We start from the raw sequence: 57671 nt of genomic DNA on the forward strand, positions 1-57671 counted from the left end.
CGACCGGTGTCGGTGGTGATCTGGAAGACATTCATCGTCGACACCGCGGCCAGGGATGCCGGCAGGTCAGCGATGTACTGGGACCCGATATAGGTGAGCAGGATGCCCTTGAAGATTCCTTGGGTACCGAGCGTCACGATGAGCGTGGGCAATCGGAACCGGGCGATCACCGCGCCGTTGACGAGGCCGAGCAGCCCGCCGATCGCGAGCGCGATGGCCAGCATGCCGATGAGCCCGGGGTCGAAGTCCGCGCTCTGCGAGAGTCGGACGGTCGAGTAGGCGGCGAAGATGGCGATCGTGGCGAAGGAGACGTCGATCCCGCCCGAGATGATCACGATGAGCACGCCCAGCGCAAAGATCAGGGACACGATCGAGCTTCTGACGATTGCGAAGAACGTCGTGAGGGTGAAGAAGGCCGGATTCGCGATCGACATCCCCACGATGAGGGCCAGCAGGATGATTGCGAGGACGCCCTCGTTGTTCGCCCCACGGAAGCGCTGCACCACCCCCATGACTTTTGACAACTCGAAACCGTTCACTCCGCCATCCTCTCGAGAATGGTATTCACGGTGATGTCTTCCGCCTCGAGGGTGTGGACCAGATGACCCTGGCGGATGACGAGCACCCGGTGGCAGCTCGCGACGAGCTCGGGCGCATCGTCGGAGATGACGATGATCGACATGCCACCGGCGGCCTCGCCGCGCAGGATGTCGAGGATCTCCTCCTTCGAGCCCACATCGACGCCGACGGTCGGCCCGTTGAGCATCAAGATCTTCGGCTTGTTCGCGAGCCATTTCGCGAGCACCACGCGCTGCGCGTTGCCGCCCGACAACGATCGGACGGGCGCACTGACGTTCGGTGCCTTGATGTGGAGGCGATCGAACAGCCGCTGGATGGTCGCGCGGACCTTGCCCGTGTCGAGACCGCCCCAGCGTGTGCGGTGGCTGTCGAGCGACCCGGCGATCATGTTGTCCGCGATCGACTTCTCCATGAACAACCCCTGTGACAGCCGATCCTCGGGCACATAGCCGATGCCGGCCGCGATGGCGTTGTCGATAGATCGCAGGCTCACCACCTCGCCGTCGACGCGAACGGTCCCCTGCTCCGCCGGTGATGCGCCGAACAGCGACTCCGCGATCTCGGTCCGACCGGAGCCGAGCAGACCGGTGAGCCCGAGGATCTCGCCGCGCCGCAGGGCGAAGCTGATGTCCGTGTAGGCGCCTCGCAGCCCGAGCGCCTCGACGTCGAGCACGATCGGAGTGTCCGCAGCGAGCGTGCTCACGACGCGAGCGTCGTTGATGTCTCTGCCCGTCATGTGCTTGGCGATCGAGCGTCGATCGAACTCCGACGACGGGCTGGTGATGACGTGCTTCCCGGAACGCAGGATCGTCACCCGCTGCGACACCGCGAGGACCTCGTCGAGCTTGTGCGAGACGAACATCAGGGCCACGCCTCGACCCCGCAGCGTCTCCACGAGTGCGAACAGCCGCTCCACCTCGGTGTGGGTCAGTGCCGTGGTGGGTTCATCCATGACGATGATGCGCGCGTCGTGGACCAACGCTCGGCAGATAGCCGTCAGCTGCTTGTCGGCGACGGAGAGGTTCACGACGTCGGCGTCGAGGTCGAGGGTCAGGCCGAGCTCATCCACGATCGCTTTCGCGGACGGGCGGGAGACCCGTCTGGAGTAGATGCGCTTGCGCTCCGCGACGGCGGCGGTGAGCACGATGTTCTCGGCCACGCTGAGGTTGGGAAAGAGCGAGAAGTCCTGGTAGATGACCTGGATGCCGCTCTTGATCGCGGCCGAAGGATTCATCGCGGTGTGGGCGATCCCGTCGATGATGATCTCGCCCGAGTCAGGCTTCTCGGCGCCGGAGATGATCTTGATGAGGGTCGACTTGCCGCAGCCGTTCTCGCCTGCCAGGCAGTGGACCTCACCGGCGACGAGGTCCAGCGAGACACCGCTGAGAGCAGTCACGCCACCGTAGGTCTTGACGATGTCGCGGACCTGAAGCACCGGAGCCTGCGCGTACGTGGAAGTGGGTGATGTCATGGCCGATACTTTCCGGCACCGACCGCGGGGCAGGCGGGCAAAGGGCCGCCTGCCCCGGGGTGGTGCCTAGGACGGGTGAGGACTCAGAAGTCGTACTTGGCGGCTTCGGCAGCGTCAGCCGCCACCGATGCCTCGCCCACGAAGACGTTGTCGTAGCCGTCCAGCTTGTGCAGGGCGTTGTATCCCTCGATGCCGAGGTCCGTGCCCTCTTCGATGACGCCGCCCTGGGCGAGAATCATCGCGATCTGGAGCTGGGCCTCGCCTGCGAGGGCCGGGTCCCAGAAGAAGATCTTGTCGATCGAGCCGTCCGCGAGGTACTTGGACGCGACCGACGGAATCGAGGTACCCATCACGCAGACCGAGTCCTCCAAGCCGGCCTCCTGGACCGCGCGAGCGATGCCGGGAACGTCGTTACCCGCAGAGCCCTGGAACCCCGCGATGTCGGGGTACTTGGCAAGAATCTCCTTGGCCTTCTCGTACGCGGCGTTCTCGTTGTCGGTGCTCTCGATCGGGTCCTCGACCCGAGTCATCTCCGGGAAGTTGGCAACCTGGTTGTCGTACGCGGCTCCGACCCACTCCATGTGGGTCTTGGCCGTGAGGCCTCCGACGAACTGGACGTACTTACCGGTCTCCCCCATGCACTCGCCGAGGTTGTCCATGATCTCGGAGCCGTAGGCCTCGTTGTCGAAAGCCTCGATGTCGATGTCGACGTTCTCGATGCCGGTGGCCTCGTGAGCGACGACGATGATGCCCTGGGCGCGAGCCTTCGAGAGCACGCTCGAGAGCGCCTCGGGCGAGTTCGGGACCACCGTGATGGCGGTGGGATTCTGCGGAATCAGGTCCTGGATGATCTGGATCTGCTTCTCCGGGCTGACGTCGTCCCCACCCTCGGGACGCGCATCGACGCCCGTGCGAGCTGCGAAGTCCCCGACACCGACCTCCATGCGATCGAACCACGCGATGCCCCGGAGCTTGACCACGGTCACCATGGTCATGTCCGCCGGCGCGAGCGTCTCGTCGCTCTTGCTGGTCGAATCCGTGGTTGAGGCCCCGACCGAGCTGCAACCGGCAACCAGCGCCGCTGTTGCCGCGAGCGTCACGAGAGATACAACTCTCTTGTGCTTCATTCGTCACTCCTTTGTGATCGCCCGCGGTGCGCTTCTGTGCCCACCCGACGGACTGCTTCCCCGACGTGCATGACAGTAGACCGCCAGATGCGCAAATGTCGAGCGATTCGCGCAGGGAGTTGCACGGCTTGCGGCAGAACTCTGCACGATAACGTGCAATACTCGCTGCTACAGTGACCAACGAGATGACAGAGAGGTCAGCCCATGTCACGCCGCGCGGACATCATCACGATGCTTCAAGATCGTGGCTTCCAGAGTGTCAACGACCTCGCAAGCAACTTCGGCGTCGACTCCTCGACGATCCGGCGAGACCTCGACAAGCTCGAGGCACAGGGGCTCGTTGAACGGACCCACGGCGGGGTGATCCTCGCCCACGGCGGCACGCTCCCAGCCACGCAGCCCGAAACGCTCCACGCAGCCGAGAAGGAAGCCATCGGCGCCGCGATGGCCGAGCGCGTGCTCGACGGTCAGACGATCTTCGTCGACAGCGGCGCGACGACACTCGAGGTCGCCCGGCACCTCAACCACGCACGCCTGACCGTCGTCACGAACGATCTACGGATCGGGCTCGAGATCTCGAGCAAGCCGTCGATGCATCTGGTCTTCATCGGGGGCGAGCTCCTCGCCGGGAGCTACGCAATGTGGGGCCCGATCTCTATCCAACAGATCGAGAACCTCCGGGTGAACGTCGCGATCTTCGGCGCCGACACCGTCATGGAGGATGGCATCTACTCGACATCGAGCTATGAGATCGAGCTCAAACGCAAGATGCGTTCCATCGCGAGCGAGGCCTTCTTCGTCGCCGACAGCTCCAAGTTCGGTCGAGAGGCCCTGTTCAAGGTCTTCGGCTTCGAGGACTTCACCGCCGGCATCAGCGACGCGACGCTCGACCCGATTCGCGCCGCGAGCTTCCCAGTGCCCGTGATCCGCGCAGCGGTCCGGTCCCCGAAGGTCGGTGCCCGCCCTGGAGCGTTGGCGACCGCGCTCCGCTGATTCGTAGCAACCGATCGGATGCGCTCCGGCACGAACGGCCGGACGATCGCGATGTTCAGCGGGGAGTTGGGCGTCGCGCATGGCGGCCGCGATCACGATCCGCGAACACGCGTAGGCGAGGGCGGCGTGACCTCGGGCCGCGCGTCGCGCACTTCTTGCTCCCGATCAAGGGAAAGGGCTCCAGCGACTGGGCCTACAGCTGGGTCCCGGTCGTCGGACCGCTCGTCGGCGGCACGCTCGGCGGACTGGTTGGCGCCTGGTACATCGCCTGAGCGCTGAACCTCCGGTGCCCGGCGGCCGAGGGCGGCCGTCGGGCACCAGTCGAATCGCACCACGCAGGTCCCCCGTTCGCGAGCCCCCTTCCGCCGGCGAGCTCCGGGGGGACGTTACGGCCGGACGACGTCCGCGTCACCGGAGATCCGGACGTCCTCGCCGTTCCCGCGGACGGTGTTGTCGATGAGGCGGACGCGTTCACCTGCGTCGATGCGCAGGCCGCCGGAGTTGCCGGCAACGACGTTGCGCTCGAGGAGAACGTCGGTCGGCACGCCGGAGGCATGCCCCTCGTCTCCCTCGTCGAACAGCAGATGAATGCCCCAGAAGCCGTCCGCCCGGTTTCCGCTGATGACGTTGTTGCGCACGACCGTCCCCGGCGCGTTCCGTAGCTCAATGCCGGCCCGCGCCGGTGCGGCCTGGCTACCGGTGATGACGTTGCGCTCGATCAGGGTGTCGGGCGTCCCGAGCATGACGATGATCCCCTCGCGGTTGCCGCTCAGGACGTTGTCGTGCAGCCAGTTGCCCGGGCCGGCGGCGTCGTGCTGGGTCGCCGATCCCCCCGTGTTGCCCAGGGCGATCCCGGCCGCCTGGCCCCCCGTGACGGCGTTGGAGCGAATCTCGTTGAGGTACTCGTCCTCACCGTGCAGGTCGATCGCATCGAGGACGACGCCGGTGATCGAGTTCCCGCTGACGAGGTTGTTGTGCGTGAAGTACTGGAGCAGGATCGCGTGCCTCAGGTGCGTCCCGTCGAATGTGTTGCCGACGACGGCGTTGTGACGGGAGTCGTCCTCGTAGGCGAAGCGGTCCTGGCCGGGCGCGCCCTGGATCGCTATCCCGTAGCCCGAGCCTCCGCCGCCGACACTCGTGGCGTCGCGAAAGTGGCTGTCGCGGACGACGACCTCCCGGCTCTTCTCGATGCGCACGCCGATGCGCTGGAACCGCTCGACGGTCACGCCCTGGACCAGGACGCGCTCACTGGACCGGGCACCCAGGTGTGCGAGGTAGATGCCGTAGGCCGGACCGCCGCCGGCGTCGTCGTCCCGCGAGTCGGTGCTGAACGGACCGTCGTAGGTCGACGAGACGGTGAGGTTCGCAACGACCACGTCGCGGATGCCGTAGCCGCGCAGGACCTTCCCGGAGCTGGTCTGCGGCGTCAGCGAGGAGCGCAGGATCGTGACCGCCGCGCCCGCTCCGCGTAGGTGCACCCCGCTCCGCAGGGCGATGTTGGTCGAGGAGTCGGCCGCCTCCGTCGTCATCAGGTCGAAGGTGCCGGCGGGCAGCACGACCTCGTCCCCCGGCTCCGCCGCCGCGATCGCCGCCCGCAGTGCGGCGGCGTCGTCCCCGGTCGACGGTGCCGGGTCCGCGCCGAAGTCGAGGACGTCGATGCTGCGACCGGTCATCGCGGCCGGGTCCGTGATCACGAACTGGTCGCCGTCGGGCCCGACCAGCCCGGGCTCGGTCCAGGCGACGGCATCCGGCGACGGTGCAGGCAGCAGGGCCGAAAGGTCGTCGACCACGGCCCCGCCGGGATGCGCAGGGTAGGCGCGCACCTCGGTGAGGCTGTTCCAGCCGGACAGCGTGTTCCCGTGCCCGATGTATCGAATGAAACGCGCGTGGAGCCCGACGGCGACGGCTACCCCCAGCTCGACAGGCTCGAAGTTGAGGGTGGTTCCCGAGCTCACGCCGCCCTCGACGGCGACCGTCCACGACTCGCCGTCGAGGGAGGTCTCGACGTCGAACAGGGAGGGACGCCGATCGCCCTGGTGCCACGCGATCCCGAGGTAGCCCACCGGCTGTGCGCTCCCCAGATCGAGCTCGAGCCACGGGGGTGGGGCGGGGGCCTCGGTGAGTGCAGACCATCGTGTGCTGGGATCGCCGTCGACCGCGTTCTCGGGCACGTTGCCGTCGCTGCCCGAGGCGGTCACGGAGCTCACGATCAGGTGGTCGGGCGCCTGGGGAAGCCCTGCGGGAGCGGCCTGCGCGGCGACGTCGCCGCCCGCCCCCGGAATGGTCGCCGCGAGCACGACTACCGCGAACCAGCGCAGTGCAACGATTCGATGGGGTTTCATGACGTGACCATAGAAGGGGTCCGCGGCCGCCGTCAAGGGGCAGCATTGCCATCGCGATTCCGAACGTGGATGGACATCTTCGCAGGTCAGAGGCGCTACGAGAGGGCGCCAGTGCTCTCAAGGCGGCTGCAAGCGGCGAGGAACTCTGTGGTGCATCGTTACATCAAATCGCCCACTTGACCGGGACAGGCGAGGTCGTCGGGGCAGGGTTCAACCTCACCCCTGCGGCCGCGGGCTGCCGCGACGACCTAGCGAGAAGGCGGCTTGGCCGTCGAGTCGCGGACGACGAGCTCGGGCCGCAGGAGCACGGACCGGCCGGACTCGGTCGGCGCCGCCCCACTGTGGGAGGCGACCTCCGCCATCGCCAGGCGGGCCATCTGCGCGATGGGCTGGCGAACGGTGGTCAGCGGCGGGTCGTAGAGGTCGGCGAGCACGATGTCGTCGAATCCGACGACGGAGACGTCCCGTCCGACCCGCAGCCCAAGGTCCCGCAGCCCGCGGCACAGGCCGAGCGCCGTCATGTCGTTGACCGCCACCACCCCGGTGGGCCGGTCGTCGGTCGAGAACAGGTCGTGCGCTGCCCGGCGTCCGATCTCGGCGGCCTCGACGTCACCGAAGGGCGCGCCGTCGGAGGTCGGCCAGACGGCCATGTCCGCGACGTCGAGGCCGGCGGACTCGACCGCCGAGCAGAAGCCCTGAAAGCGCCCGGTCCGGTTCACCGAGCGCAACGAACCGGAGACGAACGCGAGCTTGCGATGGCCGAGGCGGGTCAGGTGCGACGCGGCGAGGAAGCCGCCGACGTTGTTGTCGATGCTGATGCTCACCACGGAGGCGGGATCGTCGGGCTGGGTCGGGCGGTCGAAGGTGACCAGCTGCAGCCCGCGGTCGATCACGGGGGCGAGGTGCTGGAGCGAGGGCAACGAGGTGCACAGCACCACTCCGCGCACACCGTCGTCCCACAGGTCCTCGACGTACCGCCGCTCACGCTCCGGATCGCGTTCGCTGTTGCAGAGCAGCACGTTGTACCCGTCCGCGAGGGCGGCGTGCTCCAGCTCGCGGGCGAAGGCCCCCCAGAACGGGTTGCCCACCGACGGCACGATCAGTCCGACCGTGCGGGTGCGTCCCGTCCGTAGCTGCCTGGCCGCGCGATTGGGCCGGTACCCGAGCTGCTCGATCGCCGCGGTGACGCGTGCGCGGGTGGCCGGGAGCATCCGTTCCGACCGTCCGGTCAGCAGGTTCGAGACGGTGCTCGGCGAAACCCCGGCCGCCCGCGCGACCTGCTGGATGGTGACCGCTCCCATGGTGCTTCCGCTCGATCGAGGTGGAACAGCAATCTATCGATGTCTTGGCCGAGTATATCGATGCACCGCTGATGACGCCACCTTCGACAGTTCGGGATGGGGTTCGGGAGCGAGGGTGCTCAGGTTCAGGCTTGACGCCGTGATCCGCGGCACATAATGTCGGTGCATCGTTACACCAGCAGTCGTGCTCGATCATCGAAGCGGCCAGCCCTGGTGCCACCGGCAATGACGCCGACGTCGACAAGCTCGCGGCAGCGTCGCCACCAATCCCGACCACGTCCCGCGGATGGAGCACAGCATGAGCACGAGGACCACGAGAGGGAAGACCGCCGCGATGAGCATCGCGGCCGCGCTCGCCCTGACCTTGACCGCCTGTGCCTCGGACAGCCAGGGCGCCACGACGACGACGGGGGGCGGCGAGGTCAGCGGCGAGGTCGCCCTGCTCACCCCCATCTACGAAGGCACCGAGGGGCAGCGCCTGCTCGAGGACGAGCTGCTGCCGCAGTTCTACGAGAAGTACCCGGACGTGAAGGTCACGGTCGACTACACCACCTACAACAAGCTCAACGAGAAGCTCACCACGTCGGTCGCCTCCGGCCTGATTCCGGACGTGATGATGATGGGCGTCGGCTGGGTGGAGGGGTTCGCCGAACGCGGGGTCCTCGCCGATCTCAGCGAGCGGGGCATCACGCCGGAGTCGCTCGAGGGCGACTACAGCGACGAGATCGTGCGCGCCGGCATGTGGGACGGCGATGTCTACGCGGTGCCGATCATGCTCGACACCCGCTTCGGCGTGGCCCGGATGGACCTGCTCAGGGAGGCCGGCTACGACGCGCCGCCGACGAGCTGGGACGAGCTCCTCGAGATGTCCGAGGCCCTGACGATCCGGGCGGCGGACGGCACCCTCGAGCGCACGGGGTTCGACATCCTCTCGCTCGACCCACGTCAGATGTTCGAGACGATGCTCTTCTCGGCCGGCGGCGACCTGTTCACCGAGGACCTCTCGGCACCGGCGTTCAACTCGGAGGCAGGCGTCGACGCGCTCCAGTTCGTCGTCGACCTCGTCCACGAGAGCAAGGTCGAGGACATCGGCTTCTCGTCCGCCAACGCCGACGTCAACCCGCTGATCAGCGGCCGCGCAGCCATGGCGATCACGCACAACAGCCTGTGGACCCAGACGGAGGAGGCTGCGCCCGAGCTCCTCGACCAGCTCGAGCCGTTCGTGATCCAGGGCGAGGCGCCGGGGATGTTCTTCGGCGGGACGCTGGCCACGATGGCCAAGAGCTCCAAGAACCCCGCCGCAGCGCAGGCCTTGCTCGAGTTCCTGGCCAGTCCCGGCCCCGCCCTCGCGGCGAACGAGCAGCGCGGAAACGTGCCGGCGCTGACGGAGCTGCTCGACAGCGACTACGTCAAGGGCAACCGCCTCGTGCAGTTCGCGATGGAGAACCTCGACTCCGCCAAGCGCGAGGGTGGTCCGTCCCAGTGGCTCGAGATCCGCGCCGAGATCAAGCCCGCCGTCGAAGCGGCCCTCCTTCGGCAGAAGACACCCCAGGAGGCCCTTGACGATCTCGCGGCCACCGCCAAGACCGCGATGGACCGCTGACGATGGGCTACCGACGCTCCCTGACCCGGGGAGGTGACCCGCGTGACTGACCTCCGGGCGGCGCCGAGCAACGCGTCGCGCACGTCGGACCGGGCGGCGGTGCCCCGGGCCCTGCGGTCGGCAGCACCCCGGCAGTCTCGATCCGGCCGGAAGATGCGCCGAGCCGGCTGGTTGATGGTCGCTCCGTCGATCGCCCACATCGGGCTGTGGACCGCCATCCCGGTGATCGCCACCTTCGCGCTCAGCCTGACCGACTACAACGTCTTCAGCGCCCCGCGGTGGATCGGGCTCGAGAACTACGTCGAGATCTGGGGCGACCCGACGTTCCGCAAGGCGACCTGGAACACCGTCGTGTACACCTTCTGGACCGTGCCCGTCTCGATGGCCATCGCGGTGGTCATCGCGGTGGCGCTCAACCAGAAGCTGAAGCTCCAGAACTGGTACCGGGCGGCCTTCTTCCTCCCCCAGGTCACGGCCACCGTGGCCATCGCGATGGTCTGGCTGTGGATCTACAACCCGCAGCAGGGCCTGCTCAACGCGGCACTGGCTGTCGTCGGCATCCCCGGTCAGGCCTGGTTGGCCGATCCGGACTGGGCGCTGTGGGGGGTCATCCTCGTGGGGGTCTGGCAGGGAATCGGCATCAAGATGCTCATCTACATCGCCGCCCTGCAGAACATCGACGAGAGCCTCTACGAGGCGGCCTCGATCGATGGGGCCTCGGCCGTGCGGAAGTTCTTCTCGATCACGTTGCCGATGCTCAAGCCCGCCACGTTCTTCGTCTTCGTGATCTCGATCATCGGCGCGTTCCAGGTCTTCGACCAGGTCTACGTCCTCACCGACGGCGGACCAGCGAACTCCACCACGATGATGACCTACGAGGTCTACCGCTCCGCCTTCCAGAACTTCCGGATGGGGATGGCCTCCGCGCAGTCGGTGCTGCTGTTCGCGTTCCTGCTGGTGGTCACGCTGGTCAGCCGCCGGGCAACTCGGAGTGATGCCGAGTGACCGCCACCACGGCCCGCGCCGCCATGACGGCAGCAGACCGGGCGGCGAACCCGCGCACGCGCCGGGCCCGGATGCGGAAGAAGAAGAGCTGGCAGAGCCGCGCGATCCTCAACCTCCTCCTGGGCATCGGTGCCCTGACGATGATCGTGCCGTTCCTGTGGATGGTCGTCACGTCGCTCAAGTCGCCGGCAGAGCTGGCGCAGTTCCCGCCGACCCTGTGGCCGCAGGAGTGGCGCTGGAGCAACTACTCCGAAGCGCTCCGCGCCGCCCCGTTCCATCTCTACTTCCGCAACAGCCTTCTCATCTCGGTCGGTCACACCGTCATGACCCTGACCCTCGCGTCGATGGCCGGCTACGCGCTCGCGCGGATCCCGTTCAAGGGGCGGGAGCTGATCTTCATGAGCTTCGTCGCGATGCTCATGATCCCGACCTACACCAAGATCGTGCCGCAGTTCCTCATCGTGAAGTTCATGCCGCTGTTCGGCGGCAACGACCTTCTCGGCCAGGGGGGCATCGGCTGGCTCAACTCGTGGTGGGCGCTGATCATCCCTGGCGGGCTGAGCGCGTCGGCGATCTTCCTGTTCCGCCAGTTCTACCTGTCACTGCCCAAGGAGCTGGAGGAAGCCGCCCGCCTCGACGGACTCGGAGAGTTCCGCATCTTCGCCCAGATCTACACGCCGCTGATCAAGCCGGCGGTGGCCACGGTCGGGCTCCTGACCTTTCAGGAGAGCTGGAACAACTTCCTGTGGCCGCTCCTGGTCACCACCCGCGACGACCTGCGCGTCATCCAGGTCGGCCTGGCCGTCTTCCAACAGCTCGAGAGCACGTCCTGGCACTACCTCATGGCGGGTACCACGTTGGCCACTATCCCGATGGTGCTGCTCTTCCTGTTCTGCCAGAGGTACTTCGTCGAGGGCTTCACCCATGCCGGGATCAAGTAGCTCCGGCTCCACCGCTCATCCGCCCGACCAGCCAAGGGAACCCCCATGCAGATCGACCTGAATGGCCGCCGCGCTCTCGTCACCGGCGCGGGCAGCGGTATCGGTGCCGCGATCGCCCGCGCTCTCGGCGCCAGCGGCGCCGATGTCGCCGTGCACTACGCGAACAGCAAGACCGGGGCCGACGACGTCGTCGACGAGCTGACGGGTCTGGGGCGGCGCGCCGTCGCAATCGGTGGCGACCTGACGGACCCGGCCCAGGCGTCCGCGACCGTTGCCGCGGCGGTCGCGCATCTCGGTGGTCTCGACATCCTCGTGACCAATGCCGGTCACCTCGTGGGACGCGCCACCGTCGCCGAGATGTCCGACGCGCACTGGGCCCAGGTCATGGCGGTGAACGTGTCCAGCACGTTCTTCGTCACCCGCGCCGCCGTTCCCCATCTGACCGACTCCCCCGCCGGCCGGGTCGTCCTGATGTCCTCCCTCGCGGCCGAGAACGGCGGCGGGGCCGGGTCGGTCGCCTACGCCGCGGCCAAGGCGGCCATCGTCGGCTTCGGCCGTGGCCTGGCCAAGGAGCTCGCCGGCGCGGGCGTGACGGTCAACGCGCTCGCCCCCGGCTTCATCGGCGACACCGCGTTCCACAACACCTTCACCCCGGCACAGGCCCAGCAGGGCATCGTGTCGGGCATCCCGCTCCAACGCGCCGGCACGGTCGACGACGTCGCCGGGGTGTCGGTCTTCCTGGCCTCCGGCCTGTCGTCCTACGTCACGGGTCAGGTCATCGACATCAACGGGGGGATGAACTTCCGGTGAGCACGATCCGGGCGGCCCGGGCCGGATGGTGGCACGACTACGTGTGCCCGACCCACGGCACCGAGCTCGATCCTCCTGAGCGCGATGCCTACCCCTGCCGGCACGGCTGCCGGTTCACCGGCGAGCCCTATGCCGCCGCCTGGCTCGTGCTCGAGCACCAGGCCGCGGCACGTGGCGCCCGGCTGCGTGCCCGCCGACACCTCACGGTGGGGTCGGCGTCCGACCGGGAGCAGGCGACCGAGACGGTGCGGGACTTCGCCGCCTACTACCGCGAGGTCTCCGCGGGTGGCTGGAGCGAGCACAGCGAGGCCTGGATGCTCCAGGGCAAGCTGTTCTCCCAGGCGTTGACCGAGGCCATCTGGGCGGTCCAGATCGCCGACGCCGTGACCTGCCTCGCGCTCGACGAGGTCGCCCGGAACGCCCTCGGCGAGGACGTCGGCGTCATGCTCGGCGGGCTGCTGGACACCGTGAGCGCAGCGCGGCAGATCCTCGTCGTGGATCGCTCGGAACCCGCGAGCAACTACACCGCCTGGCTCGACGCCGCCGGCGGATCTCTCAGCCGTGCGCTCGTCGCGCTCGGCCGGCCGGGCGACGTGACCGCCTGGGTCGACCGCACGCTCGAGCACCTGTCGCTGGCCGTGCTGGCGGACGGCTGGGAATGGGAGGGCTCCACCTACTACCACCTGTTCGTCCTGCGGGCCTCCCTGCTCAACCTCCGCGGCACCGACCCGGCCGCCCTCCCGCAGGACGCCGTCGAGCGCCTGGCGGCCATGGTCGGGGTCCTCGCCAGCCTGGCCGCACCCGACGGTGCGCTGCCCGTGCTGCACGACGGGCCGTACGACCGGACCGGCATGGACCTCGAGGTGCTCGAGGTCTGCGTCCTCGCCGGGCAGCTCTGGCGCACGACCGGCCTGTCGACGGTCGAGGCCCAGGTGCGCCTTCGCCTCGGCGAGAAGGACGACGGCCTGGAGGATCTCCTCGGGGGATGGTTCGCGGGCTCACCCCTGCCCGGCCTGACGCCGGCCCGCGCGTCCATCCACTTCGACCAGGCCGGCTACGTCGTGCTGCGCGACCCGGACGACTCCTGGCAGGCGGTGCTCGACGCCGGGCCGCACGGGGGCTCGCACGGGCATCTCGACAAGCTCGGCCTGTACCTCTACGGCGACGGCGTGGCCTGGCAACCGGCCCCGGGCGTGCCCCCGTACGCCAGCCCCCTGCGACACGGGTACTACGCCCGCACGCTCGCGCACCCCACGGTGCGCGTCGATGGTGCCGACCAGGACCCCACCACTGGCGTCGTCGAGTCGTGGCAGCCGCGGGCGAGCGCCGACCACCCGGGGCCCCACGTGGTCGCCCGGGCGGACGAGGCCATCGCCGGCGTCACCCTCTCCCGCGAGCTCCTCATGACCTCCCGGTATCTCCTCGATGTCGTGCGTGCGGTCGTCACCGACGGCCAGACCCGGGAGATCACCCTCGCGCTGCGGCCGGCCGTGCCGATGGCGATCACGGCCGCGGACGGAGGTTGGCGCTCGACCTGGTCCGGCCCGCCCGGGCGCGCGTTGCACGGGGTGCACCGCACCTCAGCGCCGGCCATCCTCGCGCTGGTCCCGGGCCGGGGCACCTCCGACGATCCCGCCGTGGTCCTTCCTGTCGGCGACTGGACGGCGCACGCGAGGGACGTCACGTTCGTCTCGGCCTACGCGCCGGGCGAGAGCGCGGTCGTGACCGGCATCGACCTGGTGGGGGCCGACGGCGTCGTCGCAGCCGTGCGCGTCCACCTCGCCACCGGCCTGACGATCGAGCACGAGGTCGGCCGGTGAACGGCCCGCTGCTCCTGGCCGGGCGGGAGGAACGGCTCCGCCGGGAGGCTAGCGGCGTGCGGGCGCCTCAGTTCCGGCGCCTGCTCGACGAGTGCGAGCGGTATCGCGGACAGACCCTCGCCACCGTCCATCCGGAGGCGTCGATCACCTACTTCGGTCCCGCGGCCGCCAACCTCGCCCTGGCCTATCGCCTCACCGGTCAGGAGCACTACCTCACCGAGCTGCGCCGCTGGCTCGCCCCGCCGGTCTCGTTCTCGCACTGGGGCAAGGCCCACATGCCCGACCACGACCTCGACGCCGGGTGGCTGCTGCACGGGCTGTCGCTCGCCTACGCCTGGGCCGGGGACGCCCTGCCCGACGCGGAGCGCACCGCGCTGCGCGACAAGCTGATCCTGCAGGGCACCCGGATGTACGAGTTCGCGGTCGCGTCCGAGGGCGGCTGGTGGTCGTCGTCGTACTGGCAGAACCACAACTGGATCTGCTACGGCGGGCTGGCCACGGCGGGCTACGTGCTGGCCGACGAGCACCCGGCCGCGGCGACGTGGGCCGCGCGCGCCAAGGACAACTTCGACCTCGTGCTCGACCTGCTCCCCGAGGACGGCTCGAACAACGAGGGCGTCGTGTACTGGCGCTACGGGGTCCCCTGGCTCGTCAGCTACCTCGATGTCCTGAAGTCTGCTGAGGGGGTCGACTGGTTCCCCCGCAGCTCGTACCTGCGTGAGACGTTCTGGTACCGCCTGTACCAGGCGGCACCGGACTTCGAACGGATCGTCGACCACGGCGACTGCCATGACCGGCGCAGCGGCCATTCGGTGGCCCTGTACTACAAGCTCGCCGCGGAGTACCGCGTCCCGCAGGCGCAGTGGTTGGCGGCGAAGGTCGTCGACGGCTTCCTCTGGCGCGAGGCGTACGAGAGCGGGGTCAGACCCGGGGTTCGCCCCGAGGCCTACCAGGAGCTCCTCTGGTACGACCCGACTGTCATCGCGACGGGTCCCGAGACCCTGCCGCTGAGCCGGTACTTCCCCGATCTTGGCCTGGTGGCCGGCCGGACCTCCTGGGCGAAGGACGCCACCCTGGTGTCCTTCAAGGCCTCGCCCGGCGGGGGGCACAAGGCGTGGGTGACCTCGCACCGCATCGCGATGGACCGGGGCTGGACGACCCTCAACACCGGGCACCACCACCCCGACTCCGGCAGCTTCGTGCTGCTCGGGCAGGGCGCGTACCTCGCGGTCGACGACGGCTACTCGTCCAGCAAGCGCACCGCTCACCACAACGCGGTCCTGGTGGACGGCACCGGGTTCGTCAACGAGGACCGCTACGACGTCTTCAAGGGTCTCGGCGCCGAGCACACCGCGCACATCGTCACGACGACCTTGGGGCGAGGGTGGGTGCACGCCGTCAGCGAGGTCGCCGCGATGTACGCCCCGGGTCTGGGCGTCCTGCGGATGCGGCGCCACCTGGTGATGACGCCGTCGGGCGCCGTGGTGGTCGTCGACGACCTGGAGGCGACCGAGCCGCGACGGTGGACCTGGCTGCTCCAGACGGAGCATCCCGCGATCGCCGCCCGAGACGGACGATGGCTGGCGCCGGCCGGCAGCGGACAGCTCAGGGTCACCGCCCTGGAACCGGAGGGCACCGAGGACACGGTGACGCCCACGCGGGTCCACGCCAACCCCACGTCGTCGACCCCGAGCCTGGCGATCGTGAAGCTCCAGCACACCCTGCGACGCACGACTGCACCACGGACGGCCGCCCGGTTCGTGACCGTTCTCGAGGCCCGGACGTGGGACGACGACGGCGACGGCGACGTGCGCGCCTCGAGCTCCGGCCGAGAGCTCCTCGTGGTGGTCGAGCGCTCGGGGCTGGTCGAGGAGGTCGCGCTGCGGCTCGATGGCGTCACCGCGGTCCTCGCCGGTGCCGACGTCGCGGGTTCCGGCTTCGCGGGCCGGACGTCGCACGCGGGCCGCGGGCGATGAGCGCGGCGAGCGGGCGGCGCGAGCGCAGGTCCTGGGAGCAGGGGCTGCTAGCAGCACTCGCCTATCCGGCGAACCTCGCCTTCGCCGGCGTCGCGACCTTCCTGCTCGCCCTCCCCCTGGTCACCGCCCTGCCCGCCGCGATCGCCGGCGCGCGGGCGATGGACGGGTGGCTGCGGCACGGCGACGACACGGTCTTCACCGCGACGTTCCGGGAGTTCGCCGCCACCTGGCGGCGCACGCTGCCGCTCGGGGCGCTCAGCCTCGTGGTGGTCGCCCTGCTCGGGGTCGACGGCGCCTTCCTGTGGAGCCGGCTCGTCGGCGGAGGCTCCGCGGCGCTCCTCCTGGCTGCGGCGACGATCCCGGTGACGGTCACCGTGGCTCTCGTGCTCCTGGCCGTGCCGGTGGCAGCCACCCGCAGCCCTGACGGGTCGTGGCGCAGCTGGCTCGTGGAGGCGGGCTACCTCGTCGCCCGACGTCCGGCGCGGGCCGGCGTGCTGCTCCTCCTCACGGTCGCGTTCGCACTCACCTGCGTCCTGGTGCCGACGGTCATCCCCTTCTTCGGGCTGTCTGTCCCGGTGTACCTGGCCCTCGTCTCGCTCGGGCCCAGCAGTCCGGGCTCCGCCACGTGATCGTTGGTCCCCGACGGTGGTCCCCGCTGCGCGACACCCCGGCGGCCCTGTGGGTGCTGTACGCCGACACGTTCACCATGGCGGTCGGGTTCTACATGCTGATCCCGCTCCTGGCCCTGCACTTCCTCGACGACCTCGGGATGTCGATCGCGCTCGTCGGTGTGCTCGCCGCGGTCCGCAGCGCCTCCCAGCAGGGGCTGATGCCGGTGTCCGGGTGGATCGCCGACCGGGTGGACTATCGACGGGCGATCTGCGCTGGCGTCCTGGTGCGGGCGGGCGGGTTCGCGCTGCTCGGCACGGTCGGCAGCACGCCCGGCCTGGTCGTCGCCTCGGTGCTCACGGGGGTCGGCGGGTCGCTCTTCCACCCGGCGAGCTACGCCGCGTATGCGGCGTTGGCACGGGGACGCGACCACGTCCGCGTCTACTCCACCCGCGAGCTGGTCTCCAACCTCGGATTCGTCGTCGGCCCCGTTCTCGGCGGCGCCGTCGCGGGGCTGAACTTTCAGTGGGTGAGCTACGGCGCGGCGGCCCTGTTCCTGATCGCCTTCGTCGTCACGGCCGTCGGCCTCCCGGCCGGGCTGTCGGGGCCCGGTCGAGCGCGGCCCGACCTGCGGGCCGTGTTCACCGACCGCGCGTTCGTCCGCTACTGCGTGCTCGCCGGGGCGTTGTGGCTCCTCATCTCGCAGCTGTACCTGGTCGTGCCCGTGCGCGCGGCAGTCGTGCTGCCGGGCACGTTCGGGGTCGGCCTGGTCTACTCCGCCGCCGCGGTGATCATGGTCCTCACGATGCTGCCGCTGACCGGCTTCGCCTCACGCCGGCTCGAGGCCGGGCAGATCCTCTCCTGGGGGGCGTTCGCCCTCGCGACCGGGATCGCGGTGATGGGCCTGTGGAGCTCGCTCGCCGGGCTGCTCGTCGGGGTCAGCCTCTTCACCGTGGGACAGATGCTGGCCCAGCCGGTCATGAACGCCGCCGTCGCCGGCTACTCGAGCGACGGGTCCGTGGCCTCCTACTTCGGGGTCCAAGGACTGGCCCTCGCCGTCGGCGGTGTGGTGGGCAACCTCGTCGGCGGCGCGCTCTACGGCCTCGCGGCCCGGGGCGGGTGGGTCGCGCTCACCCCCTGGGTCGGCTTCCTCACCTGGGGCCTCGTCCTTGCCCTCGTCCTGCGGCGCCCGGGGTATGTCCGCTGACCCGCGCGCCGACCCTGGGCCGATGTTCCGTCCTTCCGTTCCGACCTTCCGTTCCGCCACCGCCAAGGGAGCTCCCCTGTGTTCGTCGACAAACCGCTCGACCAGCTGGTCACCTACCGCCCCGAGCCCGAGGAGCCGGCCGACTTCGACGCCTTCTGGCAGCGGTCCCTGGCAGCGTCGCCGGTGGGTGCGGCGACCTTCGTCCCGGTCGAGATGGGGCTCGCCACCGTCGAGGTCTTCGACGTCACGTTCCCGGGTTGGGCGGGCCAGCCCATCAAGGGCTGGCTGCTGCTCCCACGCGAACGCAGCGGACCACTGCCCGCGGTGGTGCAGTACATCGGGTACAACGGCGGGCGAGGCATCCCCTACGAGTGGCTGACCTGGAGCGCGGCCGGGTACGCGCACCTCATCATGGACAACCGCGGTCAAGGCGGTGGCGGAAAGACGATCGCCCATACCGACGACGTCCACCCCGAGGGTCACGGCTCGTCGTCGCCCGGCTTCGTCACCCGGGGGATCGAGGATCCGGAGCGTCACTACTTCCGCCGTCTGGTCACCGACGCGGTCCGCGCCGTCGACGCGGTGCGACAGGCGCCCGGCGTCGATCCCCTGCGGGTGGCCGTGCTGGGCGGGAGTCAAGGGGCCGGGCTCGCACTGGCGGTCGCCGGGCTCCGAACCGACGTGGCCGCAGGGATCGTCGACGTCCCGTTCATGTGCCACTACCGGCACGCCTCGACCATCACGGACACCGGTCCCTACGCCGAGATCCGCCGATTCCTGTCCGGGCACCGCGACCAGGCAGAGACCGCGATGCGCACCCTGTCCTACTTCGACGGCGTGAACTTCGCCGCCCGGGCCACGTGCCCGGCGTGGTTCTCCGTGGCGCTGATGGACAACATCTGCCCGCCGTCCACGGTCTTCGCCGCCTACCACCGGTACGCCGGCACGGCCCAGATCGAGGTGTTCCCGTACAACGGGCACGAGGGCGGCGGCCCGTACGACGTGCCCCGCAAGCTCGCCGTCCTGGCCGCCGCGATCGGTGTGCCCTGCGCCCTCTGACGGCGAGGGGCCCGGCCGGGCCGGCCGGTCCGGGCGGTCGACCCCGACGTCCGCACGGCGCCCGTCGTCGACGATCGCGACGGGCGCCGTGCGTCACGCCCTAGCTCAGGAGCGTCGGCGCTCCCGACCCTCCCGTCCGACGCCGCATCCCGACCGCGCCCCCACCCAGGGTGACCAGGGCCCCGGCGAGCAGCAGCATCCGGAGGGCGTCGAACCCGGTCGAGCTCAGCAGGCCGGACCGCACCCGCGCCACGACGGGCACGGCTGAGGCAGTCGACGGCGCCGCGGAGCCACCCCCGCCGCTCACCGGCGGGGTCACGCCGGCGCCGGGCCCCGCGCCCGGTGCCGCCGGAGCACCGAAGGCGACCGAGGTGAGCAGGATGTCGCCCGCGCCGGCGTTGGTCGCGCCGTCGGCCGCGCCGTAGGTCAACGCACCGACCCACGCGGTGGCCGCGCCGTCGTAGGCCACATAGAGGTTGCTGTCGTAGTCGTCCATGCCGTCGCGTTCGATCGTGCCGAACTGCGTGACCGGCCCCGCTCCGCCGGTGGGCGTGATCGCGACCCTGAACAGGTCCACGCCGCCGACCCCACCGGCAAGTCGCCCGGAGGTGTGTCCCAGCACGAGCAGCCGGCCCGTGGGCTCGGCCACGACCGCGACCGCCCGGTCGTCGCCGGTCGTGCCCACCTGGGTGGACCAGCGCACCGTCCCGTCGGTCCCGAGCGAAACGACGAACGCATCCTTGTCCCCCAGCGGGTGTGCCCCGAGGGTGCCCTCCGTGTCACCGACGGCCACGACCGCGTCGGCGGTCGTGGCGAGCCCGAGGACCTGATCGCTTGCCGCCGTACCGACCGCGGTGACCCACTGCCGTCCGCCGGCGGCGGTGTACCGCGCGACCCAGCCGTCGTTCGCACCGAGACCGGTGGCGCCCGGCAGCGCTCCGCCGGCGACCCCGGCGACGTACGCCCCGCCGTCCGCGGCGAGCGAGATCGCAAGGGCCTTGTCCTCACCCGGGCTGCCGATCTGGTCCGACCAGAGCAGGGTGCCCGCACCGTCGAACCGGGCGAGGACGGCGTCCTTGTCGCCGGCGCTCGCCGTGCCGTCGAAGCTGCCGGACGTGTAGCCGGCCACGTAGATCCCGCCGGCGCCGTCGGAGGCCGTCGCGTACGCGCGGTCGGCCTTCAGCGGGTCACCGAGCTGGCGCAGCCACTGCCGGGTGCCGGTGGAGTCCATCGCGGCGACGAACAGGTCGTCCGAGGCACCGCTCGGGTGGGCGCCGTCCAGGTCCCCTCGGGTGTACCCGGCAGCCAGGACCGCTCCCCCGGCGCCGGGCACCAGTCCGTATGCGCGATCGTTCGCCACGGTGCCGAGCACGTGGGACCACAGCGTGTCGCCCGTCGCTGACCGGGCCTGCACGACGGCGTCCATGCCACCGACCGCGCCGACCCCCGGCAGCGCGGACGCCGCGTTGACGGCCACGATCACCGAGCCGTCGGGCGAGGCGACCACACCACCGGCGCGGTCGTCACCAGCACTGCCGAGGGTCGCACCCACGAGGGGATCCGGCACGGTCGTTCGGAGGTACGCCGCCACGTCCACGAGTCCTTCCCGGAAAGCGGGGCGCCACACCGTCCAGTCGTGACCGCCGTTCAGCACGCGCAGCTCGGCCGTGACCCCGGGGACCCGGCGGGCGGTGTTGTACAGCTGCGCCGATTCCAGGTCGAGGTCGTGGCTGGCGTCCGCGGGTGCCGGGTTCGCGTACTCGTCGTCACCGACGGCGATGAACAGGTGCACGGGCAGCGCGGGATCCAATGCCGCCAGCCCGGCCGGGTAGTTGAGCGCGTCGTACCGCGCCTGGTCGAACAGTGCGGTGCCCACGCCGTACGCGCCGTAGTCCCGGGTCGACGAGTCCGCCGGCGGGGTCGGCACGTAGACCGCCGGGCTGAGCACGATCGCTGCCGAGAACACGTCCTGGTGGGCGAGCGTGTACCGCAGCGCACCGGCCCCGCCCATCGAGTACCCGCCGACCGCCCGCGCGGAGCGGTCGTCGACCGTCCGGTAGGTCGCATCGACGTACGTCACGAGGTCCCGGGTGAGCGCGGTCTCCACCGCCTGACCGGGTCCGTCCGCGGCGGGATCTGTCCCGGTGTACGTCGAGTCGACGTACCAGCTCCCCCCGCCGCTCCAGGGCGCGTCCGGCATGACGACCACCATGGGCGGGACGGAACCGTCGGCGATCATGGCGTCGAGCTCGCCCGCGACCTGGGTCCACGCGCTCTGCGTGTCGCCTCGGCCGTGCAGGAGGTACAGGGTCGGATAGCTCTCGGTCGCGGCCGCGTATCCGGGCGGCAGGTAGGTCGTGAAGCTGATCGCGCCGCCGAGCGCGGCGGAGGGCGCGGTTCCCGGCACGAGGGTGCCTGCTGGTTCCGCGGCGGCGGCCGGTGGGCCGGTGACCGTCCCGAGGGTGAGGCCTAGCGCGCAGGCCAGGAGGAGGGTCGGGCCGCGCCGCGGTGACCTCCGGGACCGTCGGTGGGACGTGGATGTGCTCATGCTCGATCTCCTCGTTGAGATGGGGCGCTGCAGGGAGCTCAGGACAGGTCTGGCCGCGGGCTCGGGGTCGGTTCAGCGAGCGCCACCGTGCGCCGGGCGCGTTCGACCATCGCGACGTCGAGGAACGTGCCGTCGGGCAGCACGACCGTCCCGTTCCCCGCCCGTTGGGCGTCGCGCATGGCGGCGACCACGAGCCGGGCGCGGGCGACCTCGACCTCGGTCGGGGCGAAGGCCGCCACGATCACCGGCAGCTGCCGGGGGTGGATGGCGGTCCGTCCGAGGAAACCGAGGCTGCGCCCGATCGCGCACGAGCGCGCCAGGCCCGCGTCGTCGCGCACGTTCGGGTAGACCGACATGGACGGCGCGGGGAGCCCGGCGGCCCGAGCCGCGATCACGATCCGCGAACGCGCGTAGGCGAGGGCGGCGTCGTCGTCGATGCCGAGGTCAGAGCGGAGGTCGGCCTCGCCGAGGCCGAGGCTGGCGACCCGGGGATGTGCCCGCGCGATGTCGTGCGCGGACTCGATGCCGCCGGCGGTCTCCAGCAGGACGTGCAGGGGCCGGTCCCCCACCGCCAGCGCGACGCGCTCGAGGTCGGCCGGTGAACCGACCTTCGGGATCCGGACCGCGATCTGGGCCGGAAGGGCGGCGAGTGCGGCGAGGTCGAGGGCACCCCAGGGGGTCTCGAGGGCGTTGACCCGTACCTGCACGCGCCGATCGAGGTGCCCGGACAGCAGGTCGACGAGCGCCGCCCGGGCCGCTTGCTTGTGGGCGGGGGCGACCGCGTCCTCGAGGTCGACGATCACGACGTCGGCGGCGGAGGCCAGGGCCTTGGCGACCAGGCCGGGGCGGTCCGCCGGCGCGTACAGGAGCGTCACGACCGGGCGGTGCGCCGGGGCCGGGGTCGGATCCGGGGTCGGGGCGCCGTCCTGCCTCACAGCACACCCCGCGCCCGGAGCGACGCGAGCTCCTCGGCGCCGAGGCCGAGCTCGCCGAGCACCGCGTCGGTGTCTGCACCCGGCGCCCGCCCCGTGAACCGGATCGGTGCGCCGTCCCGGGACATCCGGAACAGCGGCCCCTGCATCGCGATGCGCCCGAGGTCGTCGTCGTCGACGTACGCGATCGTGCCCAGGGCGTTGAACTGCGGGTCGGCGACGATGTCACCGGCGTCGTAGACGGGCGCGATGGCGGCCTCGGCGGCCTCGAAGGCGGCGATGACGTCGTCCCGGGTGCGCTGGCCGACCCACGCTGCGACCGCTCCGTCCAGATCGTCGGCGTGGGCCGCACGGCCGGAACCGGTGGCGAACCACGGTTCGTCGACGACGTCGGGCCGCCCCACCAGGCGCATCACCCGCTCGGCGATGCTCAGCGCGCTGGTCGAGACCGCGACCCAGGCACCGTCGGACGTCCGGTAGGTGTTGCGGGGCGCGTTGTTGGCTGATCGGTTGCCGGTGCGGGGTTGGACCGATCCGAGCTGGTCCCAGCGCGTGATCTGGGGACCGAGCATGGCCAGCATCGGCTCGATGATCGCCAGGTCGACGACCTGGCCGAGCCCGGTCCGGGAGCGGGCGTGCAGGGCTGCCATCACGGCATAGGCCGTTGCGAGCGACGCGACCCCGTCCGCGAGCCCGAACGGTGGCAGCGTGGGTGGCCCGTCGGGTTCCCCCGTCAGCGAGGCGAAGCCGCTCATCGCCTCGGCGAGGGTGCCGAACCCCGGTCGGCGCCGGTAGGGACCGACCTGCCCGAAGCCGGTGACCCGAGCGAGGACCAGACCCGGGTTCTGCGCCGAGAGCCGCTCGTAGCCGAGGTTCCAGCGTTCGAGGGTGTCCGGGCGGAAGTTCTCGATCATGACGTCGGCCGTGGCCGCCAGGCGGACGAGGAGGTCCTGGCCGGCGGGCTGCGACAGGTCCAGGCTGACCGTGCGCTTGTTGCGCCCCAGCGTCTTCCACCACAGGTTGTGCCCGTCCTTCTCGGGGCCGTGGCCGCGGGAGGGGTCGGGACGGCGCGGGTGCTCGACCTTGATGACCTCGGCGCCGAGGTCACCCAGGTGCATGGCCGCCATGGGACCGGCGAACAAGGTGGAGACGTCGAGCACGCGCAACCCGGCGAGCGCGCCCGCGCCGACCGCCGTGGCCGTGGCCGTCGCTGTGGCCGTGGCCGCCGCCAGAGGTTCTCCGGTCATGGCCGCGCCTCCGTGTCGGTCCGGGTCGTCCAGGCGCACCGGAAGCCGATGCTGGCCGACCGCGCGAGCCCGAGGCCGGGCATCAGGTACTTGGCCGAGAAGTCGGCGGACCGCGGCCCGCCGTCGAAGTACCACTCCGAACCCGGGGTGGCGTGGTCCGCGCCGCCCTTGAGCAGGACGAACCGGGTCCGCCCGTCGCTGTGCTCGCTCTCGGTCCAGTTCCAGACGACCGGGCGGCGACGCGTGAAGCCCGGGCGCTCGGCCGCGAGCTGCCACTCGTCCTCGCTGGGCAGGCGCCCGCCCACCCACGCGGCGTACGCGCGGGCGTCATCGAGGTCGACGAGCGTGACCGGCTGGTCGTCGGCCCCCGGCCACGGTGCGGGGGCGGCGCCGGCCAGGCCTGCGACCCAGTGCGCCAAGAACCGGTTCGCGGTGCGCGGGCGATATCCGGTGGCAGCCAGGAAGCGCGCGAACTCGCCGTTGGAGACCTCCCGGGCGCCCACCATCACGTCGCTCGAGAGCCGGACGACCCGCTCGAGCGTGCGCTGGTCGTGCAGCCGCGGCGGCAGCGGCTTCCACTCCTCGACGTAGGGCGCGCCGTCGTACATCCCGGTCTCCCGGGCGCGGAAGCGCGCCGTGAGGACGTGGGTACCGGCGGGCACGACGACGCCGTCCGGGCCGCTGTCGGGCGGACCGCTCGCGCGGGCCACCGGGTCGAGCGCCCGGAGCCGCCGCGAGCGTGCGTGCGGGAAGGTGCCGTCGCGGGTGTCCCGGACCGCGGAGGTCAGTGCGAGCGCCTCGTCCAGTCCGCCGGGCTCGGTGGCGCCGGGCGCGAGTCGCAGGAGCCCGGCGATCCCGTGGGCGGGCACCAGGGTGCGCACCGGGTCCGGCTGCGCCAGCCGTCGACCCCCGGTCAGGTCCACGAACCGGTCCCCGACGGGCGAACGCACGTCGAGGTCAGCGGCCCCGAGCAGCGGCCCGGTCCAGTCGGCGTCCCCGCGGTTGACGAACGTCCACGCCGTCACCCCGTCGCGCTCGAACCGGGACGCGTAGACCCCCGCCGCGGTGGCCGCCGGGTCGAGTGCGGCCAGCGGGGTCCAGTCCCCGCCGTGCAGGACGTCCGCGAGCGCGCGCTGCACGGGGAGCATCCGGCGCAGGGTGGCGGAGTCACGCGCGTTCCAGCCCACCCAGGTGCCGAAGACGACCTCCCACACCATGAGTCCGACGCCGTTGATCCAGGCGCTCTGCAGCTCGACGGAGTGGTCGCGGTTCCAGCGCCGGACGTGATGCTGCATGTGGCGGCGCTCGTACCAGTGCGCGCGCAGCACCCCGGGCACCGGGCTGTCGGCGAACCACTGCGCCCACGACAGGGAGTGGTCGGCGATCCGCGCGAGGGGCAGCTTCGACTCGCCCTCGAGGGCGATCCCGGGCCGGGCCGCTTCGAGGGCGTCGACGAGGGCGGGGTTGGCCTCCTTGAGGGTGTCGAGGAAGACGCCGTCCGCGTTCAGGTCCCGGACGAGCGCGGCCAGCTCGACGACGTCGTCCCCGGTCCGGCGGGTGCCGGTGTCCCACGGGTTGTAGTCGACGAAGACGCGCACACCGGCGTCGTGCAGCGTGGCGACGAGGTCACCGAGGCCGGGGACGTCGCGGTAGAAGTCCCACTGGTTGCGGTCATCGATGCCGATGACCGGATAGGCGTGCCACAGCACCAGGCCGTCGAGGCCGCCGAGGCGGACCCGCGCGTCGGCGAGCAGCCGCTCGGGGGTGAACCGGTGCGTCTCGAAGTCGTAGAGCAGCTCGTCCCAGAGCCAGACCTGGGCGACGGCGAAACAGCCCGCCGACCAGGCGCCCTCGGGGCGGTCGTAGGCGGCGCCGGTGAACCCCAGGCGGGATCGGGCGTCGGTCCGCCACTGGGTCAGGCGGTCCCGCCAGGCCGGCCACTGCTCGGGGTCCTGGGGTGCGGCGAAGATCTTGGCGTCGTCGAGCGACGCGAGCTCGACGGGGCCGAGCGGCACGGCCGTGGGCAGGTCGATCGCGCGCGGGACGAGGGGGTCGAAGCCGAAATCGATCATGCGCGGGCCTCCTGCGGAGCGCGGCCGGGCGGCGGGTAGGTGACGTCCCGCTGGGCGCGGGTCTCGGCCTGGGTCGGGACGGAGTCCTGCGCTCCCGTCCGCTGGACGGCCAGGGAGGCAGCGGCGCTCCCGAGCCGGACCGCCTCGAGCAGATCCTGGCCGCAGGCGAGCGCGGCAGCGACGACGCCGCAGAACGTGTCGCCCGCCGCCGTGGTGTCGACCGCCGTGACGGTCGGTGCCGGAACCGTCACGGGGGCCGCCCCGCGGCGGGCCAGGACCGCGCCGGCGCTGCCCAGGGTGAGGATCACGACCGGGACGCGCTCGAGCAGCGAGGTCGTGGCGCGCTCGAGGTGGCCGGCGACGGTTCCGCACAGGTCGAGCGCCTCGTGCTGGTTGACCACGAGGATGTCGATGAGCGACCAGAGCTCGTCGGGCAGCGGGGCCGACGGGGCCGCGTTGAGGATGAAGGCGGTCCCCGGGGTGCGCGCGCGGGCCGCGGCGATGACCGCCGCCTGCGGGATCTCCAGCTGCGCGAGCAGCACGTCCGCGGCGGCGATCCGGGCGCGCTGGTCGGGGTTCGGCGCACGGACCACGGCATTGGCCCCGGGCACGACGACGATCGCATTCTCGCCGCGGTCGTCGACGCTGATCAGTGCGGTCCCGGTGGGCGCGCCGACGGTGGCCAGCAGGTCCGTGCGCACCCCGGAGGTGGTGAGCGCGACGCGCAGCCGGACCCCGTCGTCGTCGTCGCCGACGCAGCCGAGAAAGCTCGTGTCGGCGCCGGCCCGGGCCGCCGCGACGGCCTGGTTCGCGCCCTTGCCACCGCCGGAGCGGCTCATGCTCGAGGCCAGCAGGGTCTCCCCCGGACCGGCGATGCGGGGTACCCGCACGGCGAGGTCGAGGTTCACGCTGCCGACGACGACGACCGTGCCCGCGGCCGTCATGCCCGACCCCCGGTCGCGAGGGCCACCGTGCGTCGCGCGAGCGCGGCGATCGACCGCTGGCCGCCGCCGGGCAGGCTGGTGGCGATCCGGTCGTGGAGCGGTTCGATCCAGGCGTCGGGCAGCTGGACAGCCCCCCGCACCGCACCGACCACCCCGCCCACGGTCGCACCGGCGGAGTCGGTGTCCCAGCCGGCGCTGACCGCCAGGGCGATGCTCGTGCCGAGGTCACCGTCCCCGGCGGTCAGCGCGTACGCGACGGTGGCGGCGTTGTTCAGCACGTGCACCCAGTGCAGGTCACCGAACTCGGTGTGCAGCGCATCGAGGGCGTCGGGCATCGGTTGCCCGGCGCGGCCGAGCTCGACCCCACGGCGCACGGCGTGCGCGAGCCTGCTGTCGGGGGGCACGACGGCGAGCCCCGCCTCCACCGCGGTGCCGACGTCGTCGACCACCACGGCAGCGGCGCACATCCCGGCCACCCACATGGCGCCGTAGACGCCGTTGCGGGTGTGGCTGAGGCGGGCGTCGGTCCACGCCAGGCGCGCCGCGGTCTGCGGGTCGCCGGGGTTGGTCCACCCGTAGACGTCGGTCCTGATCTGGGCGCCGATCCACTCCCGGAACGGGTTGTGGTGGGTCGCGGTCGACGGGACCGGGCGGGCGTCGAGCAGGTTGCGGTACGCGGCCCGTTCGGCGGTGAACACGCGACCGGCGGGCAGGTTCGCCAGCCACGCCTCGGCGACGTCGTCGGTCGTGAAGCCGCGCCCGTGGGCCTCGAGGATCCCCAGCGCGAGGATCGGGAAGTTGAGGTCGTCGTCCTCGGGCATGCCGTCGATGTTCTCGACCAGGCTCGTGGGAGCGCTGCGCCGGTTCCAGGGCCAGCGTGCCAGGACGTCGTCGGGCAGGCCGACGGCGGTGAAGTAGCCCGCGAGCGGCCAGCGCCCGGTCGCGCGCAGGATCTCCTCGATGCCCTGGCGAGGGATCTTCTCCACGGGCTTGCCCAGCAGGCAACCGGCCGACCGGCCGAGCCACGCCCCGTGCACCCGGTCGGGGAACGTGGCCGGCACGGCGGTCCGCTGCGCGGGCGGAGCCGACCAGAGTCGCTCGATCGCGACCAGGTCGTCGGGCTCGTGCGGGTGCGCCGGGGTCGTCAGCGCGTCGAGCGCCACGAGCAGCTCCCGAGCCAACGCCCGGACCTCGGGGGTGGCGGGCCGCGGCCCGGCCCCGCTCACCGGCGGGTGGGGGTCTCCCCCGCCGTCGACCCAGCGCTGCGCGAGCGGGGCGACGTCGCGCCCCTCGGCCGCGGACTGGACGAGCTCATGGGCCACGAGATCTTCGGGCTGAGCCCACGTCAGCCTCATCGCGCGGCTCCGGCCCGCGGTGCGTCGACCTCGCTCCGGTCGGTGAGCGCCGCGATCCGGCGCAGGTGCGCCTGGGCCCGCCCGGCGTCGCGGGTGGCGATCTGGTGGGCGGCGGCGGCCATCTGCTGGCCGACGGCGGTCAGGTCGACCCGGCTCGCGGCCTCGATCGTCGTGATCCACTCCTCGGGGATGACGCCGCGCCCACCCAGGGCCGCGGTGATGGAGCCGGCCATCGTCGCGATGGAGTCCGCGTCGCGCCCGTAGTTGACGGCACCGAGAACCGACTCGACGAAGTCGCCGTCGTGCGCGAGCACGAAGCCGAGGGCCACCGGCAGCTCCTCGATCGACTTGGTCCGCGAGGGGAGCCGGGCGTCCATGGCGGGCTTGCGGTACTCCGGTCCGACCGTGTCGAACGGCGCGATCGCGGCGCGGAGCACGGGCGCGAGCTCGTCCCCCGGCGTGAGCGTCCGCACCGCCTCGACGACCGCCTCGATCGCGTGAAGCGTGCCGTCGCGCGCCACCGCCAGGCACGCCTCGACCACGGTCTGCGCGGTCGCGCCCGGCGTCATCCCGGCGGCCACCGCCGCGGCGAAGACCCCCGCCGCTTCTCGTCCGTAGCTCGACTGGTGCGCTCCCGCGACATCGATCGCTTCGGCGTACGCACCGCGGGGGTCACCGGCGTTCGCGATGCCGACCGGTGCCATGTACATCGCCGCTCCGCAGTTGACGATGTTCCCGACGCCGGCCGAGCGGGGGTCGACGTGGCCGTAGTGCAGCCGGGCGACGATCCACTTCTCGGCGAGGAACACGCGGTGCAGCAGGATCGTCTCCTTCTCCAGCTCCGGGATCCATCGGACCTCGCCGACGAGCAGGGGCACGAGGTCCTCGGCCACCGCGTAGGCGTCGAGATGGTCGCCCCGCTTGGCGTACACCTGGACCAGCGCCTGCGTCATCAGGGTGTCGTCCGTGATGTGCCCGTCGCCCTTGTGGTACGGCGCGATGGGTCGGGCGTCCTGCCAGTTCGGGTAGTACGGGGGCACGATGCCGGTCACCGGTCCGCCGTAGCGCGCCACGATCTGCTCCGGCGTCCAGCCCTCGGTCGCCCCACCCAGGGCGTCTCCGACGGCGGCGCCGATCAGCGTCGCCACGGTGCGGTCTTCGAGCCAGTTCACATCGTCTCCAGGTTCAGTTCGAGCGTGCGTTGCGGGGGTGCCGGTGGGGTGCGCCGACAGGGGGGCGCACCCCACCGAGTCGATCAGCGGTTGACCTGGTCCCACCCGTCCGTGAGCTCCTGCGCGAGCTGCTCTGCGGTCGTCTGCTGCGCGAGGAACTTCTGGTACGCCGGAGTGGCGACCGTGTCCTTCCACTGCGTGTAGGTGTCGACCGACAGGAACGGCGCCTTGGTGAGGTAGGCCCCGGACTTGAGGGTGACGTCCCAGCCGTCGGCACCGGCGGTGTCCGTCGCGATCTTCTCCTGGGCCGAGGTCGACGCGGGGATGAGCGCATCAGCCGTGTTCAGGGCGGCGAGGTTGTCCGTCGAGGCGAAGTAGTTGATGAACTTCGCCGCCTCGGCGACGTGCTCCGAGTCGATGTTGACCGAGAGCGTCTGGGGGTTGGCGGACTGCTCGGCGCCCTCGGTCCCCTCGAGCGGCGGCAGGACGACCCAGTCGAAGCCGGCCGGCGCGTCCTTGGCGATGTTGGCCGCCTGGAACGAGCCCTGCACGGTCATCGCGACGTTGCCCGCGTAGAACGAGGCCAGCACCTCGGAGCCGGACTGCGTCAGGCTCACGGGGTCGATCGACTTGTCGGTGTACGCCATGTCGGAGATCCGGGTCGGGACGGCCATCTCCCCCTCGCCGATGTTGATCGTCGCTTCCGTGCCGGTGCCGTCGAAGTACGTGCCCCCGAACCCGAGCCCAAGACTCATGAAGGTCGCCGTCGGGCTCTTCAGGCCCCACGCCACGCCGAACTTGCCCTCCGTCGAGGTCGCCTTGGCGATGTCCTGGAACTCGTCCCAGGCCATGGTGTCCCCGGTCGGGATGGTCACGCCCGCCGCCTCGAGCAGCGCCTTGTTCGCGAACACCATGTACGACTGCAGCTCGGTCGGGACGGCGATGATCTGCTCGTCGACGGTCACCGACTCCCAGATGCCGTCGGAGATGTCCGCCGTCAGGTCCTCGTCGACGAGGTCGGTGAGGTCGGCGATGTAGCCGTCCACGGCGAACGGGATGATGCTCGCGGCCTCGTAGTGGATGATGTCCGGCGCCACCCCGCCGTTGAACTGCGCGACGAGCTTGTCGTAGACGCCGTCCCAGCCGGCCGGCACCACCTCGACCTGGATGTCCGGGTTCTCGGTGTTCCACGTGTCCACGATCGTCTTGGTGGCCGCGATGGCGCCCGGCTGGTCGGACAAGGACTGGAAGGTCAGCGCGACCGGCTCGGCAGGTCCCGTGTCCGTCGCGTCCGCGCCGGGGTCTGAGTTCGAGCCACACGCGGTCAACGAGATCGCGGTGAGGGCGAGGACGCCCATGGCGGCGATGCCACGGATCTTCATGAGGTGCCTTTCGATGTGGAGGGTGCTGGACGGCCGAGAAGACTCAACCCTTGACGGCACCGGCGAGCAGACCGCCGGTGAGCTTGCGTTGGAGGAAGGCGAAGAAGATCAGGCTCGGGATGGTCGCGAGCACGGCGCCGGCCGCCAGCGGCCCGAGGGCGACCTTGCCCTCACCGCCGACGAACATCTTCAGCGTGATGGGGAGCGTGTAGTTGTCCGGCGACTGGATCAGCACGAGGGCGAAGAAGAACTCGTTCCACGCCGAGACGAAGGAGAACATCGCTGTCGCCACCACCCCGGGCATGAGCAGCGGGAGCACGATGATCCGCAGCACCTTCAGCCGGCTCGCGCCGTCCATCGACCCGGCCTCCTCGAGCTCGACCGGGATCGATGCGATGTACCCCTGCAGCATCCACAGCGCGAACGGCATGGTGTAGGTCGTGTAGACGATGATCAGGCCGAACAGGTTGTCGACCAGGCCGATCCTCTTCAGGATGAGGAAGAGCGGGATGATGATGAGGATCACCGGGAACACCTGACTGACCAGGATCCAGCCGGTGCCCGCCGTGCGGATCTTGCCGCGGAACCGAGCCAGCGCGTAGGCCGCCGGCATCGAGATCACGATGACGAGCACCGTGGTCGACACGGCGACGAACAGGCTGTTCGCAGCCGAGTGCAGCAGCCCCTGCTTGGCGAGGGCATCGGAGAAGTTGGCCCAGTGGAAGCTCTCGGGCACGAGCTGGATGTTGAGGGAGTTGAGCTCGCTCGACGACTTCATCGACGCCGAGACCAGCCACAGCAGCGGGAAGCCCAGGAAGACCAGGTATCCCGCCAGAGCCACGTACTGCAGGGGTCGCACGATCCGGTTCGTCCCGGTGACGGTGGTGCTCATTTCTCGCGTTCCCCTCGGAATTGGGCCCACAGGTAGACGGCGAGCAGAAGAACGACGACCAGCACCAAGACGTCACCCATCGCGGCCGCATACCCGAGGTTCCGGTTCTTGAAGGCCTCGATATAGGTGAAGAGCATCGGGAGCATGGTCTTTCCGCCCGGTCCGCCCTCGGTCATGACGTAGACCAGGCCGAACGAGTTGAAGTTCCAGATGAAGTTCAGCGACGTGATCGACGCGATGATCGGGCGCAGGCTCGGCAGTGACACGTTCCGAAAGCGCGACCACGCGTTCGCCCCGTCGATGGCCGCGGCTTCGTGCAGCTCCTCCGGAATCTGCTGCAGGCCGGCCAGGAGCGTGATCGTCGTCTGGGGCATGCCCACCCAGATCCCCACCACGATCACCGCGGGGAGGGCGGTGTCGAAGTTGCCGAGCCAGTTGGTGTCCGACGGCCCGCCGAAGAAGCCGATCACCGCGTTGAGCGGACCCGTGGTCGGCGAGTAGATCATCCGCCACATGATCGCGACCACCACCGGGGGCATGGCCCACGGGATGAGGGCCAGCAGCCGCGTCAGCCACTTGAGCCGGAGGTCCGCGTTCAGGAGCAGGGCGAGCCCCATCCCGGCCAGGAGCTGCAGGACCGTCACGGAGACGGCCCAGATCATCCCGATCCGGAACGACTCCCAGAAGAACGTGTCGCCGGCCAGCCGGACGAAGTTGTCCAGCCCGACGAAGTTCGACTCGGCATTGCGCTTCAGGGTGGAGTCCGTGAAGGCGAGGAAGATGCCGTTCAGCAGCGGGTAGATGCTGAAGGCGAGCACCGGGATCAGCGACGGGATCACGAGCGCGATCGCCTCGCGGCGCTGCGCGCGACCGATCCCGGACCGCCGGTTCGGCTGCGGCTTCCCCCGTGTGGGCGGCGCGGCTGATGGTGCCGCTTCCCTGGTGAGAGTCACCGCACAGTCCCTTCTGGGGTGGGGTCGGTCTGGGTCGACGCGCGGACCACCAAGGTGGGCTGCACCACGATTCGACGCGTGGGGCGGGCCGGGTCGGAGAGCCTGGCGAGGAGCAGCTCTGCGGCGTGCCGGCCGCGCTCGGCCGAGCCGAGGGAGACGCTCGTCAGGCCCGGGTTGAAGAAGCCGGCGAGCTCGGTGTCGTCCATCCCGACCACCGCGAGGTCCTCGGGCACCTGCAGGCCCAGCTCGAGCGCGGCGTGGATCGCACCGACGGCCAGGAGGTCGTTCGCTGCCACGAGCGCATCCAGGGCGAGAGCTCCGCGCGCATCGCGGTGCCGCGAGAGCAGGTCAAGAGCGGCGCGCCGTCCGGCCGCGACCGTGAAGTCCGCCGCGACCTCCTGGACGGACCCCGCCGCGGGGGCGAGCTGATGCGCGGCGTAGGCCTCGACAAAGCCCCGCCGACGAGACATCCCGGGGGTGGTGTCGAGCGGTCCGTTGAGGAATCCGATCCGCCGGCGACCGCTCTCGACGAGATGGGCGACGGCCAGGCCGACGCCACGCGCGGAATCGGTCTGGACGGTGTCGAGCTGCACGGTGTCCGGGAGGGTACCGACGACGACGACCGGCACGGCGGCCCGCTTGAGCTCCACGATGAGTTCGTCGGTGACCCGCAGCGGGCTGATCACGAGCCCGTCGGCGTACCCGCGCGCCAGACTCCGGACGAGGTCGACGGTCTCGGCGGGGTCGGTGCCGGTCGAGGACACCTGCAGGCGGTAGCCCGAGCCACGCACCACCGTCTCGATGGCACGCATCATCTCGACGTACACGGGGTTGCCGACGTCGTCGACCGCGAAAGCGAGCTGGAGGGAGTGCCCGAGCTTGAGGGAGCGCGCCGTGGCATCGGGGATGTACCCGAGACTCAGCGCGGCCGCCCGCACCTTCGCGACGGTCTCGGGGCTCGCGACCATCCCGTTGAGCGCCCGTGATGCCGACGCGAGCGAGACGCCGGCGAGCTCGGCGACATGGATCAGGGTGGGGCGTGCCGACATCGGCTGAACTCCCTTCGACGGTGAAGAGCGAGCGAGTGGAAACGTTTCCAGTGGCGAGATGTTCTGAGCATGCACCGGTAGTCCCAGGGTTGTCAAGGCCTCGAGAACCGGCCTGAGGTGAGCGGCGCGGTCGGCAGTGACCGCACACCGAGGCGCCGCCGCGCGCGCGGTGCCACCTGCCTTTTGACGCAAGATGAGCACCTTGCAGAAAGGGCATGGGATGGCTCACGGAACGCGAATCGGTACCGTCGGGGAATCGCCGTCCGATGGGCCGTCGGCCACCGGCCGAACTCGTCCCGCATCGATTCGTGGAAAGCGGCTGGGCGTCGTCGCGACGGTTGAATCAATGGGTCCCGTCTTGTGCTGGACCGCACGGTCGCCGTCAATTCAGACCGGCCCACTTCTCGCATTCTGCAGGCCGAGCACAGCACCTTGCGACGGCCAGCTGGCCTGTCGACACGCTGACGGAACGACGAGCGACGACGCCCTCTGCGGCGACCATGCCAGCGACGCGGTTCCGCATGATGGACACGCGCCTACTCCTGCGCGGGCCACATTCATCCTGTTGCACAGGGTCGCGGGCACCCCGCAGATCGCGCAACCGGCGACCCGGTTGAGGAGCAGTCATGGCACCCGGTTTCGCCACGCCGGTCGACGACGCCCGCCTCGGGCTCGAGTTCGCTTGGACTGCCTGGGCGGACTCCTGTCGCGACAAGTACTCCCTCGCGCAGTGCTGCCGACGGCCGAGCGGGCATGACGGGAACCATGCGTCGGGGTTCGGCGAGGGCCGCCAGCAGTGGCTCCAGGACGCTCCGCCCACCTGACCAGCTGCACCACTCCTTCCTGACGGCTCGCCACCTCCGTCCTGCCGTCCCTCCTCCCCCAATATCGCTCCCGAGAGTCCGAAACCTCCCTTCTGGGTTAATTTGGGTAACGAAGGTGCAACGGTCACGAGCCCCGCTGGACGACGGAGGCGGACCCACACCCCGCTCGTGACGCTCGAGGAAGAGACGGTCAGAGAAGAGGAGCAGTTCATGGCAGGCAACAAGGCAGTCGTGTACCAAGGGCCCGGCAAGGTCTCGGTCGAGACCATCCCGTACCCCACGTTGGAGCTGCAGGACGGCCCCGGCGTCAACCCGGCCAACGTCGGTCGCAAGGTTCCCCACGGAGTGATTCTCAAGGTCGTGTCGACGAACATCTGCGGCAGCGACCAGCACATGGTGCGCGGCCGCACCACCGCCCCGGTCGGGCTCGCGCTCGGCCACGAGATCACGGGCGAGGTCATCGAGGTCGGCCCGGACGTCGAGTTCATCAAGGTCGGCGACCTGTGCTCGGTGCCGTTCAACATCTCGTGCGGGCGATGTCGCAACTGCAAGGAGGGCAAGACCGGCATCTGCCTGAACGTCAACCCCGACCGGCCAGGCTCGGCGTACGGCTACGTCGACATGGGTGGCTGGGTCGGCGGGCAGTCCGAGTTCGCCCTGGTCCCGTACGCCGACTGGAACCTGCTGAAGTTCCCGGACAAGGACCAGGCGATGGCGAAGATCCTCGACCTGACCATGCTGTCGGACATCTTCCCGACCGGGTTCCACGGCGCATTCACCGCGGGCACCAAGCCGGGCAGCACCGTCTACATCGCTGGCGCGGGCCCCGTCGGCCTCGCAGCCGCGACGTCGGCCCAGCTTCTCGGCGCGGCCGTGGTGATCGTCGGCGACCTCAACGCCGAGCGGCTCGCGCAGGCCCGGAGCTTCGGGTGCGAGACCGTGGACGTCTCGAAGGGCGACCCGCGCGAGCAGGTCGAGCAGATCCTCGGCGTCCCCGAGGTCGACTGCGCGGTCGACGCCGTCGGGTTCGAGGCGCGCGGGCACGGCGCCGGCGCGGCCCACGAGGCACCGGCCACGGTCCTCAACTCGCTGATGGAGCTCACCGCGGCCGGCGGCGCGCTCGGCATCCCCGGGCTGTACGTCACGGGCGACCCGGGTGCGGTCGACGCCGCCGCGAAGGTGGGATCGCTGTCGATCAGCCTGGGCACCGGCTGGGCCAAGTCGCTCAGCTTCACGACCGGGCAGTGCCCGGTGATGCGGTACCACCGCGGGCTGATGCAGGCGATCCTGCACGACAAGGTGCAGATCGGGAAGAACGTCAACGCGACGGTCATCCCGCTCGCCGAGGCGCCGCGGGGATACTCCGAGTTCGACCAGGGCGCTTCCAAGAAGTACGTCCTTGACCCGCACGGCCTGCTGAGCTGAGCAGCTGCTCACCTCGGTACCGAAGCGGCAGGTGCGGCCTCCCGGATCGATTCCGGGAGGCCGCACCTGCGCCCGAGATGAACCCGACGGTCCCGGTCAGCGGGCAGCGCGGGCGGCGTGGGCCGAGCGCGCTGACTAGCGCGGCGCGGCCGTCGAGCCCCGGACCACCAGGGAGGTCGGCAGGCGCACGTGCGTCTGCTCGACCGGACGGCCCTCGAGCAGGGCGATGAGCATCGTGATCCCGGCCGCGCCCATCTCCTGGATCGGCTGGTGCACGGTGGTGAGCGGAGGCGTGGTCCGGATGGACTCGGGGATGTCGTCGAACCCGACGATCGACAGGTCACCCGGCAGGTCGAGGCCCAGCTCCCGCGCGACGTCCATCGTGCCCATCGCGGACAGGTCGTTGGCGGCGAAGATCGCGGTCGGCCGGTCGGGGTGGGTCAGGAGCGCCGTGGCCGCGGCGCGCGCGGCGTCCCGGCGGTAGTCGGCGACGCGAATGAGGTCCGGATCGGCCTCCAGACCCGCCTCGGCGAGCGCCTGACGGAATCCTGCCTCGCGCAGCCGGGACGACTCCAGGTCCGGGCGGCCGGCCATGAAGCCGATGCGTCGGTGGCCCAGGTCGATGAGGTGTCGCGTCGCGAGCACGGCCCCGGCGAGGCTGTCGGCGTCGACCATCGGCAGCCCCGCCGGGCCGGCGTGGGGGTCGATCGACACGAGGGGCACGCCCGGGTCGGCGTCGACGACCGACGGCGTGACGATGAGCGCCCCGTCGATGAGGGTGCCGCTGAGCCGGGACAGGGACCGCCGCTCCCACCCCGCGCCGCGGCTCAGCCGGCTCCCGGTGTAGGCGAGCAACTCGTAGTCCGTGTCGGCGAGCGCAGCCGCGGTCCCCTTGAGGATCTCGGCGCTGAACGGCTCGAACTCGGCCACGAGGATACCGATCACGTTCGTCCGGTGCGAGCGCATGCTGCGGGCGACGAGGCTCGCCTCGTACCCGAGCTCCTTGACGACCTCCTGCACCCGCGCCGAGGTGGCGACGGCGATGCCGTACCTGCCGTTGATCACCTTGGACACGGTCGAGACGGAGACGCCGGCCGCGAGGGCGACGTCGGTGATCGTCGCTCGGCGTGTCATGAGCGGAAGCCTACCGTTAGGAAAACGTTATCGATATCGATTGACGTGTCCGTGTCGGGTCTGCAACAGTGGCGCTTGCGCCCCACTGTCGACGAAGACGAGGTGTCGACGACGACGAGGCGTGTGTGCAGCACGGCTGGCACGGGCGGATGCACCGATGGCAGTTGCGGTCCTCGGTTCGCCCGGTATGGGCCGACCTTTCAACTCTGGGTTACTCAACGAAGAGGACAGATCTCATGAATTCTCGGAAGCTCCTGGCGGTCTCGGCTGCCATGTTGATGGGTGTCGCGGGGCTCACAGCCTGCGGCGGCGGCGACGAAGGTGGCACCGACTCCGCCGATGGCGACGTGTCGATGACGTTCTGGCACAACTCCACCACGGGTGAGGGCAAGGCCTACTGGGCCGCCACGGCCGCCGACTTCGAGGCGGCGAACCCGGGGGTGACGATCAAGATCCAGGCCATCCAGAACGAGGACATGGACGGCAAGCTGCAGACCGCCCTGAACTCGGGCGATGCGCCGGACATCTTCATGGCGCGCGGCGGCGGCAAGCTGGCCGACGTCGTCGCGGCCGGGCAGGCGCAGGAGGTCACGATCGACGAGGCCACCCGCACCGCGGTGGGTGACGCGGCGTTCAGCGCGTTCACCGTCGACGACACGGTCTACGGCATGCCGATGTCGATCCTCCCGGGCGGCATCTACTACAGCAAGGACCTGTTCGCGCAGGCCGGCATCACCGAGACGCCCGCCACGATCGAGGACCTCGAGGCCGCGGTGGACAAGCTCAAGGCCGCCGGGATCTCCCCGATCGCCCTCGGCGCCAAGGACGCGTGGCCCGCTGCGCACTGGTACTACTTCTTCGCACTGCGCGCCTGCTCGCAGGACACCCTCGACAAGGCCACCGCCGACATGACGTTCGACGACCCGTGCTGGGGGACCGCGGGCGACAACCTCGCGGCGTTCTCCGAGACGGAACCGTTCAACGACGGCTTCCTGACCACCACCGCCCAGCAGGGTGCCGGCTCGTCGGCCGGCCTGCTGGCCAACCACGAGGCGGCCATGGAGCTCATGGGCGCCTGGAACCCCGGCGTGATCGCCTCCCTGACCCCGGACACCAAGCCGCTGGCCGACCTGGGCTGGTTCCCGTTCCCGGAGATCGCGGGCGGCGAAGGTGAGGCCGGCGCCATGATGGGCGGCCTCGACGGCTTCTCCTGCTCCAAGGACGCCCCGGCTGCGTGCTCGGACTTCCTCAACTTCGCGATGCAGCAGAAGTACCAGGAGGGCTACGCCAATGCCTTCCACACGCTGCCCGCCAGCCAGGACGCGCAGAGCGTCGTCACCGAGCCGGCCCTCGTCGAGGTCCTGGCGTCGTACAACGAGGCGCCCTACGTCTCGCTGTGGCTCGACACGCTGTACGGCCAGAACGTCGGCAACGCGCTGAACGCGGGCGTGGTCAACCTGCTCGCCGGTCAGGGCGACTCGGCGGCCATCGTCGAGTCCGTGGTCGACGCCGCGGCGAAGGAGTAGTCGCACACCATGAGTGACTCCTTGGGCGAGGGCAAGCTCGCCGTGATGTCGTCGCCCGAGGGGCCCGCTGCGGGCGGGGACGGTGCCGGTCCGGCGCCGTCCCCGGCCCGGCGGTCGAAGGGGCCGGACTGGCGCAAGCGCCTCGAGATCGTGCTCCTGGCCGGTCCGGCGATCCTGATGTTCGTCACCTTCGTGATGTTCCCGGTCGTGCTGGCGGCGTACTACGGGTTCTTCAAGTGGAAGGGCTTCGGCCCGCCGACCGATTTCGTGGGCCTGCAGAACTACGTCACGATCTTCCAGGACGCCACGTTCCAGGACGCGCTCCGGCACAACGCCGTCATCGTGGTGCTCTCGTTGGCCCTGCAAGGTCCCGCCGCGGTGCTGCTGGCGCTGCTGCTGAACCAGAAGATGCGCGGCCGCTCGCTCGTGCGGGTGCTGATCTTCGTGCCGTACGTGGTCTCCGAGGTGATCGTCGGCACGGGCTGGAGCCTCATGCTCCAGACCAACGGCGCGATCAACGACCTGCTCACCAAGGCCGGGCTGCCGGGCTGGACGGTCGACTGGCTCTCCGACCCCCAGGTCGCGATCTGGTCCCTCATGCTCATCATCACCTGGAAGTACATCGGCTTCGCCGTGATCCTCTTCCTGGCCGGCCTGCAGAGCATCCCCACCGAGCTCTTCGAGGCGGCCGCCATCGACGGCGCCACCTACTGGCAGACGCAGCGGCGCATCACCCTGCCGCTGCTCGGCCCGACGATCCGGATCTGGGCGTTCCTGTCGATGATCGGCGCGCTGCAGCTGTTCGACCTCGTCTACATCATCTGGGGCCAGTACGTCGCCGCGACGGCCGGAACCTCGACGATGGCCACCTACATGGTAGTCAACGGCCGCAACGCCGCGAACTACGGCTTCGGCAACGCCGTCGCCGTGGTCCTGTTCCTGATCTCGCTCGTCATCGCCCTCACCTACCAGCGGTACGTGCTCAGTCGCGACACCGAGGGTGCCCTCACGGAAGGAAAGAAGTGATGGCGACGATGACCGCGCCTCCCCTGAGCCCGACGTCCCCGCGCCCGGAGGGCTCGCGCAAGCGGCCCAGCCTGGACCGGGCCAGCTGGCTCACGTACGTGATCGCGTTCGCCCTGGTCGGCATCTGCATCGGGCCGGTGCTGTACATCATCATCGGCGGCTTCCGGACGAACGCCGAGATCACCACCGACCCGTCGGGCTGGCCGAGCACGTGGCAGTTCGTCAACTACGCCGAGGTCCTGGAGAGCTCGATCTTCTGGCGCCAGGTCGCCAACTCGGTCATCTGCGGTGTGTTCACCACGCTCGGCGTCGTCGTCCTGGGGGTGGCGGCCAGCTTCGTGCTCGCCCGCTACAACTTCTCGGGTCGCAACGCGATGTACGCACTCTTCGCCGCCGGGCTGATGTTCCCGATGACGGTCGCGATCACCCCGCTGTACATCATGATCCGGGGCCTGGGCCTGAGCGACAGCCTGGCCGGCATCATCCTGCCGCAGGTCGCGTTCGCCCTGCCGACCACGATCATCATCCTGGTGCCGTTCCTTCGGGCCATCCCCAAGGAGCTCGAGGAGGCCGCGGCGATCGACGGCGCGAGCCGGCTCGGGTTCTTCTTCCGGATGGTCGTGCCGCTCTCGCTCCCGGGGGTCGTGACGGTCGGGATCCTGGCCTTCATCGCGAGCTGGAACAGCTACATGCTCCCGCTGTTCATCCTCAACAACGAGTCGATGTACACGCTGCCGCTCGGGGTCCAGGCCTTCGCCTCGCAGTACTCGGTGGACACCGCCAGGGTCCTCGCGTTCACGTCCCTGTCGATGATCCCCGCGCTGGTGTTCTTCTCGCTCTTCGAGCGACGGATCATCGGCGGCCTGTCCGGCGCCGTCAAGGGCTGAGGCCCGAGCCCGACGACGGCGGACGCACCGCCGCCGTCGGGCAGACCCCGCACGCCACCACCGCTCCCCTGCCCCTGTTGGACGCCCGCGCGTCACGACGAAAGAGAAGGCCACCCGTGTTCGACGCCGCCCCCGCCCTGCCCCGCGTGTCCGAGCGCGTGCGTGCGCTCCACGCGCAGATGACCCTCGAAGAGAAGCTGGCCCAGCTCGTCGGCTACTGGCTCGACCAGAACGGCACGGTCGCGCCGATGCAGTCCGAGATGGCCGCCGGCCAGCTGGGCTCCAGCGCCCTGGGCGAGATCACCGAGCACGGCATCGGGCACTACACCCGCGTGTACGGCACCCGCCCGGTGGACCCGGCCGAGCGCGCCGCCTGGCTGTGGGCCGAGCAGCGCCGCCTCAAGCGCGAGACGCGGCTGGGGATCCCCGCCCTGATCCACGAGGAGTGCCTCACCGGCCTGGCCGCGTGGAAGGCCGCCACCTACCCGACCCCGCTCGCGTGGGGTGCGTCGTTCGACCCCGAGCTGGTCCAGCGCAGTGCGCGGGCGATCGGCGACTCGATGCACCAGCTCGGCATCCACCAGGGCCTGGCCCCGGTCCTCGACGTCATTCGCGACCCGCGCTGGGGCCGGGTCGACGAGTGCATCGGCGAGGACCCGTACCTGGTCGGCACCATCGGCACCTCCTACGTCCGCGGCCTGCAGGAGGCCGGGGTGCACGCCACGCTCAAGCACTTCGTCGGCTACTCGGGCTCCCGGTCCGGCCGCAACCACGCGCCCGTGAGCGCGGGTCCCCGTGAGGTCGCCGACGTCTTCCTCCCGCCGTTCGAGATGGCGGTCCTCGACGGCGGCGCCCGGTCGGTGATGAACTCCTACAACGACGTCGACGGCGTGCCGATGGCGGCGAACACCGAGTACCTCACGACCATCCTGCGCGAGCGGTGGGGCTTCGACGGCGTCGTCGTGGCGGACTACTTCGCGGTCGCCTTCCTGCAGGTCATGCACGCGATCGCCGCCGACCGCGGCGAGGCGGCCGCGCTCGCGCTCGAGGCCGGCATCGACATCGAGCTGCCCACCGGGGACGCCTACCTGCAGCCGCTGGCGGACCGGGTCCGCGCCGGCGCGCTCGACGAGGCGTTCGTCGACCGGGCCGTGCTGCGGGCGCTGGCGCAGAAGGAGGAGCTGGGCCTGCTCGACCCCGAGGCGTTCGAGGACGAGCCGCCGAGCGCGATCGACCTCAACTCCGCCACGCACCAGCGGCTGGCCCGCCGCCTCGCCGAGGAGTCCGTGGTCCTGCTGTCGAACGACGGCCTGCTGCCGCTGAACCGGCCGGAGCGGGCGCCGGGGCGCATCGCCGTCGTCGGCCCCAACGCCCATCGCGCCGAGGCGCTGATGGGCTGCTACTCGTTCGCCAACCACGTGCTGGCCCACAATCCCGAGGTCCCGATCGGGTTCGAGATCCCGACTGTCCTGGAGGCGCTCGGCACGGCGTTCGCCGACGTCGGGCGGCGCCAGCCCGAGCTGGTGTTCGCCGAGGGCTGCACCGTCGAGGGTGACGACACCTCCGGGTTCGCAGCCGCCGTCGCCGCCACCCGGGACGCCGACGTCGCCGTCGTCGTCGTCGGTGACCAGGCCGGCTTGTTCGGCCGCGGCACCGTGGGCGAGGGGAACGACTCGGAGTCGCTCGAGCTGCCGGGCGTGCAGCGTCAGCTCGTCGAGGCGCTGCTGGCGACCGGTACGCCGGTGGTCATGGTGCTGCTCACCGGGCGCCCGTACGCGATCGGCTGGGCGCTCGACGGCGCCGGTCAGACGGCGAAGCCGGGCGCGGTGCTGCAGGCGTTCTTCCCGGGCGAGGGCGGCGGGCTGGCCATCGCCGACGTCCTGACCGGGCGGGTGAACCCGTCGGGGCGCCTGCCGGTGTCGATGCCGCGGTCGACCGGCGCACAGCCGTACTCCTACCTCCAGCCGATCCTCGGGGGGCCGTCCGACGTGACATCGACCGACCCGACGCCGCTGCGCCCGTTCGGCTTCGGCCTGTCGTACACCCAGTTCACCTACACCGATCTTGTGGTCGACCCGTCGGTCGAGGCCGGCGGCACGTTCACCGCCACGGTCACCGTGACGAACACGGGCACCGCGGCGGGCACCGACGTCGTCCAGCTGTACGGGCACGACGTGCTCGGCTCGCTCCCCCGGCCCGTGGCGGCACTGCTCGGTTACGCGCGCGTCGAGCTCGAGGCCGGGCTGTCCAGCCGCGTGACGTTCTCGGTGCCGACCACCCGGTTCGCGTTCTCCGACCGCCGGGTCGTCAGGATCGTCGAGCCCGGCGACGTCGAGGTGTGGGTCGGTGCGCACGCCGCGGCGTCCCTCGCCCGCACGAGCATCACGGAGTCCACCGGCGGCGTGATCTCGAACGGCAAGGCCACCGAGAAGCGGGAGATCCCGGGGACTGCCACGGCCCGCGCCGTCGTCGCGATCACGGGCACCGTGCACGAGGTCACCACGGCCGACCAGCGCTGGGTCGAGGTCAAGGCGGTCGAGGCGGCGGTGCTGGCGTCGTGACGGTTGCGCGCAACCCCCTGCTGCCCGGGTGCTACCCCGACCCGACGATCTGCCGCGTCGGGCCGGACTACTACCTCGTGACGTCGACCTTCGAGTACGCGCCCGGCCTGCCGGTCTTCCACAGCGTCGACCTGGTGAGCTGGGAGCAGATCGGCCACGTCGTCGACCGGCCCGGCCAGCTCGACTTCGCCGGGATCGGCTCCTCCGGTGGGCTGTACGCGCCCACGCTGAGGCACCACGACGGCGTCTTCTGGTTGATCTGCACGCTCGTGACCCGGCAGGACGACGCCCGGGACGGCAACTTCGTCATGACCGCGACCGACCCGGCCGGTCCGTGGTCCGACCCGGTGTGGCTCGACGCCGACGGCATCGACCCGTCGATCTTCTTCGACGACGACGGTCGGGTCTGGGTGCACGGCACCCGGCTGGCCCGCGAACCCGCGTGGCACGACCAGACCGAGGTGTGGGTGCGGGAGCTCGACCGCCGGACCATGACGCTCGTCGGACCGGAGCACGTGGTCTGGAACGGTGCCCTGAAGGACGTCGTGTGGGCGGAGGCGCCGCACCTGTACAAGGTGGAGGGCACGTACTACCTCCTGGCGGCAGAGGGCGGCACCGAGTTCCACCACGCCGTCTCGGTCGCACGGGCCGACTCGGTCACGGGCCCGTACACGGGCAACAAGGGCAACCCGATCCTCACCCACCGGCACCTGGGCCGGGAGTCCGACGTCGTGGGCACCGGGCACGCCGACCTCGTCCAGGCCGTGGACGGCAGCTGGTGGGCCGTCCTGCTGGGGATGCGCCCGTACGGCGGCTACCACTACAACCTCGGCCGCGAGACGTTCCTCGTGCCCGTCACGTGGGAAGACGGCTGGCCGGTGTTCGCCCCGGGGGTGGGGCGGGTCCCCACCGAGGTCGACGTGCCGTTCGCCGGGCCGGTGCACCTCGGCCTCGCCCAGGGCGGCGCCTCCGGGGTGGTCCCGCCCGGTGACCTGCGGTGGACGTCGCTGCGCCGGCCGGCCGCCGAGTTCGCATCCGCGTCCGGTGACGGCTGGGACCTGACGATGCGACCGACCACGCTGGCCGACCCGGAGACCCCGGCGTTCCTCGGCGTGCGCCAGCAGCACATGGACCTCGACGTGCGCGCGACCGTGCGGGCCGACCTCGCCGACGGGGAGGACGTCGGCCTCGCCGTGCGCCAGTCGGAGGACGACCACGTGCGGGTGTTCGTCACCGGCACCGCCGGCACCGCCAGCACAGACGACACCGCCGGCACAGACGGCACCGCTGGCACAGACGACGAGGCGCGCAGGGTCGTGGCCGTGCTTCGCCGGGCCGGCGTCGAGACCACGCTCGGCGAGCTGACCCTCACGGGGGCCGCCGACGCGCCGGTGACGCTGACCGTGAGCGCCCGGGGCCAGGACTACGCCCTGCTCGCCGGCGTCGCCGGTGACGAACCGCGACCGGTCGCGGTCGCCGACGCGCGCACGCTGGACAGCGGCGCGACCGGGGGGTTCCTCGGGTTGTGGATCGGCGTGTACGCGACCAGCAACGGCCGCCCGACGGCGACGATCGCGCAGGTGCAGCGGTTCGAGTACGTCCCGGCGACATGAGTCCGGCCCACGCGATGCGGCACCGCATCGGCGAGGCGACGGTCACGGTGCTGCGCGCGGACGGCCGACCGCTGGCCGGTCTCGAGGTCACGGTCGCGCAGCGTCGGCACGCGTTCGGGATCGGCAACATCGGGTTCGACCTCATCCCGCTCGCCAACGGGGAGCCCTCGGCGCCCGGGTCCGCGGGCGCGTCTGCGGTCGGTGGGCTCGAGCACCTGGCCGACCTGTGGTTGGACGTCTTCAACACCGCGACGCTCCCGTTCTACTGGGGTCGGTTCGAACCGCAGCGCGGACGGCCAGACACCGAACGACTGCGCCGCACGGCGCAGTGGTTCGTCGAGCGCGGGGTCGCGGTCAAGGGCCATCCGCTGGTGTGGCACACGGTGACCGCGCCCTGGCTGCTCGACCTGTCCACGGACGAGATCGAGCAGGCCCAGCGGGACCGCATCCGCCGCGACGTGAGCGAGTTCGCCGGGCTGATCGACACCTGGGACGCGATGAACGAGGCGGTGATCATGCCGATCTTCGACAAGGAGGACAACGGCATCACCCGCCTGTGCCGTCGCAACGGCCGCATCCCGACCGTGCGGCTCGCGTTCGAGGAGGCCCACGGGGCGAACCCGGGCGCCACGCTGCTGCTCAACGACTTCGACCTGTCGTCCGCCTACGAGTGCCTCATCGAGGGCGTGCTCGAGGCCGGCGTCCAGATCGACGTCATCGGCCTGCAGAGCCACATGCACCAGGGGTACTGGGGCGAGGAGAAGACCCTCGCGATCCTCGACCGGTTCGCGCGCTACGGCCTGCCGATCCACTTCACCGAGACCACGCTCCTCTCGGGGCACCTGATGCCGCCCGAGATCAAGGACCTCAACGACTACCAGCTCCCGGCGTGGCCGTCGACGCCCGACGGCGAGGCGCGGCAGGCCGACGAGGTGGTGCGCCACTACACGACCCTGGCCGCCCACCCCGCCGTCCAGGCCGTCACCTACTGGGGGCTGACCGACGACGGCGCCTGGCTGGGGGCGCCCGGCGGGCTCGTGCGGGCCGACGGGACACCGAAGCCGGCCTATGACGCGCTGCGGGCCCTGGTCAAGGACGCGTGGTGGCTCGCCCCGACCAGGATGACGACCGACGACGTCGGCCGCGTCACCGTCCGCGGCTGGCTCGGCGACTACGAGCTCGCCGTCGGCGGTACGACGCAGGGGTTCGCCCTGACCGGCGCGGGCGAGGTCGAGATCCGGCTCGAGTGAACCTCTGCCCGGCCCGGATCACCCGCGGCGCTCGACGGCGCATCCTGGGTTCCGAGACGAGCCGCAGGGCGTCAGTCCGGGCACCTCTGGAGGAGCCGATCAATCTCCGTCGCCCGATTGCTGGTGTCGTTGCGCCGCTGCGCCCGCCTCACGACCGTGCTCTTCAGGTCGAGCAGGCGGGCGCGTAGCTCCGGACCAAGCGCGTCGCAGTCGTCCCCGATCGTGGCGGCGAGGGCTCGGATCCCCATCTCTTGGGTGAAGCCACGTGCCCCGAACATCGCTTCGGCCACCTGCGTGGCCCTGCCGGGGTCGCGATGGGTGGAGGCCCACGCGAACCCGGCGAGGCGCATCCCCTCGTCCTGGCTCGCGAGGTGCCCGGCGAGATCGAACTCCGGCTGGTCGCGCAGGTCCTCAGCCATCTCGTTCCACGCATCGGTCTGCTCCGTGTCGCGCTCGGAGGTTCTCGCCTTGAGATCGCGGCGGACTCGCTCGTACCTGGCCGCGGCCGCCAGCGCGTCCCGGGCCTCGCTCTTCGCGGCCGTGGCCGTCTCGTTGGCGCGGCCCGCCTCGTCGGTCGCCCAGTCCGCCTTCCGCTCGACGAGCTCCAGGCGGCGCTTCACGGTCAGCCCCGACACGGAGACCTCGGCGAAGAACGCGCTCATCGCGAGCACGACCAGCGCGCCGACGACGACGACCGGCGGGTCGTTCAGCGCCAGGTGCCGGCAGACCGTCTCCACCTCACCCGCGTCCGTCAGGTGCTGGTCGCAGACGCGGACGAGCGGGAACATCACGAGCAGCGCCGTTGCTCCCAGCACGATCACCGCGACGGCGATCCAGTCACCCACGGATCGCTTGGACACGAACTGACGCAGGCTGGCCCGGACCCCAGCCGAGGTCGCGTCGGCGTCGGACGGCGTCGCGGGCTGGCTCATGTGAGTCACCGCCGGTCCCTGCCCATCACGCACCACCCCACGAGACGATGGTCCCGCCAAGCCGGCGAGGTGGCATCCCGGGCGTACCTCGACCTGGTCCGTGACCTTCGGCCCTGTGTCCACTCCCGGCGGCGACCGGAGGCTGGAGGTGCCGCGGACCGGTTCAGCCGCACGTCCAGGGAAGGCAGGCACCGCGATGAGGGCACAGCATCCCCGTGAGATCGCCCCGGGCGTCTACCTGGCCCTCGGTCGAGGCCTGACCAAGACGAACGTCTACCTGGTGCGATCCGGTTCCTCCTGCGTGCTCGTCGACGCCGCCTGGCCCGGAAGCGCAGCGGCGATCCGGGCCGCGGTCGAGTCGGTGTGCGGGCGGGGCGCCCGTCCGAGCGCCATCGTGCTGACCCACCTCCACCCCGATCACGCCGGCTCGGCGCGGGAGCTGGCACACGACTGGGCGGTGCCGGTCTACGTGCACCCCGACGAGCTGCCGATGGCTGGCCCCGACTACCCCATGGAGTACGCCAACCCGGTGGACCGTCGGCTGAGCGCCGTCCTGCTGCGGGTGCTCCCGGCCAGGTCCAGGGCGCGGCTGCGGGCGAGGAACGACCTGACCGGCGTGGTGCAGGCGCTCGACTCCCAGGGGGTCGTCCCGGGGCTACCCGAGTGGTCGTCCGTACCGACGCCGGGTCACACACCGGGCCACGTCGCCCTTCACCGTCCGGGTGACGGCGTCCTGCTCACGGGCGACGCTGTCCTGACCGTGAACGCCAACTCGGTCTGGGACCTCGTGCGCGGCCAGCAGCGGCTCGCCGGTCCGCCGCGCTACTTCACCTGGAGCTGGGCCGGCGTCACGGAGTCCGTCGCGACCCTGGCCGCACTCGAGCCACGAGTGCTGGCGACCGGCCACGGCACCCCGTTGAGCGGCGCCGGGACGGCCGAAGCGCTGCGCTCCCTCGCCGCCGAGCTGGCCGGGGGCAGTTCCCGAGCGACGTGGCCGCACGTCGACTGGCGAACGAAGACCGGCCTCTTCAAAGCCGTCGACTACACCGCCCGGGTCAGCTACCGGCCTCCACCGGCCGTCTACCGGCGCGTGCAACGGTGGGCACCGATCGTCACCCGGCTGGGTGTCAGCCCGGACTACGTGGTGACCCTCGAGGTACCGGGCCGCCGTTCCGGCGTGATCCGGCGGACCAGCCTCGTCCAGGTCGCCCAGGGCTCGGCGCGCTACCTGGTCGCCCTGGCCGGCGAGTCGGAATGGGTCCGCAACGTGCGAGCCGCCCGCGGTCGCGTCGTCCTCGGTCGGCGGGAGCGGCGGATCGCGACCCTCGTCGAGGTGCCACCGGAGGAGCGAGCTCCGATCATCCGGGCGTACCTCCTCCGGGCCGGGCGACGCCCGGGCTCGACGGCGGTCGCGAACGAGGCCCGCGGCTACTTCGGCGTGAGCGCAGACCCGAGGCTGGACGAGATCCGGCCGATCGTCGAGCGCTACCCGGTCTTTCGCGTCGAAGACGGCCGGGACCCGGGTCCGGCCTGACGGAGGTGCCTTCGTGAAAGGATCTGCGCGTGCACGCAGATCCTCACCCCGTCCCGCTCGCCACGACGAGCGGGGACGTCGACCTCGCGGGTGACAGAGCGTGATGCTGGTCAGCCTCCGCAACCGGGGGGTCCAGGCGGCGCTGGTCTCGGCGGCGCTGTTCGGCGCCGGGACACCGCTGGCCAAGCTGCTCCTCGGTGATGTCAGCCCGTGGATGCTTGCGGGGCTGCTCTATTGCGGATCCGGCCTCGGCCTCGGCCTGATCCGGGTCGTCCGTCGCTCACCACGGGTGCTGCTGGCACGAGGTGAGCTTCGCCCGCTCGCGGGCGCGATCGTCTTCGGCGGGATCCTCGGGCCGGTGTTGCTGATGCTCGGGCTGTCGAACCTGCCCGCCTCGGGGGCTTCCCTGCTGCTGAACGCCGAGGGCGTGTTCACCGCGCTGCTGGCGTGGTTCGTGTTCAAGGAGAACGTCGACCGACGCGTCGCCCTCGGGATGCTCGCGATCGTCGTCGGCGCCGTCGTGCTCGCCATCCCGACCGGCGCGGACCTCGGCCGGGTGTGGCCCTCGCTCGCGATCCTCGGCGCCTGCCTGTGCTGGGGTCTGGACAACAACCTGACCCGGAAGGTGGCGCTCGCCGACGCGACCTGGCTCGCCGCCGTGAAGGGCGCGGTCGCGGGACCGGTGAACATGGTCCTCGCGTTCGCGCTCGGGGCGCAGCTTCCGGCGACGCAGCACGTCGTCGCGGCCATGGGGATCGGGCTGTTCGCGTACGGCGTGAGCCTCGTGCTCTTCATCGTCGCGATGCGCCACGTCGGCACGGCCCGCGCGGGCGCCTACTTCTCCATCGCGCCGTTCTTCGGTGCCCTGCTGGCGATCGCCCTCGGCGAGAGCCTCACCTGGCCGCTCGTCGTGGCCGGGATCTTCATGGCGGTCGGGGTCTGGCTGCACCTCACCGAGCGCCATTCGCACGAGCACACCCACCACGCGCTCACCCACGAGCACCGGCACACCCACGACGCGGAGCACCAGCACGAGCACGCCGAGCCCGTGCCCGCGGGGGCCTGGCACACCCACGAGCACACGCACCCGGCGATCACCCACACCCACGAGCACTACCCCGACGCGCGCCACCGCCACGCCCACTGAGCCGACGGAGCTACCCCGCGGCGCCGTCCCGTGCCACGGGGAGCACCACGGTGAACACGGCGCCACGTCCGGGTCCCTCGCTCTGCGCGGTGATCGTGCCGCCATGGGCCTCGGTGATGACCTTGGCGATCGCCAGTCCGACCCCGGACCCGCCGTGCGCGCGGTCGCGGGCGGTGTCGACCCGGTAGAACCGGTCGAACACGTGCGGCAAGTGCTCGGCGGGGATGCCCTCGCCGTCGTCGGCCACCACGATGCGGACCGCACCGCCCGCTCGATCGACCATCAGGTCGACCCGCCCACCGGTGGGGGTGTGGCGCAGGGCGTTGTCGAGCAGGTTGGTGAGCACCTGCGCGATGCGGTCCGCGTCGGCGTCCACCAGCGCGGCCTCCGCGGTCGGCGCCACCCGGACGCCCAGGTTCACGCCGCCGGTCTCGTAGCGACCCGTGGCCTGGGCCGCGGCGTCGGCGACCATCTGCGCGACCGCGACCGTGGTGCGTCGCATCGTCAGGCGCCCCTCCTCGGCCGTGGTGACCAGGGCGATGTCCTCGCTCAGACGCGACAGCCGGGCGACCTGGTCGCGCAGCATGGCCAGGGTCGGCGCGTCGGCCTGCTCGAACCCTTCGGCGATCGCCTCGAGGTAGGCACCCAACGTGGCGACCGGGGTCCGCATCTCGTGGGCGAGGTCGCCGAGCATCTGCGAGCGGCTCACCTCGATCCGGCCGAGGTCGCCGGCCATCGTGTTGAACGCCTCGGCCAGGTCGTCGAACTCGGTGCCCATCCCCACCGCCGGGACCCGGGCGGCGTAGTCGCCGTCGGCCACCCGCCCGGCGGCCTCGGTCACCGGAGCCACCGAGCGGGCGATGCGGCCGGTGAGGAACAGGCTCACCGCGATCGAGGTGAGCAGGGCCGCCAACAGCGCGAGCGCGAGCGACAGGGCCGAGGCGGTCCGGAACGCCTCCTCGGCATGCAGGGTCGCGAAGGCGGTCGCGCCCCCGAGGTGGGTCATGTGGTCGCGGAAGATGGCGGGACCGACGACGGCGACCACCACCCAGGCGGTCACGCCCCCGACGACGACCACCAGCACGATCGCCAGCAGCAACCGGGTGCTCAGGTCCCGCCGACCACCCAGGCCGGGCCAGCGCCGGCTCATCGGCCCGGGCCCATCCGGTAGCCCACCCCGCGCACGGTCCGGATGAACACCGGCGCCGCCGGGTCGTCGCCGAGCTTGCGGCGCACGTGCCCGATGTGCACGTCCACGAGGTGCTCGTCCCCCAGCCACACCCCTCCCCAGACCGCCTCGATGAGCTGGCTCCGGGTGAAGACCCTGCCCGGCTGGGCCGCGAGCGCCGCCAGGACGTCGAACTCCGTGCGGGTGAGGTCCACGAGGGCACCGGCCACCCGGACCTCCCGGCCGACGACGTCGATCGACAGCTCCCCGAAGGAGGTCGCCTGCTCCGGGGAGGTGGCGGGCACGTCGATCCGCGGTCGGCGCAGCATGGCGCGCACCCGCGCGACCAGCTCGCGGGGGGAGAACGGTTTGGTGAGGTAGTCGTCCGCCCCGACCGACAGGCCCACCAGCTTGTCGATCTCGTCCACCCGCGCGGTGAGCATGACGATGTAGCAGTCGGAGAAGGTCCGCACCGCGCGGCAGACCTCCACGCCGTCCACGCCGGGCAGACCCAGGTCGAGCACGATGACGGCCGGATCCCATTCGCGGGCCTGGGTGATCGCGTCCTGGCCGTCGCCGGCGGTCCTCACCTCGAAGCCGTCGCGGTCGAGGTAGCCGGCGACCAGCCGCGCGAGCGGCACCTCGTCGTCCACGACCAGGACGCGCGGCCGTGGCACGGGAGCGGGACGTGGCCCGGTGGCGGAAGCTGGCATGTGCTCATCTTGACGCCCCGCGCCGGCCGACCACCGCACGCCACCGGTGCCGTGCCGGGGCTTCATCGAATCTTCATCGACGCCGGGCGACCCCGCTCGGGCCTAGCGGGCCTGGAGGAGCTGCTCCATCTCCGTGATCTCGGCGTTCTGCGCCTCGATGATCGCCCGCGCGAGCGCGAGCGCCTGCGGGCTGGACCCCGAGGCGAGCTCGGCGTCGGCCATCTCGATCGCGCCGCGGTGGTGCTCGATCATCAGCTCGAGGAAACGTCGGTCGAAGCCCTCGCCGGTCGCCGCCGTGAGGTCGGCCATCGCCTCGTCCTGGCTCAGCCCACCCATGTCCATGCCGCCCATGTCCATCCCGTCCATGTCGACGTCGGCCGCGCTCTGCTCGCCCCACGCCACGAGCCAGGACGTCATGTCGAGGATCTCGGGCTCCTGGGCGGCGGCGATCCGCTCCCCGAGGGCCTTCACCTCCGGGGCGCCGGCCACCCGGGCTGCGAGGTCCGCCATCACGATGGCGCCCTCGTGGTGCACGACCATGTTCTGGGTGAACTCGACGTCGACGTCGTTGTGGGCGTCCTCGATGCCCGAGGTCGGCGCCGTGGGCGCGGAGGCGCTCATCGAACCGGCACTCGCGGCGGGTTCGCCGCCCTGGCTCGCGCAGCCGGACAGGGTGACGGCGAGGACGAGGATGCCGCCAAGGACGCTCGTGCGGGTCGTGAGGTTCATCGCGGTTCTCCCAGGTGAGGTCCTGACTGACCCCGCGGCGGCGTGCACCACCGGCGGTCGCGCCCCGCTCGGAGCAGGACGGTCCAGGGTCGTCGGCCCACCCCGCAGGGACCATCGAGGTTCGATGAAGTTCCCATGAAGATCCGGCTCCGTGGGGCCCCGGGGCTGGGTTGTCGGGCCCCGTCGTCCTACGCTCGAGTGATACCCCCTGCGGTATGAAGGAGCGGTCGGGGCGTCGGTGCAATCGGTGGGTCGGACGGGAGCGGACATGGGCAACGGCTATGGCATGAACGGCGGCATGGGCTGGGGTTGGATCTTCGGTCTGGTCGCGCTGATCGGGATCGTCCTGCTCGTCGTCCTGCTCGTCCGGCTGGTCGGCGGCGGGAGCCGGCCCGGGCCCTCCCCCACGCCGCCGACGCCGCCCGCAGACGCGCCGGCGCCCGTCGGGCGGAGCCGCGCCCGCCAGGTGCTGTCCGAGCGGTACGCCCGCGGGGAGATCGACACCGCGGAGTACCAGGAACGCCTGCAGCACCTTCAGGACGAGTAGCCGTGGAGCCGATCGATCGCCGTCAGGCGCTCCAGCTCGGCCTGCTGGGCGTGGCCGGAGTCGTCATCGGCGGTGCCGGGCTGTTCGAGATGCGCACCCAGGCGCCGCCGTGGTCCGGCCCGTCGTCCGTCGCGGGGTCCGGCGGCCCGACGTTCGTCGAGCCGTCCGTGCTGAGCAGCCGCGACGGCGTCCTGCGCGTCGAGCTGCAGGCGGCCGAGGGGGAGGTCACCCTGGCGGGGCGACGTGCCACGGCGCTGAGCTTCAACGGCCAGGTGCCCGGGCCGACCCTGCGGCTGCGGCCGGGCGAGACGTTGCAGGTGGCGATGGTCAACCGCCTCGCCACCCCGACGAACCTGCACGTCCACGGGCTGCACGTCTCCCCGCAGGGCAACAGCGACAACCCGTTCGTCACCGTCGGCCCGGGTGAGAGCGTCGACTACGAGTTCCAGATCCCGACCGACCACCCGCCGGGCACGTACTGGTACCACCCGCACCGGCACGGATCGGCCGCCGACCAGGTGTTCGGCGGCCTGTACGGCGCGATCGTCATCGCGGGCGATCACGACCCAGCGAGCGCGCGCGATCGGCTCCTGGTCGTCTCGGACCTCACCCTCGACGGCGCCGGCCGCGTGGCCGAGGCGTCCACGGCTGACTCGATGATGGGCAGGGAGGGCGACCTCGTGCTCGTCAACGGCCAGCGCGACCCGCACCTGTCGGCCCGACCGGGCGAGCGTGAACGGTGGCGGGTGGTGAACGCGTGCACGTCGCGCTACCTGCGCCTGGAGCTGCCCAGGCAACACGTCCAGCTGCTCGGCCTCGACGCCGACGCCCGCGTCCGCCCGCTCGACATCGAGGAGGTCCTGCTCGTTCCCGGCGGCCGCGCCGACCTGCTGGTCACCGCGCAGGCCGGCACCAGCATGCTGCGCTCGCGGGGCTACGACCGCGGCTCGCCGGGCATGGGCATGATGGGCGGCCGCGCGTCGTCGTCGGGCCCGGTCACGCTCGCGACCCTGACGGTCGCCGGCCGCGCGGCCGCGGCCCTGCCCGACGTGCCCGATCGCGCCCGCCCGGCCGACCTGCGCGGTCGGGAGCCGTCGCGGCGGCGCGAGCTCACCCTGGGTGCCGGGATGGGGGCCGGCATGGGCGCGGGGATGGGCATGCGCTTCACGATCGACGGCAAGGAGTTCGACCACCGCCGCACGGACCAGGCGGTGCGGGCCGGCGCCGTGGAGGAGTGGACCCTCCGGAACACCGCGCCGATGGACCACCCCTTCCACCTGCACGTGTGGCCGATGCAGGTGGTCGAGCAGGACGGCGCCCCGCTCACGGAACCGACCTGGCGCGACGTCGTCAACGTCCCGGCCGGCGGCCAGACCGTCGTGCGGATCGCGTTCGACGACTTCACCGGGCGCACCGTGTACCACTGCCACATCCTCGACCACGAGGACGCCGGGATGATGGGCGTCGTCGAGGTCACCTGAGCCCACGAGCCCCGGGGATCAAGGACTGACATGCGAACCATGAAGGTTCCTTGAAGGTCCGGCCCGGCGCCCCACCTGTCCCGCTCCGGCGGCAGATCGGCGGCCTACGGTCGGCAGCGTCGACGGCAACGCACTGACCTCGCCCGCGACGACCGTCCGCGACCGAGGAGCTGCACGATGACGACGACCACCCCCGACGTGACCGGGTCGCGCGGATGACCGGCGCCGAGACCGCCGCGGCCGGTCGTCCCGGTGCGCTCGCGATGCGGCTGGCTCACGCCGCGGTGATCGTCGGACTCACCGCGCTGCTCACCGCAGGGGTGGCCCCCACCGCGGTCGCGGAGCCCCGGGCGACCTCGACCCGTGGGGCCGCCACGGCGCCGACCGAGAGCGGCGATCCGATGCCCGGGATGGACATGCCGGAGCATGACACGGCACCGGAGCACGCACCGGCGCAGGAACCGCCCGCGCACGATATGGAGGGCATGACCACGCCGGCCGAGGACCTGCCCGGGGCGGTGGACGAGCACACCGGCGCCGTTGCGCGACCACGGGGCCTCGTGCTCGGCACCTTCGCGGCGGTCAACGCCGCGGTGCTGCTCTCTGCCGCCCTCGTGCGTCGGCGCACCAAGCACGACCCCGACCGCCGCCGTGCCGCCCGCCTGGCCGCGCCGGCCACCGCCTGACTCCCGCCTGACTCCCGCCTGACTCCCGCCTGACCGCCGCACGGAATCCCAAGGACCTCCCCATGCCCGCACCCGCCCCGGTTCGCCCGCACGATCACACCGTCGACCCCGACGGGCGCGAGGACCTCTCCCTCGCCCCGGTGGGCCGCAACCTGCTGACGATCCCGCTGGTGCGCCGAGCGCTCCGCAGCCGCTGGTACCCCGGCATCCTGCAGCTCCCGGTCGCCGCCGTGTTCGGCCTGGTCGCCTACCAGCTGCTGCTCGGACCCGACGCCGCCCACGACAACCCCGGCACCGCCCTGATGTGGGTGCTGTGGTGGCCGCTGATCCCGATCGTGTTCGTCCTGGTCGGACGCTTCTGGTGCGCGGTCTGCCCGTTCGGCGCCCTGTCAGACCTGGTGCAGAAGCTGGTCGGCGCCCAGCGGCCGGTCCCGGTCTTCCTGAAGAAGTACGGCATCTGGATCATCGACGCCTCGTTCCTGATCATCACCTGGTCCGACCACGTGTGGGGGGTCGTGGAGTCGCCCTGGGGCTCCGGGGTGCTGCTGCTCATCCTCACCACCCTCGTGATCGCCTCCGGCGCGTTCTACCAGCGGCGCACCTTCTGCCGGTACCTGTGCTTCCTCGGCGGAATGGCCGGCAACTACGCCCGCGTCGGCATGGTCGAGCTCCGCGCGGACAGCGCCATCTGCAAGACCTGCACCGCGCGGGCGGTCTGCTACAACGGCAACGACAAGGTCGCCGGCTGCCCGCTGTTCAGCTTCCCGCGCACCATGGACGACAGCGCCAACTGCAACCTGTGCGCCAACTGCATCAAGTCCTGCCCGAACGACGCCATCGAGCTCCGGGTCCGCAAGCCCGCCAGCGAGCTCTGGTTCATCCGCAAGCCCCAGCTCGAGCAGTCGTTCCTCGCCGCAGCGATCATGGGCATCGTCCTGATCCAGAACGTCACGATGCTCGAGGTCTGGCAGGACGTGCTCGACGCGATCGAGCGGACCACCGGAGTGACCAGCTACCCGGTGATCTTCACGGCCGCGTTCGTGATCGCCGTCGGCCTCCCGGTCGCTCTGCTCGCCGGCGCGTCCCGGCTCGCCGCCGCCCGCAACCTCGAGAGCACCCGGATGAACTTCGCGCGCTTCGGGTACGCCCTGATCCCGCTGGACGTGGCGGCCCACATCGCCCACAACCTGTTCCACCTGCTCGCCGAGGGCAAGTCCGTCTACTACACGCTCACCGCCCTGCTCGGGGGCCAGTCCGACGGCGGTTCCACGGCCCTGGTGAGCACGGGCACCATCCAGGTGCTGCAGTTCGTCCTGCTCGCGGTGGGCATCGTCGGGTCGCTCTACACCGCGCGGCGCATCGCCCACCGTCGCTACCAGACCGCCGCCCGACGACGCACCACCCTCGCGCCGTACGTCGCGATCATCGGCCTGCTCGGCGCGCTCAACGTCTACTTCTTCCTGCTGCCGATGGCCATGCGGATGTGACCTGAACACCGGAGCACGCCGTCGTTCGCCACCGGACGGCTGCGCGCCCGACGCGCGGCAGCATGACGAGCAGTGCGCCCGGGGTGACTTCGGCCACGGACCGGGTCGTGTCGCCGCCCTATGGAGCGCATGCCGTCCTTGGAGCGCGAGACCGCGGGGTGGGGCTGGCCGAGGTCGGCCGGCTCCACCCCGCGGGGTGTCGTGCAGGCTCAGGCGGTGGTCGGCCGGGTCGAGCCCGCGTCCGCGCCCACGGGGTGTGCGGCGGCGTCGAGCGGATCGCTGTCGTCGTCGGCCTCCGGGGCGCCCTCGACGGACAGGTGCGGGGTGAGGCGGTCGGCCCAACGGGGGTAGGCCCAGTTGCGGTCGCCGATCAGCTTCATCAGGGCCGGGACCAGGGTCAGGCGCACCACGAACGCGTCCACGAGGACCGCGACGGCCAGGCCCATGCCGATCATGGCCACGATCCGTTCGCCGGTCAGCGCGAAGGACGCGAACACGCAGAACATGATCATCGCGGCGGTCGTGATGACCCGCCCGGTCTCGGCGACGCCCACCCGCACCGCGCGAGCGTTGTCGCGGGTGTGAGTCCACTCCTCGTGCATGCGGCTGACCAGGAACACCTGGTAGTCCATCGAGAGCCCGAACATGATCCCGACGATGAGGATGGGGATGATGTAGATGATCGGCGCCCCGCCACCCACCCGCAGCAGCTCGGTGCCCCAACCCCACTGGAACAGGGCCGTGGTCACGCCCATCCCGACCAGGATGGTCGCGATGTTGCTCACCGCGCCGACCAGCGGCACCAGGATGCTGCGGAACGCCATCGCCAGGAGCAAGAACCCGAGCAGGGCGATCAGGGCGAGGTACAGCGGGAGCTTGCTCATCAGCGCGTGCGCCAGGTCCATGCTCACCGCGGCGGTCCCGGTGACGCTGACCTGCAGGTCGGTGCCGGTCTCGGCCGCGGGGATCACGTCGTCGCGCAGGGTGGTGATCAGGTCGGTGGTCTCGTTCGCCTGGGGGCTGGAACCCGGGGTGATCGAGGCGACCGCGACCTGCTGGCCCGGCACGTACGGAGCCGCACCGACGGTCGTCACGTTGTCCACCGACGACAGCTGGGCCACGAGATCGGTGAACGCGGCCCCCGCGGCGTCGTTCGGCGTGGTGGCCACGAGCAGCACGGCGTTGTCGTACCCGGCGCCGAAGCCGGTGGACATCAGGTCGAAGTACTCCCGGGTCGGCGACCCGGCCGGGTCCGCGCTCGCGTCGGCGTCTCCGACGTTCAGGCTCAACACCGGCGCGGCCAGCACCAGCACCAGCAGCAGCGCGCCGGCAGCCATGCGGCGCGGGGCTCCCTGGACCTTCAGGGCCCACCGGGTGGACCGACCGGGCGTGACGGCGCGGCCAGCCACGGTCGACGGGACCGCGGTGCTCGCCGGGGTCGTGCCGGCGGTCAGCTGAACGAGCTCGGCGCGCTGGCGCTTGGACAGGATCTTCGGCCCGATCATCGCCAGCAGCGCGGGCAGCAGGGTGACCGCCGCGGCCACCGTGAACAGCACGGTCAGCGCCGCGGCCCGGGACATCCCGGTCAGCACGCCCAGGCCCACCACGAACA

General features: G+C 71.2%; 46 protein-coding genes and 1 pseudogene (2 of these 47 running past the window's edge). 25 read left to right on the forward strand and 22 right to left on the reverse strand.

Going from position 1 to position 57671, the window contains the following annotated elements; all coding sequences use genetic code 11:
- The 3 genes from EUA98_RS04940 to EUA98_RS04950 all read right to left on the reverse strand — a co-directional run.
- Positions 1–539, reverse strand: the 5' portion of a protein-coding gene (locus tag EUA98_RS04940) for an ABC transporter permease (protein WP_242511280.1). The gene continues 511 nt to the left of window position 1, outside the view; only the first 539 of its 1050 coding nucleotides appear in the window; its start codon is at positions 537–539; the stop codon falls past the left edge of the window.
- Positions 536–2050 carry a sugar ABC transporter ATP-binding protein gene (locus EUA98_RS04945; RefSeq protein ID WP_130101562.1) on the reverse strand — a complete coding sequence of 505 codons (1515 nt, stop codon included), beginning with the start codon at positions 2048–2050 and terminating at the stop codon, positions 536–538. Before EUA98_RS04945 ends, EUA98_RS04940 begins: the two co-directional genes overlap by 4 nt.
- Positions 2051–2133: 83 nt before the next feature.
- Positions 2134–3177 carry a substrate-binding domain-containing protein gene (locus EUA98_RS04950; protein ID WP_130101563.1) on the reverse strand — a complete coding sequence of 348 codons (1044 nt, stop codon included), beginning with the start codon at positions 3175–3177 and terminating at the stop codon, positions 2134–2136.
- 204 nt (positions 3178–3381) lie between these two features.
- Between EUA98_RS04950 and EUA98_RS04955 the strand changes: the two genes are divergently transcribed.
- Positions 3382–4170, forward strand: coding sequence for a DeoR/GlpR family DNA-binding transcription regulator (locus tag EUA98_RS04955; protein WP_130101564.1), 789 nt, complete (start codon positions 3382–3384; stop codon positions 4168–4170).
- Positions 4171–4295: 125 nt separating this feature from the next.
- A pseudogene (locus EUA98_RS04960) lies at positions 4296–4442 on the forward strand (aquaporin); the annotation flags it as partial.
- A gap of 114 nt (positions 4443–4556) precedes the next feature.
- Here EUA98_RS04960 and EUA98_RS04965 read toward each other — a convergent pair.
- Together EUA98_RS04965 and EUA98_RS04970 are read right to left on the reverse strand one after the other, a co-directional pair.
- Positions 4557–6512, reverse strand: coding sequence for a right-handed parallel beta-helix repeat-containing protein (locus EUA98_RS04965; protein WP_130101565.1), 1956 nt, complete (start codon positions 6510–6512; stop codon positions 4557–4559).
- A gap of 248 nt (positions 6513–6760) precedes the next feature.
- Entirely contained in the window at positions 6761–7813 is a 1053-nt protein-coding gene (locus EUA98_RS04970; protein ID WP_130101566.1) for a LacI family DNA-binding transcriptional regulator, read from the reverse strand.
- 298 nt (positions 7814–8111) lie between these two features.
- Here EUA98_RS04970 and EUA98_RS04975 point away from each other — a divergent pair, with 298 nt between their 5' ends.
- The 9 genes from EUA98_RS04975 (at position 8112) to EUA98_RS05015 (ending at position 18843) form a co-directional block, all read left to right on the forward strand.
- On the forward strand, positions 8112–9416 hold the full coding sequence (locus tag EUA98_RS04975) for an ABC transporter substrate-binding protein (protein ID WP_207218975.1): 1305 nt from the start codon (positions 8112–8114) through the stop codon (positions 9414–9416).
- Between the two features lie 42 nt (positions 9417–9458).
- Positions 9459–10421: a carbohydrate ABC transporter permease gene (locus EUA98_RS04980; RefSeq protein ID WP_242511281.1), complete on the forward strand. Its 963-nt coding sequence runs from the start codon at positions 9459–9461 to the stop codon at positions 10419–10421.
- Positions 10418–11362 carry a carbohydrate ABC transporter permease gene (locus tag EUA98_RS04985; RefSeq protein ID WP_242511282.1) on the forward strand — a complete coding sequence of 315 codons (945 nt, stop codon included), beginning with the start codon at positions 10418–10420 and terminating at the stop codon, positions 11360–11362. Before EUA98_RS04980 ends, EUA98_RS04985 begins: the two co-directional genes overlap by 4 nt.
- Positions 11363–11407: 45 nt before the next feature.
- The gene (locus tag EUA98_RS04990; protein WP_130101567.1) at positions 11408–12172 is read left to right on the forward strand and encodes an SDR family NAD(P)-dependent oxidoreductase; all 765 of its coding nucleotides are present in this window, start codon (positions 11408–11410) and stop codon (positions 12170–12172) included.
- On the forward strand, positions 12169–13992 hold the full coding sequence (locus EUA98_RS04995) for a heparinase II/III domain-containing protein (RefSeq protein WP_130101568.1): 1824 nt from the start codon (positions 12169–12171) through the stop codon (positions 13990–13992). The genes EUA98_RS04990 and EUA98_RS04995 overlap by 4 nt, the downstream gene beginning before the upstream one ends.
- Before the next feature lie 56 nt (positions 13993–14048).
- The gene (locus tag EUA98_RS05000; protein WP_242511283.1) at positions 14049–15968 is read left to right on the forward strand and encodes a DUF4962 domain-containing protein; all 1920 of its coding nucleotides are present in this window, start codon (positions 14049–14051) and stop codon (positions 15966–15968) included.
- The gene (locus tag EUA98_RS05005) at positions 15965–16597 is read left to right on the forward strand and encodes a hypothetical protein (protein ID WP_130101570.1); all 633 of its coding nucleotides are present in this window, start codon (positions 15965–15967) and stop codon (positions 16595–16597) included. Before EUA98_RS05000 ends, EUA98_RS05005 begins: the two co-directional genes overlap by 4 nt.
- Entirely contained in the window at positions 16594–17784 is a 1191-nt protein-coding gene (locus EUA98_RS05010; RefSeq protein ID WP_130101571.1) for an MFS transporter, read from the forward strand. The genes EUA98_RS05005 and EUA98_RS05010 overlap by 4 nt, the downstream gene beginning before the upstream one ends.
- Before the next feature lie 78 nt (positions 17785–17862).
- Positions 17863–18843: an acetylxylan esterase gene (locus tag EUA98_RS05015; RefSeq protein WP_130101572.1), complete on the forward strand. Its 981-nt coding sequence runs from the start codon at positions 17863–17865 to the stop codon at positions 18841–18843.
- A gap of 100 nt (positions 18844–18943) precedes the next feature.
- On the opposite strand, the gene EUA98_RS05020 is transcribed toward EUA98_RS05015, so the two are convergent.
- The 11 genes from EUA98_RS05020 to EUA98_RS05070 form a co-directional block, all read right to left on the reverse strand.
- The gene (locus EUA98_RS05020) at positions 18944–21391 is read right to left on the reverse strand and encodes an alpha/beta hydrolase-fold protein (protein WP_130101573.1); all 2448 of its coding nucleotides are present in this window, start codon (positions 21389–21391) and stop codon (positions 18944–18946) included.
- A gap of 38 nt (positions 21392–21429) precedes the next feature.
- Entirely contained in the window at positions 21430–22326 is an 897-nt protein-coding gene (locus tag EUA98_RS05025; RefSeq protein ID WP_130101574.1) for an HpcH/HpaI aldolase/citrate lyase family protein, read from the reverse strand.
- Positions 22323–23570: a CaiB/BaiF CoA transferase family protein gene (locus EUA98_RS05030; protein ID WP_130101575.1), complete on the reverse strand. Its 1248-nt coding sequence runs from the start codon at positions 23568–23570 to the stop codon at positions 22323–22325. The genes EUA98_RS05025 and EUA98_RS05030 overlap by 4 nt, the downstream gene beginning before the upstream one ends.
- Complete coding sequence (locus EUA98_RS05035; RefSeq protein ID WP_242511284.1) at positions 23567–25642, reverse strand: SUMF1/EgtB/PvdO family nonheme iron enzyme; 2076 nt, start codon at positions 25640–25642, stop codon at positions 23567–23569. Before EUA98_RS05035 ends, EUA98_RS05030 begins: the two co-directional genes overlap by 4 nt.
- Complete coding sequence (locus tag EUA98_RS05040) at positions 25639–26586, reverse strand: ribokinase (RefSeq protein ID WP_130101576.1); 948 nt, start codon at positions 26584–26586, stop codon at positions 25639–25641. Before EUA98_RS05040 ends, EUA98_RS05035 begins: the two co-directional genes overlap by 4 nt.
- A complete protein-coding gene (locus tag EUA98_RS05045; protein WP_130101577.1) occupies positions 26583–27941 on the reverse strand; it encodes an ADP-ribosylglycohydrolase family protein in 1359 nt (452 codons plus the stop codon). The genes EUA98_RS05040 and EUA98_RS05045 overlap by 4 nt, the downstream gene beginning before the upstream one ends.
- Positions 27938–29113: an ADP-ribosylglycohydrolase family protein gene (locus tag EUA98_RS05050; protein WP_130101578.1), complete on the reverse strand. Its 1176-nt coding sequence runs from the start codon at positions 29111–29113 to the stop codon at positions 27938–27940. Before EUA98_RS05050 ends, EUA98_RS05045 begins: the two co-directional genes overlap by 4 nt.
- Positions 29114–29196: 83 nt before the next feature.
- A complete protein-coding gene (locus EUA98_RS05055) occupies positions 29197–30495 on the reverse strand; it encodes an ABC transporter substrate-binding protein (protein ID WP_130101579.1) in 1299 nt (432 codons plus the stop codon).
- Positions 30496–30538: 43 nt separating this feature from the next.
- Positions 30539–31387 (reverse strand): carbohydrate ABC transporter permease, encoded by an 849-nt coding sequence (locus EUA98_RS05060; protein ID WP_130101580.1) that lies wholly within the window; start codon positions 31385–31387, stop codon positions 30539–30541.
- Positions 31384–32340, reverse strand: coding sequence for a carbohydrate ABC transporter permease (locus tag EUA98_RS05065; protein WP_130101581.1), 957 nt, complete (start codon positions 32338–32340; stop codon positions 31384–31386). Before EUA98_RS05065 ends, EUA98_RS05060 begins: the two co-directional genes overlap by 4 nt.
- Positions 32337–33389 (reverse strand): LacI family DNA-binding transcriptional regulator, encoded by a 1053-nt coding sequence (locus tag EUA98_RS05070; protein ID WP_130101582.1) that lies wholly within the window; start codon positions 33387–33389, stop codon positions 32337–32339. Before EUA98_RS05070 ends, EUA98_RS05065 begins: the two co-directional genes overlap by 4 nt.
- A 626-nt stretch (positions 33390–34015) precedes the next feature.
- On the opposite strand from EUA98_RS05070, the gene EUA98_RS05075 reads away from it, so the two are divergent.
- A complete protein-coding gene (locus tag EUA98_RS05075; protein WP_130101583.1) occupies positions 34016–34213 on the forward strand; it encodes a hypothetical protein in 198 nt (65 codons plus the stop codon).
- A 210-nt stretch (positions 34214–34423) separates the two neighbouring features.
- A complete protein-coding gene (gene fdhA / locus EUA98_RS05080) occupies positions 34424–35638 on the forward strand; it encodes a formaldehyde dehydrogenase, glutathione-independent (protein ID WP_130101584.1) in 1215 nt (404 codons plus the stop codon).
- A 135-nt stretch (positions 35639–35773) separates the two neighbouring features.
- Here fdhA and EUA98_RS05085 read toward each other — a convergent pair whose 3' ends face one another.
- Positions 35774–36772, reverse strand: coding sequence for a LacI family DNA-binding transcriptional regulator (locus tag EUA98_RS05085; protein WP_130101585.1), 999 nt, complete (start codon positions 36770–36772; stop codon positions 35774–35776).
- A gap of 236 nt (positions 36773–37008) precedes the next feature.
- Between EUA98_RS05085 and EUA98_RS05090 the strand changes: the two genes are divergently transcribed.
- The 6 genes from EUA98_RS05090 to EUA98_RS05115 all read left to right on the forward strand — a co-directional run bounded on the left by EUA98_RS05090 (position 37009) and on the right by EUA98_RS05115 (position 45635).
- Positions 37009–38298, forward strand: coding sequence for an ABC transporter substrate-binding protein (locus tag EUA98_RS05090; RefSeq protein ID WP_130101586.1), 1290 nt, complete (start codon positions 37009–37011; stop codon positions 38296–38298).
- A 9-nt stretch (positions 38299–38307) separates the two neighbouring features.
- Entirely contained in the window at positions 38308–39324 is a 1017-nt protein-coding gene (locus tag EUA98_RS05095; RefSeq protein ID WP_130101587.1) for a carbohydrate ABC transporter permease, read from the forward strand.
- 8 nt (positions 39325–39332) lie between these two features.
- Positions 39333–40211: a carbohydrate ABC transporter permease gene (locus tag EUA98_RS05100; protein WP_130101588.1), complete on the forward strand. Its 879-nt coding sequence runs from the start codon at positions 39333–39335 to the stop codon at positions 40209–40211.
- Between the two features lie 116 nt (positions 40212–40327).
- Positions 40328–42772, forward strand: coding sequence for a beta-xylosidase/alpha-l-arabinosidase (locus tag EUA98_RS05105; RefSeq protein ID WP_242511285.1), 2445 nt, complete (start codon positions 40328–40330; stop codon positions 42770–42772).
- Entirely contained in the window at positions 42769–44385 is a 1617-nt protein-coding gene (locus tag EUA98_RS05110) for a glycoside hydrolase family 43 protein (protein WP_130101589.1), read from the forward strand. Before EUA98_RS05105 ends, EUA98_RS05110 begins: the two co-directional genes overlap by 4 nt.
- The gene (locus EUA98_RS05115) at positions 44382–45635 is read left to right on the forward strand and encodes an endo-1,4-beta-xylanase (RefSeq protein ID WP_130101590.1); all 1254 of its coding nucleotides are present in this window, start codon (positions 44382–44384) and stop codon (positions 45633–45635) included. Before EUA98_RS05110 ends, EUA98_RS05115 begins: the two co-directional genes overlap by 4 nt.
- A 71-nt stretch (positions 45636–45706) precedes the next feature.
- Here the strand turns inward: EUA98_RS05115 and EUA98_RS05120 are convergent, their stop codons facing one another.
- Positions 45707–46567: a hypothetical protein gene (locus EUA98_RS05120; protein ID WP_130101591.1), complete on the reverse strand. Its 861-nt coding sequence runs from the start codon at positions 46565–46567 to the stop codon at positions 45707–45709.
- 196 nt (positions 46568–46763) lie between these two features.
- On the opposite strand from EUA98_RS05120, the gene EUA98_RS05125 reads away from it, so the two are divergent.
- Both EUA98_RS05125 and EUA98_RS05130 read left to right on the forward strand, forming a co-directional pair.
- The gene (locus EUA98_RS05125) at positions 46764–48101 is read left to right on the forward strand and encodes a nitroreductase/quinone reductase family protein (RefSeq protein ID WP_130101592.1); all 1338 of its coding nucleotides are present in this window, start codon (positions 46764–46766) and stop codon (positions 48099–48101) included.
- A gap of 103 nt (positions 48102–48204) precedes the next feature.
- The gene (locus EUA98_RS05130) at positions 48205–49248 is read left to right on the forward strand and encodes a DMT family transporter (RefSeq protein ID WP_130101613.1); all 1044 of its coding nucleotides are present in this window, start codon (positions 48205–48207) and stop codon (positions 49246–49248) included.
- Positions 49249–49258: 10 nt separating this feature from the next.
- Here EUA98_RS05130 and EUA98_RS05135 read toward each other — a convergent pair whose 3' ends face one another.
- The 3 genes from EUA98_RS05135 to EUA98_RS05145 all read right to left on the reverse strand — a co-directional run bounded on the left by EUA98_RS05135 (position 49259) and on the right by EUA98_RS05145 (position 51858).
- Positions 49259–50398, reverse strand: coding sequence for a HAMP domain-containing sensor histidine kinase (locus EUA98_RS05135; RefSeq protein ID WP_130101593.1), 1140 nt, complete (start codon positions 50396–50398; stop codon positions 49259–49261).
- Complete coding sequence (locus EUA98_RS05140; RefSeq protein WP_130101594.1) at positions 50395–51129, reverse strand: response regulator transcription factor; 735 nt, start codon at positions 51127–51129, stop codon at positions 50395–50397. The genes EUA98_RS05135 and EUA98_RS05140 overlap by 4 nt, the downstream gene beginning before the upstream one ends.
- A 102-nt stretch (positions 51130–51231) precedes the next feature.
- Positions 51232–51858 (reverse strand): DUF305 domain-containing protein, encoded by a 627-nt coding sequence (locus EUA98_RS05145; protein WP_130101595.1) that lies wholly within the window; start codon positions 51856–51858, stop codon positions 51232–51234.
- Between the two features lie 268 nt (positions 51859–52126).
- Here EUA98_RS05145 and EUA98_RS05150 point away from each other — a divergent pair, with 268 nt between their 5' ends.
- The 4 genes from EUA98_RS05150 to EUA98_RS05165 all read left to right on the forward strand — a co-directional run bounded on the left by EUA98_RS05150 (position 52127) and on the right by EUA98_RS05165 (position 56059).
- Positions 52127–52405 carry an SHOCT domain-containing protein gene (locus EUA98_RS05150; RefSeq protein WP_130101596.1) on the forward strand — a complete coding sequence of 93 codons (279 nt, stop codon included), beginning with the start codon at positions 52127–52129 and terminating at the stop codon, positions 52403–52405.
- 2 nt (positions 52406–52407) lie between these two features.
- Positions 52408–53886 (forward strand): multicopper oxidase family protein, encoded by a 1479-nt coding sequence (locus tag EUA98_RS05155; RefSeq protein ID WP_130101597.1) that lies wholly within the window; start codon positions 52408–52410, stop codon positions 53884–53886.
- Positions 53887–54101: 215 nt separating this feature from the next.
- Positions 54102–54572 (forward strand): hypothetical protein, encoded by a 471-nt coding sequence (locus EUA98_RS05160; protein ID WP_130101598.1) that lies wholly within the window; start codon positions 54102–54104, stop codon positions 54570–54572.
- Between the two features lie 62 nt (positions 54573–54634).
- A complete protein-coding gene (locus EUA98_RS05165) occupies positions 54635–56059 on the forward strand; it encodes a 4Fe-4S binding protein (protein WP_130101599.1) in 1425 nt (474 codons plus the stop codon).
- A 209-nt stretch (positions 56060–56268) separates the two neighbouring features.
- Here the strand turns inward: EUA98_RS05165 and EUA98_RS05170 are convergent, their stop codons facing one another.
- Positions 56269–57671, reverse strand: the 3' portion of a protein-coding gene (locus EUA98_RS05170; RefSeq protein ID WP_130101600.1) for an MMPL family transporter. Its footprint extends 862 nt past the window's final position; only the last 1403 of its 2265 coding nucleotides appear in the window; its start codon lies beyond the right edge, outside the window; its stop codon occupies positions 56269–56271.

Source organism: Pengzhenrongella frigida (assembly GCF_004168625.1).
In the GTDB taxonomy this organism is placed as follows: domain Bacteria; phylum Actinomycetota; class Actinomycetes; order Actinomycetales; family Cellulomonadaceae; genus Pengzhenrongella; species Pengzhenrongella frigida.

Excerpts from the sequence above, each read along its gene's own strand:
- EUA98_RS05055 (WP_130101579.1), bottom strand. The coding sequence starts at position 30,495 with ATGAAGATCCGTGGCATCGCCGCCATGGGCGTCCTCGCCCTCACCGCG.
- EUA98_RS04950 (WP_130101563.1), bottom strand. The coding sequence starts at position 3,177 with ATGAAGCACAAGAGAGTTGTATCTCTCGTGACGCTCGCGGCAACAGCG.
- EUA98_RS05125 (WP_130101592.1), top strand. The coding sequence starts at position 46,764 with ATGAGGGCACAGCATCCCCGTGAGATCGCCCCGGGCGTCTACCTGGCC.
- EUA98_RS05160 (WP_130101598.1), top strand. The coding sequence starts at position 54,102 with ATGACCGGCGCCGAGACCGCCGCGGCCGGTCGTCCCGGTGCGCTCGCG.
- EUA98_RS05090 (WP_130101586.1), top strand. The coding sequence starts at position 37,009 with ATGAATTCTCGGAAGCTCCTGGCGGTCTCGGCTGCCATGTTGATGGGT.
- EUA98_RS04970 (WP_130101566.1), bottom strand. The coding sequence starts at position 7,813 with ATGGGAGCGGTCACCATCCAGCAGGTCGCGCGGGCGGCCGGGGTTTCG.
- EUA98_RS05070 (WP_130101582.1), bottom strand. The coding sequence starts at position 33,389 with ATGTCGGCACGCCCCACCCTGATCCATGTCGCCGAGCTCGCCGGCGTC.
- EUA98_RS05020 (WP_130101573.1), bottom strand. The coding sequence starts at position 21,391 with ATGAGCACATCCACGTCCCACCGACGGTCCCGGAGGTCACCGCGGCGC.
- EUA98_RS04965 (WP_130101565.1), bottom strand. The coding sequence starts at position 6,512 with ATGAAACCCCATCGAATCGTTGCACTGCGCTGGTTCGCGGTAGTCGTG.
- EUA98_RS05085 (WP_130101585.1), bottom strand. The coding sequence starts at position 36,772 with ATGACACGCCGAGCGACGATCACCGACGTCGCCCTCGCGGCCGGCGTC.
- EUA98_RS04945 (WP_130101562.1), bottom strand. The coding sequence starts at position 2,050 with ATGACATCACCCACTTCCACGTACGCGCAGGCTCCGGTGCTTCAGGTC.
- fdhA (WP_130101584.1), top strand. The coding sequence starts at position 34,424 with ATGGCAGGCAACAAGGCAGTCGTGTACCAAGGGCCCGGCAAGGTCTCG.
- EUA98_RS05095 (WP_130101587.1), top strand. The coding sequence starts at position 38,308 with ATGAGTGACTCCTTGGGCGAGGGCAAGCTCGCCGTGATGTCGTCGCCC.
- EUA98_RS05120 (WP_130101591.1), bottom strand. The coding sequence starts at position 46,567 with ATGAGCCAGCCCGCGACGCCGTCCGACGCCGACGCGACCTCGGCTGGG.
- EUA98_RS05040 (WP_130101576.1), bottom strand. The coding sequence starts at position 26,586 with ATGACGGCCGCGGGCACGGTCGTCGTCGTCGGCAGCGTGAACCTCGAC.
- EUA98_RS05130 (WP_130101613.1), top strand. The coding sequence starts at position 48,205 with ATGCTGGTCAGCCTCCGCAACCGGGGGGTCCAGGCGGCGCTGGTCTCG.
- EUA98_RS05005 (WP_130101570.1), top strand. The coding sequence starts at position 15,965 with ATGAGCGCGGCGAGCGGGCGGCGCGAGCGCAGGTCCTGGGAGCAGGGG.
- EUA98_RS05030 (WP_130101575.1), bottom strand. The coding sequence starts at position 23,570 with ATGACCGGAGAACCTCTGGCGGCGGCCACGGCCACAGCGACGGCCACG.
- EUA98_RS05165 (WP_130101599.1), top strand. The coding sequence starts at position 54,635 with ATGCCCGCACCCGCCCCGGTTCGCCCGCACGATCACACCGTCGACCCC.
- EUA98_RS05060 (WP_130101580.1), bottom strand. The coding sequence starts at position 31,387 with ATGAGCACCACCGTCACCGGGACGAACCGGATCGTGCGACCCCTGCAG.
- EUA98_RS05035 (WP_242511284.1), bottom strand. The coding sequence starts at position 25,642 with ATGATCGATTTCGGCTTCGACCCCCTCGTCCCGCGCGCGATCGACCTG.
- EUA98_RS05150 (WP_130101596.1), top strand. The coding sequence starts at position 52,127 with ATGGGCAACGGCTATGGCATGAACGGCGGCATGGGCTGGGGTTGGATC.
- EUA98_RS04990 (WP_130101567.1), top strand. The coding sequence starts at position 11,408 with ATGCAGATCGACCTGAATGGCCGCCGCGCTCTCGTCACCGGCGCGGGC.
- EUA98_RS05135 (WP_130101593.1), bottom strand. The coding sequence starts at position 50,398 with ATGAGCCGGCGCTGGCCCGGCCTGGGTGGTCGGCGGGACCTGAGCACC.
- EUA98_RS05140 (WP_130101594.1), bottom strand. The coding sequence starts at position 51,129 with ATGCCAGCTTCCGCCACCGGGCCACGTCCCGCTCCCGTGCCACGGCCG.
- EUA98_RS05115 (WP_130101590.1), top strand. The coding sequence starts at position 44,382 with ATGAGTCCGGCCCACGCGATGCGGCACCGCATCGGCGAGGCGACGGTC.
- EUA98_RS04975 (WP_207218975.1), top strand. The coding sequence starts at position 8,112 with ATGAGCACGAGGACCACGAGAGGGAAGACCGCCGCGATGAGCATCGCG.
- EUA98_RS05145 (WP_130101595.1), bottom strand. The coding sequence starts at position 51,858 with ATGAACCTCACGACCCGCACGAGCGTCCTTGGCGGCATCCTCGTCCTC.
- EUA98_RS05100 (WP_130101588.1), top strand. The coding sequence starts at position 39,333 with ATGACCGCGCCTCCCCTGAGCCCGACGTCCCCGCGCCCGGAGGGCTCG.
- EUA98_RS04955 (WP_130101564.1), top strand. The coding sequence starts at position 3,382 with ATGTCACGCCGCGCGGACATCATCACGATGCTTCAAGATCGTGGCTTC.
- EUA98_RS05075 (WP_130101583.1), top strand. The coding sequence starts at position 34,016 with ATGGCACCCGGTTTCGCCACGCCGGTCGACGACGCCCGCCTCGGGCTC.
- EUA98_RS05045 (WP_130101577.1), bottom strand. The coding sequence starts at position 27,941 with ATGAGGCTGACGTGGGCTCAGCCCGAAGATCTCGTGGCCCATGAGCTC.